The organism is Fulvivirga ligni (assembly GCF_021389935.1).
Taxonomy (GTDB): Bacteria; Bacteroidota; Bacteroidia; order Cytophagales; family Cyclobacteriaceae; genus Fulvivirga; species Fulvivirga ligni.
On the sequence record NZ_CP089979.1, the window covers coordinates 1,337,745 to 1,395,415 of the forward strand.

General features: G+C 38.1%; 51 protein-coding genes, 1 tRNA gene and 1 pseudogene (2 of these 53 cut by a window edge). 24 read left to right on the forward strand and 29 right to left on the reverse strand.

Annotated features, from left to right (window positions below; all coding sequences use genetic code 11):
* The 4 genes from LVD16_RS05975 to ppk1 all read left to right on the forward strand — a co-directional run.
* On the forward strand, positions 1 to 1,907 hold the 3' portion of the coding sequence (locus LVD16_RS05975) for a TonB-dependent receptor (protein WP_233773012.1). 634 nt of this gene lie to the left of the window's left edge; the window shows 1,907 of its 2,541 coding nt (coding positions 635–2,541); its start codon lies beyond the left edge, outside the window; it ends in the stop codon at positions 1,905 to 1,907.
* Positions 1,908 to 1,926: 19 nt separating this feature from the next.
* The gene (locus LVD16_RS05980) at positions 1,927 to 3,597 is read left to right on the forward strand and encodes a choice-of-anchor J domain-containing protein (RefSeq protein WP_233773013.1); all 1,671 of its coding nucleotides are present in this window, start codon (positions 1,927 to 1,929) and stop codon (positions 3,595 to 3,597) included.
* Positions 3,598 to 3,672: 75 nt separating this feature from the next.
* Positions 3,673 to 6,576 (forward strand): endonuclease, encoded by a 2,904-nt coding sequence (locus LVD16_RS05985; protein WP_233773014.1) that lies wholly within the window; start codon positions 3,673 to 3,675, stop codon positions 6,574 to 6,576.
* Positions 6,577 to 6,674: 98 nt separating this feature from the next.
* A complete protein-coding gene (gene ppk1, locus LVD16_RS05990; RefSeq protein ID WP_233773015.1) occupies positions 6,675 to 8,744 on the forward strand; it encodes a polyphosphate kinase 1 in 2,070 nt (689 codons plus the stop codon).
* On the opposite strand, the gene LVD16_RS05995 is transcribed toward ppk1, so the two are convergent.
* Both LVD16_RS05995 and LVD16_RS06000 read right to left on the reverse strand, forming a co-directional pair.
* The gene (locus LVD16_RS05995) at positions 8,734 to 9,999 is read right to left on the reverse strand and encodes a Pycsar system effector family protein (protein WP_233773016.1); all 1,266 of its coding nucleotides are present in this window, start codon (positions 9,997 to 9,999) and stop codon (positions 8,734 to 8,736) included. The genes ppk1 and LVD16_RS05995 overlap by 11 nt on opposite strands.
* A gap of 41 nt (positions 10,000 to 10,040) precedes the next feature.
* Positions 10,041 to 11,252 (reverse strand): NAD(P)-dependent oxidoreductase, encoded by a 1,212-nt coding sequence (locus LVD16_RS06000; protein ID WP_233773017.1) that lies wholly within the window; start codon positions 11,250 to 11,252, stop codon positions 10,041 to 10,043.
* A gap of 95 nt (positions 11,253 to 11,347) precedes the next feature.
* Between LVD16_RS06000 and LVD16_RS06005 the strand changes: the two genes are divergently transcribed.
* Positions 11,348 to 11,941 (forward strand): methyltransferase family protein, encoded by a 594-nt coding sequence (locus LVD16_RS06005; RefSeq protein ID WP_233773018.1) that lies wholly within the window; start codon positions 11,348 to 11,350, stop codon positions 11,939 to 11,941.
* A 5-nt stretch (positions 11,942 to 11,946) separates the two neighbouring features.
* Here LVD16_RS06005 and LVD16_RS06010 read toward each other — a convergent pair.
* From LVD16_RS06010 to LVD16_RS06030, 5 genes and pseudogenes are all read right to left on the reverse strand, one after another.
* Positions 11,947 to 12,716: pseudogene (locus LVD16_RS06010) on the reverse strand (TIGR00266 family protein).
* A 2-nt stretch (positions 12,717 to 12,718) separates the two neighbouring features.
* Entirely contained in the window at positions 12,719 to 12,943 is a 225-nt protein-coding gene (locus LVD16_RS06015) for a hypothetical protein (RefSeq protein WP_233773019.1), read from the reverse strand.
* 17 nt (positions 12,944 to 12,960) lie between these two features.
* Entirely contained in the window at positions 12,961 to 14,505 is a 1,545-nt protein-coding gene (gltX, locus tag LVD16_RS06020) for a glutamate--tRNA ligase (protein ID WP_233773020.1), read from the reverse strand.
* A gap of 55 nt (positions 14,506 to 14,560) precedes the next feature.
* Positions 14,561 to 15,034, reverse strand: coding sequence for a hypothetical protein (locus LVD16_RS06025; RefSeq protein ID WP_233773021.1), 474 nt, complete (start codon positions 15,032 to 15,034; stop codon positions 14,561 to 14,563).
* Positions 15,031 to 15,411, reverse strand: a complete 381-nt coding sequence (locus LVD16_RS06030) for a RidA family protein (protein WP_233773022.1) — start codon at positions 15,409 to 15,411, stop codon at positions 15,031 to 15,033. The genes LVD16_RS06025 and LVD16_RS06030 overlap by 4 nt, the downstream gene beginning before the upstream one ends.
* A gap of 48 nt (positions 15,412 to 15,459) precedes the next feature.
* On the opposite strand from LVD16_RS06030, the gene LVD16_RS06035 reads away from it, so the two are divergent.
* A complete protein-coding gene (locus tag LVD16_RS06035) occupies positions 15,460 to 16,113 on the forward strand; it encodes a 3-hydroxyacyl-CoA dehydrogenase family protein (RefSeq protein WP_233773023.1) in 654 nt (217 codons plus the stop codon).
* A gap of 19 nt (positions 16,114 to 16,132) precedes the next feature.
* Here LVD16_RS06035 and glmS read toward each other — a convergent pair whose 3' ends face one another.
* Genes glmS through LVD16_RS06050 form a run of 3 tightly spaced genes read right to left on the reverse strand, consistent with a single transcriptional unit; the run spans position 16,133 to position 20,189 of the window.
* A complete protein-coding gene (gene glmS / locus LVD16_RS06040; RefSeq protein ID WP_233773024.1) occupies positions 16,133 to 17,968 on the reverse strand; it encodes a glutamine--fructose-6-phosphate transaminase (isomerizing) in 1,836 nt (611 codons plus the stop codon).
* Between the two features lie 21 nt (positions 17,969 to 17,989).
* Positions 17,990 to 19,372, reverse strand: coding sequence for a DUF4270 family protein (locus LVD16_RS06045; RefSeq protein WP_233773025.1), 1,383 nt, complete (start codon positions 19,370 to 19,372; stop codon positions 17,990 to 17,992).
* Between the two features lie 13 nt (positions 19,373 to 19,385).
* Positions 19,386 to 20,189 carry a glycogen/starch synthase gene (locus tag LVD16_RS06050; RefSeq protein WP_233773026.1) on the reverse strand — a complete coding sequence of 268 codons (804 nt, stop codon included), beginning with the start codon at positions 20,187 to 20,189 and terminating at the stop codon, positions 19,386 to 19,388.
* A 51-nt stretch (positions 20,190 to 20,240) separates the two neighbouring features.
* Here LVD16_RS06050 and panC point away from each other — a divergent pair, with 51 nt between their 5' ends.
* The 7 genes from panC (at position 20,241) to LVD16_RS06085 (ending at position 26,030) form a co-directional block, all read left to right on the forward strand.
* Complete coding sequence (gene panC / locus LVD16_RS06055; protein WP_306309385.1) at positions 20,241 to 21,155, forward strand: pantoate--beta-alanine ligase; 915 nt, start codon at positions 20,241 to 20,243, stop codon at positions 21,153 to 21,155.
* A gap of 10 nt (positions 21,156 to 21,165) precedes the next feature.
* Entirely contained in the window at positions 21,166 to 21,513 is a 348-nt protein-coding gene (panD, locus tag LVD16_RS06060; protein ID WP_233773027.1) for an aspartate 1-decarboxylase, read from the forward strand.
* A gap of 6 nt (positions 21,514 to 21,519) precedes the next feature.
* The gene (locus LVD16_RS06065) at positions 21,520 to 22,566 is read left to right on the forward strand and encodes a lysylphosphatidylglycerol synthase transmembrane domain-containing protein (RefSeq protein WP_233773028.1); all 1,047 of its coding nucleotides are present in this window, start codon (positions 21,520 to 21,522) and stop codon (positions 22,564 to 22,566) included.
* 13 nt (positions 22,567 to 22,579) lie between these two features.
* Entirely contained in the window at positions 22,580 to 23,020 is a 441-nt protein-coding gene (gene rfaE2, locus LVD16_RS06070; RefSeq protein WP_233773029.1) for a D-glycero-beta-D-manno-heptose 1-phosphate adenylyltransferase, read from the forward strand.
* A 6-nt stretch (positions 23,021 to 23,026) separates the two neighbouring features.
* Positions 23,027 to 23,719, forward strand: coding sequence for a zinc metallopeptidase (locus tag LVD16_RS06075; RefSeq protein ID WP_233773030.1), 693 nt, complete (start codon positions 23,027 to 23,029; stop codon positions 23,717 to 23,719).
* A 145-nt stretch (positions 23,720 to 23,864) separates the two neighbouring features.
* Positions 23,865 to 25,004, forward strand: coding sequence for an acyl-CoA dehydrogenase (locus LVD16_RS06080; RefSeq protein WP_233773031.1), 1,140 nt, complete (start codon positions 23,865 to 23,867; stop codon positions 25,002 to 25,004).
* 102 nt (positions 25,005 to 25,106) lie between these two features.
* Positions 25,107 to 26,030, forward strand: a complete 924-nt coding sequence (locus LVD16_RS06085) for a helix-turn-helix domain-containing protein (protein ID WP_233773032.1) — start codon at positions 25,107 to 25,109, stop codon at positions 26,028 to 26,030.
* Here the strand turns inward: LVD16_RS06085 and LVD16_RS06090 are convergent.
* The 4 genes from LVD16_RS06090 to LVD16_RS06105 all read right to left on the reverse strand — a co-directional run bounded on the left by LVD16_RS06090 (position 26,016) and on the right by LVD16_RS06105 (position 29,202).
* Positions 26,016 to 26,780 carry a phosphoglycerol geranylgeranyltransferase gene (locus LVD16_RS06090; protein ID WP_233773033.1) on the reverse strand — a complete coding sequence of 255 codons (765 nt, stop codon included), beginning with the start codon at positions 26,778 to 26,780 and terminating at the stop codon, positions 26,016 to 26,018. The genes LVD16_RS06085 and LVD16_RS06090 overlap by 15 nt on opposite strands.
* Complete coding sequence (locus LVD16_RS06095; RefSeq protein ID WP_233773034.1) at positions 26,752 to 27,144, reverse strand: hypothetical protein; 393 nt, start codon at positions 27,142 to 27,144, stop codon at positions 26,752 to 26,754. Before LVD16_RS06095 ends, LVD16_RS06090 begins: the two co-directional genes overlap by 29 nt.
* A 5-nt stretch (positions 27,145 to 27,149) precedes the next feature.
* Complete coding sequence (locus tag LVD16_RS06100; protein WP_233773035.1) at positions 27,150 to 27,515, reverse strand: phage holin family protein; 366 nt, start codon at positions 27,513 to 27,515, stop codon at positions 27,150 to 27,152.
* A 106-nt stretch (positions 27,516 to 27,621) separates the two neighbouring features.
* The gene (locus LVD16_RS06105) at positions 27,622 to 29,202 is read right to left on the reverse strand and encodes a Na/Pi symporter (protein WP_233773036.1); all 1,581 of its coding nucleotides are present in this window, start codon (positions 29,200 to 29,202) and stop codon (positions 27,622 to 27,624) included.
* Between the two features lie 252 nt (positions 29,203 to 29,454).
* Here LVD16_RS06105 and LVD16_RS06110 point away from each other — a divergent pair, with 252 nt between their 5' ends.
* Entirely contained in the window at positions 29,455 to 31,173 is a 1,719-nt protein-coding gene (locus LVD16_RS06110) for a Na/Pi cotransporter family protein (RefSeq protein WP_233773037.1), read from the forward strand.
* Here the strand turns inward: LVD16_RS06110 and LVD16_RS06115 are convergent.
* From LVD16_RS06115 to LVD16_RS06145, 7 genes are all read right to left on the reverse strand, one after another.
* Complete coding sequence (locus LVD16_RS06115; protein ID WP_233773038.1) at positions 31,170 to 32,360, reverse strand: M20 metallopeptidase family protein; 1,191 nt, start codon at positions 32,358 to 32,360, stop codon at positions 31,170 to 31,172. The genes LVD16_RS06110 and LVD16_RS06115 overlap by 4 nt on opposite strands.
* Complete coding sequence (locus LVD16_RS06120) at positions 32,361 to 32,870, reverse strand: hypothetical protein (RefSeq protein ID WP_233773039.1); 510 nt, start codon at positions 32,868 to 32,870, stop codon at positions 32,361 to 32,363.
* Positions 32,871 to 32,888: 18 nt separating this feature from the next.
* The gene (secA, locus tag LVD16_RS06125) at positions 32,889 to 36,248 is read right to left on the reverse strand and encodes a preprotein translocase subunit SecA (RefSeq protein WP_233773040.1); all 3,360 of its coding nucleotides are present in this window, start codon (positions 36,246 to 36,248) and stop codon (positions 32,889 to 32,891) included.
* Positions 36,249 to 36,309: 61 nt separating this feature from the next.
* On the reverse strand, positions 36,310 to 37,095 hold the full coding sequence (gene dapF, locus LVD16_RS06130) for a diaminopimelate epimerase (protein WP_233773041.1): 786 nt from the start codon (positions 37,093 to 37,095) through the stop codon (positions 36,310 to 36,312).
* 86 nt (positions 37,096 to 37,181) lie between these two features.
* Complete coding sequence (locus LVD16_RS06135) at positions 37,182 to 37,445, reverse strand: DUF4834 family protein (protein ID WP_233773042.1); 264 nt, start codon at positions 37,443 to 37,445, stop codon at positions 37,182 to 37,184.
* Positions 37,446 to 37,472: 27 nt separating this feature from the next.
* Positions 37,473 to 40,286, reverse strand: a complete 2,814-nt coding sequence (gene carB, locus LVD16_RS06140) for a carbamoyl-phosphate synthase large subunit (RefSeq protein ID WP_233773043.1) — start codon at positions 40,284 to 40,286, stop codon at positions 37,473 to 37,475.
* A 130-nt stretch (positions 40,287 to 40,416) separates the two neighbouring features.
* Complete coding sequence (locus LVD16_RS06145) at positions 40,417 to 43,761, reverse strand: T9SS type A sorting domain-containing protein (protein ID WP_233773044.1); 3,345 nt, start codon at positions 43,759 to 43,761, stop codon at positions 40,417 to 40,419.
* A 69-nt stretch (positions 43,762 to 43,830) separates the two neighbouring features.
* On the opposite strand from LVD16_RS06145, the gene LVD16_RS06150 reads away from it, so the two are divergent.
* The gene (locus LVD16_RS06150; protein WP_233773045.1) at positions 43,831 to 44,280 is read left to right on the forward strand and encodes a DUF6438 domain-containing protein; all 450 of its coding nucleotides are present in this window, start codon (positions 43,831 to 43,833) and stop codon (positions 44,278 to 44,280) included.
* 1 nt (position 44,281) lies between these two features.
* Here the strand turns inward: LVD16_RS06150 and LVD16_RS06155 are convergent, their stop codons facing one another.
* On the reverse strand, positions 44,282 to 44,524 hold the full coding sequence (locus LVD16_RS06155; protein WP_233773046.1) for a hypothetical protein: 243 nt from the start codon (positions 44,522 to 44,524) through the stop codon (positions 44,282 to 44,284).
* Positions 44,525 to 44,955: 431 nt separating this feature from the next.
* Here LVD16_RS06155 and LVD16_RS06160 point away from each other — a divergent pair, with 431 nt between their 5' ends.
* Positions 44,956 to 45,615, forward strand: a complete 660-nt coding sequence (locus tag LVD16_RS06160) for a hypothetical protein (RefSeq protein ID WP_233773047.1) — start codon at positions 44,956 to 44,958, stop codon at positions 45,613 to 45,615.
* A 49-nt stretch (positions 45,616 to 45,664) separates the two neighbouring features.
* Here LVD16_RS06160 and LVD16_RS06165 read toward each other — a convergent pair whose 3' ends face one another.
* Positions 45,665 to 46,888, reverse strand: coding sequence for a dipeptidase (locus LVD16_RS06165; RefSeq protein ID WP_233773048.1), 1,224 nt, complete (start codon positions 46,886 to 46,888; stop codon positions 45,665 to 45,667).
* A gap of 82 nt (positions 46,889 to 46,970) precedes the next feature.
* On the opposite strand from LVD16_RS06165, the gene LVD16_RS06170 reads away from it, so the two are divergent.
* On the forward strand, positions 46,971 to 47,216 hold the full coding sequence (locus tag LVD16_RS06170; protein WP_233773049.1) for a cytochrome b5 domain-containing protein: 246 nt from the start codon (positions 46,971 to 46,973) through the stop codon (positions 47,214 to 47,216).
* A 1-nt stretch (position 47,217) separates the two neighbouring features.
* Here LVD16_RS06170 and LVD16_RS06175 read toward each other — a convergent pair whose 3' ends face one another.
* On the reverse strand, positions 47,218 to 47,982 hold the full coding sequence (locus LVD16_RS06175) for a peptidase (protein WP_233773050.1): 765 nt from the start codon (positions 47,980 to 47,982) through the stop codon (positions 47,218 to 47,220).
* A gap of 55 nt (positions 47,983 to 48,037) precedes the next feature.
* Between LVD16_RS06175 and LVD16_RS06180 the strand changes: the two genes are divergently transcribed.
* The 4 genes from LVD16_RS06180 to LVD16_RS06195 are packed head-to-tail and all read left to right on the forward strand — an operon-like array spanning position 48,038 to position 51,488.
* Positions 48,038 to 48,883 carry an N-acetylglucosamine kinase gene (locus tag LVD16_RS06180; protein ID WP_233773051.1) on the forward strand — a complete coding sequence of 282 codons (846 nt, stop codon included), beginning with the start codon at positions 48,038 to 48,040 and terminating at the stop codon, positions 48,881 to 48,883.
* Position 48,884: 1 nt separating this feature from the next.
* The gene (murQ, locus tag LVD16_RS06185) at positions 48,885 to 49,682 is read left to right on the forward strand and encodes an N-acetylmuramic acid 6-phosphate etherase (RefSeq protein WP_233773052.1); all 798 of its coding nucleotides are present in this window, start codon (positions 48,885 to 48,887) and stop codon (positions 49,680 to 49,682) included.
* Between the two features lie 7 nt (positions 49,683 to 49,689).
* Positions 49,690 to 50,262 (forward strand): hypothetical protein, encoded by a 573-nt coding sequence (locus LVD16_RS06190; protein ID WP_233773053.1) that lies wholly within the window; start codon positions 49,690 to 49,692, stop codon positions 50,260 to 50,262.
* Between the two features lie 11 nt (positions 50,263 to 50,273).
* Positions 50,274 to 51,488 (forward strand): alpha/beta hydrolase family protein, encoded by a 1,215-nt coding sequence (locus tag LVD16_RS06195; protein WP_233773054.1) that lies wholly within the window; start codon positions 50,274 to 50,276, stop codon positions 51,486 to 51,488.
* Positions 51,489 to 51,491: 3 nt separating this feature from the next.
* Here the strand turns inward: LVD16_RS06195 and LVD16_RS06200 are convergent, their stop codons facing one another.
* The 4 genes from LVD16_RS06200 to era all read right to left on the reverse strand — a co-directional run bounded on the left by LVD16_RS06200 (position 51,492) and on the right by era (position 54,687).
* Positions 51,492 to 52,106 carry a SprT-like domain-containing protein gene (locus LVD16_RS06200; protein ID WP_233773055.1) on the reverse strand — a complete coding sequence of 205 codons (615 nt, stop codon included), beginning with the start codon at positions 52,104 to 52,106 and terminating at the stop codon, positions 51,492 to 51,494.
* A gap of 74 nt (positions 52,107 to 52,180) precedes the next feature.
* Entirely contained in the window at positions 52,181 to 52,417 is a 237-nt protein-coding gene (locus LVD16_RS06205; protein WP_233773056.1) for a hypothetical protein, read from the reverse strand.
* Between the two features lie 62 nt (positions 52,418 to 52,479).
* Complete coding sequence (gene der, locus LVD16_RS06210; RefSeq protein ID WP_233773057.1) at positions 52,480 to 53,784, reverse strand: ribosome biogenesis GTPase Der; 1,305 nt, start codon at positions 53,782 to 53,784, stop codon at positions 52,480 to 52,482.
* A gap of 18 nt (positions 53,785 to 53,802) precedes the next feature.
* On the reverse strand, positions 53,803 to 54,687 hold the full coding sequence (gene era, locus LVD16_RS06215; RefSeq protein ID WP_233773058.1) for a GTPase Era: 885 nt from the start codon (positions 54,685 to 54,687) through the stop codon (positions 53,803 to 53,805).
* A gap of 218 nt (positions 54,688 to 54,905) precedes the next feature.
* Between era and LVD16_RS06220 the strand changes: the two genes are divergently transcribed.
* A tRNA-Met gene (locus tag LVD16_RS06220) sits at positions 54,906 to 54,978 on the forward strand.
* 138 nt (positions 54,979 to 55,116) lie between these two features.
* A complete protein-coding gene (locus tag LVD16_RS06225; protein ID WP_233773059.1) occupies positions 55,117 to 55,482 on the forward strand; it encodes a DsrE family protein in 366 nt (121 codons plus the stop codon).
* A gap of 54 nt (positions 55,483 to 55,536) precedes the next feature.
* On the opposite strand, the gene rho is transcribed toward LVD16_RS06225, so the two are convergent.
* Positions 55,537 to 57,255: a transcription termination factor Rho gene (gene rho / locus LVD16_RS06230; protein WP_233773060.1), complete on the reverse strand. Its 1,719-nt coding sequence runs from the start codon at positions 57,253 to 57,255 to the stop codon at positions 55,537 to 55,539.
* A gap of 332 nt (positions 57,256 to 57,587) precedes the next feature.
* On the opposite strand from rho, the gene serS reads away from it, so the two are divergent.
* Positions 57,588 to 57,671 carry the 5' portion of a serine--tRNA ligase gene (serS, locus tag LVD16_RS06235; protein ID WP_233773061.1) on the forward strand. The gene runs 1,191 nt beyond the window's last position, so the window shows 84 of its 1,275 coding nt (coding positions 1–84); its start codon is at positions 57,588 to 57,590; its stop codon lies beyond the right edge, outside the window.

Sequence of the window (57,671 nt, forward strand, 5' to 3'; positions counted from 1 at the left end):
GAAATATTCAGGTGCAAAGAGGGCTTGGAGCTTCTAAAGTTGCAGTACCTTCTATTGGCGGTACAATTAACATAATATCTAAGGCTAGTGATTTTGAAAAAGGGGGTAAATTATATCTTGGAACTGGTAATGACGCTTACAGCAAAATCGGTTTTGGTATCAATACTGGTTTAACCGATAATGGTTGGGCTTTAACTTTATCAGGATCCCGTACGGCCGGAGATGGTTACGTTGATGGAACTGAATTTTTGGGTTTTGCGTACTATGCAAACATAGCAAAAAAGATTAACGACCAGCATGAAGTTACTTTCACAGCAATTGGTACTCAGCAGCGTCATGGTCAAAGAACAAGCTCTAGAACAATAGAGACATATGAGGAAGCGCCAAGTGGAATTAAATATAATCCTGATTGGGGATATAAAGATGGCCAAGTTGTTTCTGTTGAGGATAATTTCTATCATAAACCTCAATTATCTCTTAATCACTATTGGACCATGAGTGACAGAGCTGAGTTATCTACTGCAGTGTATGCTTCATTTGGAACTGGTGGTGGTGGTGGTACTGGTGGGAACCTTGATAAAAGTGTTACTACTGGTGGAGCTTATGATCCCATCGATTTAGATTATTTTGTTGAGCAAAATCAGGCTATTGCTGACGGTAATGCAGATTCATGGTTGCGCTCTTCTAACAATGACCATAAGTGGTATGGTGTTTTATCATCTTTAAACTACGATCTTACACCTGATTTGAAGTTATTAGGTGGACTTGACTTGAGGTATTACAGAGGATCACACTATTATGAGGTTACAGATTTATTAGGAGCAGATTATATTTTGAACAATGATGATATCAACAATCCTAATAGAGCTCTAAAAGAAGGAGATAAGTACAACTACAACTATGACGGTATAGTATGGTGGGAAGGAGCTTTTGCTCAAGTTGAATACACTAAAGATGCTCTTTCTGCGTTCTTATCAGTTTCTGCATCAAACACGTCTTATTCAAGAGCTGAATATTTTAAAGCAACCCCTGAAAATGAGGAATCTGAAACAGTTAACTTTTTTGGATATCAGATTAAAGGTGGCGCAAATTATAATCTAACTAAAAATCACAATGTTTTTGCTAATGTTGGATATTTCGAGAAGGCTCCATTCTTTCGAAATGTATTCTTGAGCAGAACTTCAAATGATGCTAATACGAATGCGGTTAATGAAAAGATTTTTAGTGCTGAATTAGGTTATGGGTATCGTAGCTCTAATTTCACAGCTAATATTAATGTTTACAGAACAAAGTGGATAGATAAGGCGGAAGCAAGGACTATACCTGTGGGTGATCAAATCTATTACTTAAACATCACTGGTATTGACGCACTGCACCAAGGGGTGGAGGTTGATGCTGCATATTCTTTGACTAAAAACTTCCAATTAACTGGTATGTTATCACTAGGTGACTGGAGATGGTTAAATAATGTAGAAAATGCTACTGTGCAAGATGAAGATGGTCAGCAACTTGGTGATCCTATAAATATCTATATCAAAGATTTGAAAGTTGGTGATGCTGCTCAGACAACTGCAGCCCTTGGTTTTAGATATACTTTTATTAAGGACTTTACTATTGGAATGGACTATAATTATTATGATAACCTTTATGCATCTTTTAGCCCTGTAGCGAGAACGAGCGAAAATGTAACAGATGCTTGGGAGGTTCCTGCCTATGGACTTTTTGACGCAATTGTTACTTACAAATTTGAATTGGGTAGCATGGATGCTTCATTGTTTGGTAATGTTTATAACATAGCAAATACAAAGTATATTGCTGATGCTAATGACAATGGTAATGCATTTAATTCTACTGTATATTACGGATTTGGTAGAACTTGGAATTTAGGTCTTAAAATTAATTTTTAATCTATAAGATAAGCTAGAAATGAAAAGATTTAACATAATATTCGGTTTATCATTCTTGTCATTAGCTTTAATGACGGCTTGTGACCCTTTAGAAGAGGAAATTGATCAGATTGAAGCTGAATCTTCAATCAATAAAGAGTTGACCATTACACTAACTGAAGATGACTACGCATTGCTTGAGGATTTTAAAGTTGGTACATATAATAATTTTTCATCTGAGGATGAAGCGAAGCAATATGTTCCTTACATTTTAGAAGAATTGTATCCTCAACTTGGTAATGGCTCATCAATAACGGTAAAATACAATCTTTATAGAGGAAGTTCTGAGTCGGTTTCACAGTATACTGGAGCTGATAATTATCAATTGACGAAGGAAGATTATGAAGGTATTTCAACTGATGCTGGCAAGTATGAATATTTGAATGATCAATATCCAGCTAAAAATTATATTCCATCGATATTGTCAGATACATTAAAGGATGCGGAAGATGGGGAATTAGTGGCAGTTAACTATTCCTATTCATCCACTGCATATGGTCAGACTACTAGTGTCTATTCAGAAAACTTTAATGATGCGGCTAGCTTTAATCCATTTGCCGCAGTCTCAGTAACAGGAGATCAAGAGTGGGAATGGAGCTCTTATTCAGGAGATGGTTTTGCTAAAATTAGCGGTTTTGCTGGCAGTGCAAATGAAAATTTTGATTATTTGATTACACCCGCTATTGATCTTAGTGGTTTTGCAGGTGGTAACCTAACTGTTAATCATGCTATCAACTACCGTACTTCTGCAGTCTTCGGAGAGGATATCGCAGTGTTAATTTCTACAGATTATGGTGTTGTAGGTGAGCCTACATGGACTTCGCTAGAATTTGACACATGGCCTGCAGGAAATAATTGGACATTTGTTGATTCAAAGGTTGATATTAGTGATTATGCTGGAGAGACAGTTTATTTAGCATTTAAGTATACCTCCACATCATCTGATGCCGCTACATGGGAAGTTAGCTCTATTCTAATTGGTGAGTCTACGAGTCTTGATTATAAGAACTTATTCTATACTTATAATGCAGAGTCTGGTAAATGGTCAATGGTTGATCAAGATGCGGTTTATTATTTAAACTCTGATGATTATGATGCAATGGGAGCGCCTGGAGCTTATGATAACTTTAGTAGTTCAACACCGGCTGACTCATATATTCCGACATTCTTAACACAGAAGTATCCTTATGCACAGGAAGAGCAAGAAATAGTTGTTGTTTATAAGTATTACTCAAGCTCGTCCGGAGGGTTGCAAACCAGAGGTAACGTCTATACCTTCTTAGAAGGTTCATGGAGTGGGTATGCTAGTGAGATAGAGGCAGAATTGCAATTTGGAAAAGAGAATGGTGTTTGGGTTCCTGATAATACAATAAGGTATACTTTTACGACTGACGATTTTTCAGCAGTGGCAGAGAATGAAGAACTGGGAACAGCTGCAGCTAGAGATAACTTAGCTACTTACGGTAATTTTAGTACATACAACTGGACTTTGGCTGAGATAGATGAAGCTGTTGGGTTTATCTTAAAGAAGAATTTTCCTAATAGTGAAGTAGGACAGAAATACTTGGTTTCTTTCGATAGTTACCCAAGCGGTCTATTGACTACTCATCTTATTCTAAATAGCGAAGGTAATTACGTGCCTGTTAATTAACGTGAGATAACACATCTTAGAAAGGCTGCCCGATAAGGCAGCCTTTCTTATTTAAAGATATAGACAATTTAAAAAATGGTAAAATTTATTTTTTCACTTGAGAATAAGCCGATATGGAGGCGTTTTTCAGCTTTAATTTTATTTTTAGTTGTAATAATAGGTTCTGCTTATTCTCAAATACCAGATAACTACTACATAGGTGCAGAAGGAGAGTCAGGAGAGGAATTGAAGTTAATTCTTCACAACATCATTAGAAATCACAAACGTTTTTCATACAGCCAGGTAAAAGATTTTATATCAGAGGCAGATGCCGATCCTCAAATTCAAGGGAACATATTACTTTTTTATTCAGGCCGATCAATGGACTTCGCGGATATAGGTATTGGTGGGAATGACTGGAACAGAGAGCATATATGGGCCAAATCTCATGGATTCCCAGAGGAATCAGATACGGCCTATACCGATTTTCATCATTTAAGACCCTCTGATGCTTCAGTCAATACGAATAGAAGTAATAAAGACTTTAATAATGTCCCTCACACCGAGGCAAATGAAGAAGGAGAAGCACCAGACACTTATACTAATGATAACTTTTGGGAGCCCAAGGATGAGGTAAAAGGTGATGTCGCAAGAATGCTTTTTTACATGGATGTGAGATACGAAAGTAGTGTATTGGACTTAGAACTTGTCGATAGAATTAGTCACTCAGGCGATCCGGAACTCGGGGTGTTACATACACTATTAGAATGGCATAATCTCGATCCTGTAGACCAAAGCGAAATTGATAGGAATAATGCCGTATTTGAATGGCAGGAGAATAGAAACCCATTTGTGGATCATCCAGAGTGGGTTGCTGCTGTGTATGGAGCGGCTGATGAACCTTTACTGTTGTTAAATACAGACTCATTTAATGCAGATTTTGGCTTAGTGGAAGCCGGTTCATCAAAAACACAAGTATATGCTGTGAATAGCTATGACCTTGAAGGTGATGTCACTGTAACAGTAGAGGCTCCTTTTTCTTTATCATTAGATAATGAAAGCTGGACTAATTCATTGACTATCAATAACGAAGTAGGTGAAGAGCAGATTAACGAAATTTATTTAAGATTCTCCCCTACTGAAGAGGGTGCATTCAGTTCTACAGTGTCACACTCTACTACAGGTGCGGTTACTAGAAGCTTCGAGGTACAAGGTGAAGAAGGTACTATAGAGGTAATGACGATTGCAGAGGCCAGATCAATGCCGCTAGATGCAGTGGTTTATGTGTCAGGTGTGGTAATAGACGCTGGAAATAATAGTGCTAATAATAGGGTAATTTATGACGGAACTGCCGGCATAATGGTGAGAAGTTTTGATGCGGGTAATGAATCAGCCAATTTGAGTCTAGGCGATAGTATTCTGGTTTCAGGTATATTAGACTCTTATAATGAACTTCTTCAGATATCTAAGTCACCAATAACTATTGAGGTTTTAAAGCAAGGTGTTGAATTACCGGAACCTCAGGAGGTAACAATTGCTAATATTGATGAAGATTATGAGTCTGAGCTCGTTTTAATCAAGAATGTGAGATTTGAGGATTCAGGCAATTTTGCTGGAGGAGGTTCAAGTGGTAACTTTACTATTACAGATGGAGTAAATGACTTCACTTTTAGAATTGGTGATAGTAATCACCCTTTAGTAGGTCAACCTATTCCGTCTGGTACATTTGATCTTATTGGTATTATAGGGCAATTCCAAAGTGACTATCAAATATCTCCTAGAACGTCTGATGACTTGATTTTTAATACTTCTGAAGAACCTTTATTGTCACTAAATTTAGATTCTTTTGATACGGATTTTGGAGTAGTAGAGGCTGGCTCCTCCAAGACTCAGGTCTATGCACTATTCGGCTATGATTTAGATGACGACGTAACCGTAACAGTTGAAGCTCCTTTTTCTTTATCATTAGATAATGAAAACTGGACTAATTCATTAAATATTACCAATGAAGAAGGTGATCAGCAGACCAATCAAATTTATTTAAGATTCTCACCTCTTCAAGAAGGTTCTTTTACATCTATGGTATCTCATTCCTCAACGGGAGCGGAGAGTAAAAGCTTTGAGGTAGTAGGAGAAGAGGGAATAATTGAAGTCATGACTATTGCGGAGGCCAGAACACAATCTTTAGATGCTGTTGTTATGGTTTCAGGTGTGGTTATAGATGCAGGAAATAATAATGCTAATAACAGAGTCATCTACGACGGAACCGCGGGCATAATGGTTCGAAGCTTTGATGCAGGAAATGAATCTGCTAATCTGGCTCAAGGTGATAGTATTCTTGTTTCTGGGATATTAGATTCTTATAACAACTTGCTTCAAATTTCTAAATCACCGATAACCATAGAGATTTTAAAGCATAATGTTGCTTTACCAGAGCCTCAGGAGGTGACCATTGCTGAAGTGAATGAGGACTATGAATCAGAGCTGGTACTTATTAAAAATGTAAGCTTTAAAGAAACAGGCGTATTTGCTGGTGGCGGTTCTGACGGTAATTTCACTATTACTGATGGTTCTAATGATATTACTTTTAGAATAGGTGATAGCAATCACCCGCTTGTAGGTGAGAGCATCCCAACTGATAATTTTGATTTAATCGGTATTGTTGGTCAGTTCCAGAATGATTACCAGGTTTCTCCAAGAACGCAGGAGGATTTGATATTCAACGCGGGCCCTGATCCAGGTGATGTAACAGGATTTGATGAACTCATTGAAGCTGGAATTTCTGCTTATCCTAACCCAATCTCTGATGTTTTATACATTGAGTCAACAGGCGGAGCATCATTTGAGTACAAAATCATGACTGTGAATGGAAACATTCTTGTAAATAAAAAAGGTGCAGATGTAGTAGCTGAGAATATTAGCGGCTTTGCATCAGGCTTATACCTATTGACTATTACCTCTGAATCAAAGACTTATACTATAAAAGTCATCAAAGAGTAATAAATAAACAATTTGTTAACAAAAAGGCTACTTCATGTTTTGAGGTAGCCTTTTGTTTTTTCTTCAACTTTCAGCCAACGTGATTGTTAAAATATAAAATGGAGGAAATTGATAAGTACTATGATAGAGAGCTAAGTTGGCTTTCTTTCAATAAGAGAGTTTTAATGGAGGCAGCAGATGAGAATGTGCCTCTCTATGAAAGGGTTAAATTTTTGGCTATCTATTCATCTAATCTTGATGAGTTTTTTAGAGTTCGGGTAGCTTCAATCAGAAGTATTGTTGATATCGATAAGAAAAAGATCAACAAGAAGTTCAATAAAAAATATAATAGCAGTCCTAAGGAGATATTAGAACAAATTCATGAAGAAGTTCATGAGCAGCAGGAAGAATTTGGTAGAATAAAGCGGGAGGTGATTATTCCTGAACTGAAAAAGGAAGGGGTAATTTTCTATCGGGATGAACCAATTATAGAGGCTCATAATGCTCCGGCCGCGCATTATTTTAAGAGTAAGATACTTTCTTATATGCAACCGGTTATTCTTACCAGGCCCAATAGTCAAACACCATATTTAAATAATAAAGAGCTTTATTTTGCCATAATTTTAAAGAATGAGCATGGTGAAATAGAGTATGCTCATTTAAATATTCCGACGAATGAACTCCCAAGGTTTGTAGAGCTGCCTAAAACGGATGGATACTATTATTACATAGCGATAGATGATATTATCAGAGAGAATTTAGATTTTCTTTTCCCTAATTATAAAGTTTTAGGGGCATATTCAGTGAAGCTGAACAGAGATGCAGATTTAAATATAGACGACGAATATTCGGGAAATCTGGTAAAGAAAATTCGAAAGCAAATAGAAAAGAGGAATCTTGGGGTGCCTAGTCGTTTTCTTTATGATAGTGATATGCCGAAGGAGCTACTTCAGTTTCTAAAGGATAAGTTTGAATTAGACGACGATGATGTGGTGGCAGGAGGTAAATACCACAATATGCATGACCTGTTTCAGCTGCCAAATCCATTAAAGCCAAAGCTGGAGAATGAACCTTTAGAGACTATAAGAAAGCACCAACTGGAAAACTCAAAATCGATATTTTCTGCTATAGATCAGGGGGATGTGATGCTTCACTTTCCCTACCAGAGCTATGATTATGTGCTGCGGTTATTCAATGAAGCTGCATTAGATCCTGATGTGACTGAAATAAAGGCTACGTTCTACAGAATAGCGGCTAACTCATTCATTAGTAATGCGTTGATTAGTGCTGCCAATAATGGTAAAAAGGTTACTGTATTTGTGGAGATTAAGGCAAGGTTTGATGAAAAAAATAACCTTATCTGGGCTGAAAAGATGGAGCAAGCTGGAATTACTATAATCTATAGCATACCAGGATTAAAAGTGCATGCCAAGGTAGCTCTGATTACCAAGAAAAATAAAGAGGGTGAAAGCGTGAATTATGGTTATTTTAGCACCGGGAATTTTAATGAAAAAACGGCTGAAATATACGCTGATGAAGCGCTTCTCTCTAAAAATGAGTCACTTACCAATGAGCTGAATAACGTATTTTCTTATCTGAAGTCGCAAGAGGAGATCCCTGAATTTAAAGAACTATTAGTAGCTCAATTCAATATCACTGACCGCTTTAAGTCTCTGGTAGATCAGGAAATTGAAAATGTACAGGCGGGTAAGAAAGGTCATATTATCCTTAAACTCAATAACCTACAGGATCATATCATGATTGATAAGCTGTATGAAGCTAGTCAGGCGGGGGTGAAAGTTGAGTTAATAGTTAGAGCGATCTGCTGTATTAGAGCTGGAGTGCCCGGCCTTAGTGAGAATATTACCGTAAGACGAATTGTAGATAGGTATTTAGAGCATTCCAGATGCTTCTATTTCTACAATAATGGAAATGATCTTCTTTATCAAGGTTCTGCTGACTGGATGAAAAGGAATCTCTACAGAAGAATTGAGGTGGTATTCCCAATATTAGATCCACTATTAAAGTCGGAGATAATGAAATTATTAGATATTCAGCTAAAGGATAATGTAAAAGCCTGTTTGTTAGACAGTAATCTAAATAACGTGAGAATAAACGACCATCAACCGAAAGTACACGCTCAGGTAGATTTTCACAGGTGGTTAGAGAAGAAGGAGACTAGTGTTTAACTGGGAAAAATACTAAGGCAATGATGAATGCTATTACAGCAGTGCTAAAGCCAAACATAAAGACGTTATAAGACTTTCTGAGCATTTTGTACTTCTTGCCAAGTACAATGCCCAGGAAGTAAATATCTTTGATCATGCTGCCGTATAGAAAGTCTGAATCATTCATCATTTCCTTCATACCCCACATGTAATTGTCGAGCTCCATGCCGTGGAAATTGCCGAAAAACAAAAGGTTAGTTTTTCTCTGCTCTATATCTTCACGCGTAAATGTTCCTGAGGAAATATTCGGTCTGGTGGCCAAAACGGCAAAAACGATAGTGGTTAAACATACTCCAACTAATATCATTCCAGGGACGATTAGGTTAGGGTAGTCCTCAAATTTTCTGAACAGTACGGAAACCAATACAGACAGAATAATGGAGTTAATAGAGATCATGATGTTGGCCTTGTTATCAGCCATCCCACTGAGTGTAAGGTGATTTTTAGAGGTAATCCTAAACATGGTTTCAATACCTCTATCTGGTTTTTTTACTTTAACCTCTTTATCGCCTTTATCTTTTTTTCCATTCTTATCCTTTTTGCCGCCTTTTTCCTTTTCCTTGGTCTTTCCTTTGAGCTTGTTTAGTTTATCTTCCAATTTCTTTATTTCCTCGTCTTTATAATCTGCGCAATTTGCTTTTAACCACTTTCGGTTTTCCTGTTTACGTTTTTCCAGCACGTTTGTGCCATATTCCGTAAAATATTTATGCTTATCTAAAAATTCGAGGGTTCGAATGTACCAGTCATTAGGAGCGAAGTTAACATCGTGAACGGCGTGTAACTCTTTTCGTAAGTCCTCTGTGCGGTTTTTAAACTCCTTGGTGGATAGATGATAAAGGTCGGAATCACATAAAATTTGAGCGGCTAAACAGTCAGGGCTTTGAGGCATTTCTGTGGCATTGATATAGGATTTCACCCTCTCAATATCCTCAGTGCTTACACCCCATTCAGCAAGTTTATCGGCCATTATTTTGGAGCCGTTCATTTCATGACGCTCCTTACCCTGAGTATAACCTACATCGTGAAACCAGGCTGCAACAGTAACTAGCTCCGTTTCTTTAGCCGGAAGCTCTGCTCTTTCGCAAAGTTCCCTGGCAGCTTTCACTACATCTCTGGTATGATCCAGGTTATGATAGTGATATCCTTTGGGCAAACTCTTCAGAAGGCTTGTAGCGTACTCTTTTGATTTGCGAATCAGTTCCGTTTCCTCAAACATGGCTTCTAATGTAATAAAAATTAATACGTTATTCCACTCATTTATTTGCCGTCCACATAATCCTGCAGGTACTGGTATTTTGGTGTAAGCTTGCCCTCTTTGGCAATGGTAGCGCGCTCTATTATAGTGTCGGCATCTTCACCTAATAAATACGGTAAAACATTATCTATCAGTTCTCTACCAAAATCTTGAGAAGCATTTCTTGGCAGCTCACATGGTAAGTTATCTACTGCCATCACTGTAATGTTACCTTCGTCATTAAAAGGAGCTTCTATGGCACCCTGGCTAGGCTCATAATCATAGATAGGATCTTCTATGGTGCTTGGTTGTTTGGTAGATGGTATCGAACCTTCGATATCACATGTTATGTCTGCAATTACCTTGATCTTAAATTCAGGGCTGCTAATGTCTTCTCTCTTGAAAAGCTCAGGGCCGCGCGGATCCCAGTAAGCACCAGCTATGAGAAGGTCAGCTACCTCTGCATATTTTAAGAAGTCATTTTCGTAGTTTTCAGGGTTGCTGAAAAACTCATTTCGCACAAACTCCCCACCGTTTTTGGGCTTGTTATAGTCCCTGCCGTTTAGCTGCACAAACACAGGGTGATCAAATTCCTTATGAAGAAACTCTGCCGGAGACACTCTTCTGATGTTCATGCCCATGAGCACTTCCATAGCTCCTTTAGCCACTCTTCCACCACCGGTTAAGGCAATTTTTATTGGAGGAAGATCTACTTTTTCAAACTCAGTTTTTAAATCATCCAAGTCGAAGCATTCGTGAGCTCTTCTGATATTAAAAAGGTTGTACCTCTTACCATAGGTCCAAATGCCATTGTAGGCGCCTACTATGCCAGCATAGCGGCCAAATGCTACTATTCTTTTACCAGTTTTATCGGTAAGTGTTTCGTAATCAATTAGGGTGATATTCTTTTTTAGAATAGTCTGTAAAAGCTCTCGGTTATAAGACTGAGCTTTTATGGTATGGGAAAAGAAGAAGTATGTTTTATCGGCTAAAAGATCTTTAATAGGCACTTCTTTTACACCCATTAAAATGTCACAATCATCAACATTATCAGCTACTGTAACCTGGTTTGTTCTATATTCATCATCTTCAAAACAACGAATTTCACTAGCCTGACAGCGTAGCTCTACATTAAATTTGTCTTTAACTTCTTTGGCCTGAGCAGGCGTAAAGGGTACCCTTCTATCTACAGGTATTTTACCTTCCCGTAGTATACCTATCTTCTTACTTCCCATATTATTATAAACGTTATGGTTTGTTTAAATTGCTAACAAACAAATATAAAATTTCTCCTCCATATTGCAGGGAGATATTAATTAATGTATAAGAAGTGGAGTTTAAAATATCATATATTATTTTAGCAGTGGCCTGGGCTGTTTACTTGTTTATTCATAGTGCCATGGCGTCAGGGAAAGTTTCGTCTTATGCTATGGATAAGTTGGGGATATCTTTCAAATCATACAGAATGACTTATAATGTTATAGCCACGGTTGGCTTGCTTTTTTTGCTGTTCTATAATGCCACTATTTCTTCTCCTAAACTTATTCCGCTTACTAATTTGGTGAAATATATAAGCCTCTTCATGGCTGGTGTTGGTGTAATTATAATCAACGTATCTTTTAGGCAATATAGTGCAAGAGGTTTTCTGGGCTTGCAGGAAGAATCTTATCAGCGCCTACAAACCGGAGGGATTTTAGCTCATATTCGGCACCCGTTATATACAGCAACCATATTGATTGTACTCGGCTATTTTTTATATGATAGTAGACTAGCCAACTTAGTTACAGCTGTTTGTGTGTTGGTATACCTTCCTATCGGAATATATTTTGAAGAGAAGAAGCTGATTAAAACTTATGGAGACGAATATTTAGACTATAAAGAAAGGGTACCATCTCTGATACCCTCTATAAAACTTTTTTTCTAATACTCTTAAGAATCAAAAATGTCTCCTAAAATGGAGCTGGCCTCTTTGCCCTTGTTTTTACCATATGGTGAAATGGCCTGTACCAGTTTTCTTATTGGCATAGATTGAAGGTATACTTTTCCAGTACCTCTAAGGGTAGCCAGGAATATGCCTTCTCCGCCAAATATCATAGATCTTAATCCACCAGCAGACTCCACGCTAAAGTCAACGCTAGATTCAAAGGCCACTACACAGCCCGTATCTACTCTTAGCGTCTCATTGTTGAGTTGTTTTCTATTACTGTTCCGCCGGCATGAACAAAAGCTTTACCATCTCCCCTTAATCTTTCCAGTATAAAACCTTCACCGCCTACCAAGCCAGATCCAAGCCTTTTGTTAAAAGTGATGGATACTTCTGTACCTAATGCTGCACATAGGAAACCATCTTTTTGTACAATCAGCTCATTGTTTAATGTGCTGCTAAGGTCTATCGGAATAATTGTGCCTGGATAAGGTGCCGCAAATGCCGCTTTGGCTTTCTTCATTCCTCTATTAGTAAAATGAGTCATGAATAGAGATTCGCCTGTTAACATTCGCGTGCCAGCAGATACCAGTTTTCCTAAAAGACCCTGGCTCGGCTTTGATCCATCGCCCATCTTTGTCTCAAAGCTTATACCTTCTTCCATGTACAACATGGCTCCGGCTTCAGCGATTACTGTTTCATTAGGATCAAGCTCTACTTCAACTATTTGTATGCTTTCCCCTTTGATCTCAAAATCTATTTCATGTGAATTCATGGCTATTCTTCTTCGTCTTTAGAGTTCTTATATTTCTTGTAGTCGTCCCTGTCTACCAGTTTTTTGTCTTCTACATTTTTATTTAAGAACTCATTTATCTTATCGATATTATAATTCGTCTGAATTTCACCGAAAGAATCTATTCGAATGTCAAAGCCCTCTAAATCAGGGTTTACTTTGGGTTTTTCCTGTTTTCTTTTGTCGTTAGTTGATCCTTTCTTTGCCATGACCATATTGTTTAGTTTTACTCTTTTACCGGTAAAACTTCAATGGCCTTCTGAATTCGATTTGATACATTTTTTGCGCCTACAATTTCTATGATTTCCATCAAATCCGGACCGCCACCTTTACCGGTGATTGCTAGCCTTACAGACTGCATTACTTGTCCTATTTTAACGCCTTTTTCCTCTAATATGTTATTTAATATTTCTTTGGCCGATTCAGCTGTTAATGTATCTGCTTTCAGAACTTCTTCTTTATAACTGCTCAATACGTCCACAGCGGTGGCGTCCCATTTTTTTCTGGCTACCTTTTCATCATACTCCGTAGGTGCCTCAAAGAAGAATTTACCTTCAGTCCAGATCTCCTGAGGGAAGGTTACTCTTTCCTTCATAGCATTACAAACCTTTTCCACATTGGCTGGATCATAAGCCACATTGTTTTCTTCGAGAGAGGCTATAAGGTGTTTGCCAAGTTCTTGATTAGACTTCGACTTAATGTATTGCTGGTTAAACCACTTGGCCTTTTCAATGTCAAATTTAGTTCCGGCCTTACCTATGCGCTCAATGGTGAAAGCATCAATTAGCTCATCGAAAGAGAATATCTCCTGTTCTGTACCAGGGTTCCAGCCTAAGAATACAAGGAAATTTAAGAATGCATCTGGTAAATAACCAGCCTCCCTGAAACCGCTGAAGGTTTCTGGTTGTCCATCCTTGCCTGGAAATACTCCATTGATAGGGAATACAGGGAAGCCTAGTTTATCACCATCTCTCTTACTCAATTTTCCATTGCCATCGGGCTTTAAAAGAAGCGGTAAGTGAGCAAATTGAGGCATAGTATCTTCCCAGCCTAAAAATTTATATAATAGCACATGAAGTGGTGCAGAAGGAAGCCATTCTTCACCTCTGATTACATGTGTAATTTTCATTAAATGATCATCCACCACGTTAGCCAGGTGATAGGTAGGCATACCGTCAGATTTCATTAGTACTTTATCATCAATGGCAGATGAGTGTACCATTACCCAGCCGCGCACCATGTCATTGAGTCTAATCTCCTCTTTATGAGGCACTTTCAAACGGATGACATACGGTTCGCCAGATGCTATTTTTTCTTTCACCTCATCTTCAGAGAGGGTCAAAGAGTTTTTCATCTGCATTCTGGTGATGGCGTTATACTGTGGAGTAGCTACTCTTGCTGCTTTCAAGCGTTCCCTCATGGCATCAAGCTCTTCTGGAGTATCAAAAGCATAGTAGGCGTTACCTTCATCAATTAATTTCTGAGCATATTCGGCATACATGTCCTTTCTTTCAGATTGTCTGTAAGGACCATATTCACCACCGGCATATGGGCTTTCGTCGGCGATTATACCTATCCATTCAAGGGCATCTTTTATATATTCTTCAGCGCCTGGCACAAACCTGGTTTGGTCTGTATCCTCTATGCGAAGAATCATTTTGCCATTGTTCTTTTTTGCAAATAAATAATTGTAGATAGCGGTTCTTACTCCTCCAATATGAAGTGCTCCTGTGGGGCTGGGAGCGAACCTAACGCGTACTTCTCTGTCCATTTTAAGTTTATGATTTCTGGTCGCAAAAGTACAAAAACTTAAGAAAGGATAACAATTAAGCCGTTTGCTTTAAAACCTGATTTAGCACTCGCCGGCTCATATTTATTTGTTTGTTAAAATTTAATATGGTTACGCCGTAATTAGCAAGGCAGGCTCCAAAGGCAACAGCCGCATAATCATATTCTTTTTTATGTATAACAAAGAAACAGCCGACCAGTAAAGTGAAGAGTGTCCAAAATGAGAGAAACATAAAGGAGCTAAAAAACAGGTTATATTTTACGAAAACTATGCAGCCTCTGCTGGAGGCTTCAATCTTTCCTGTAATAAGCGGGAGGTAGTTTTGTGGGTAGTCGATTTTGCGTGATATCCTGAATATATCAGGATGCACGGTGCCGTTGAATAATATTTGATCATTACTCTTCTCAGGCGTGAGCGAAATGGGCTGGGTTACTGATCTTATGGTGCTAACCACTTGCTCTGCCCTAAAGGGCAAAACAAGTGTTTCGCTTTTGTAAGGTATTAAAGTCATTTCACTGCTATGCAGGATATTTCAACATTCACATTCTTAGGCAGGCAACTCACCTCTACAGTTTCTCTGGCAGGAGGACTAGTAAGAAAGTACTTGCCATAGACAGCATTTACCAACTGAAAGTTATTCATGTTATTCACAAAAATGCTGCACTTTACTACATGATCGAAAGAGAGCCCGGCTTCACTTAAAATATATCCGATATTTTTCATTACCTGCTCAGTTTCAACTTCAATGTTTTCGGTGATCAGGTCGCCATTCTCTGCGTTAAGAGCTATTTGCCCTGACACATATAAAGTATCTTTTATCATAACAGCCTGGCTATAAGGACCAATAGGAGCCGGAGCTTTGCTGCTGTTTATTATTGTTTTGCTCATAATATCGGTTTATCTGTGATTTCTTATTTTTGTTTAAAACTGCAAAATATGAATATATTAATCATAGGTAACGAGGAAAATTTTAATGAACTGACATCCAAGTTCAAAGACCTACATACCTATACCAATATAAATGACGTAGAAAATCCTGATCTAAGCGATTACGATGCCATCTTCGATTTCAAAGTAGATGAAACACCAGAACGCTTTGATATATATAAATACGAAACTAAGGCTGTAATATTTCTGAATACGGTAAAAATGTCGCTCTCAGAATTAATTTTTGTATACGGAAAGCCAGAAGGTCGTGTTTTTGGTTTTGCAGGTTTACCTGGTTTTCTAGATAGAGAGGTGATGGAAATTACATCTCTTGAAAAAGACAAAGCTGAGGTTGAGAGTTTCTGTCAACAACTTGGCACTGAAGCTCAGTGGGTGGCAGACCGTGTGGGGATGGTAACGCCGAGGGTTATTTTGATGATTATCAATGAGGCGTTCTATACTGTGCAGGAAAAAACAGCCAGCAGAGAAGATATTGACTTAGGCATGAAGTTAGGGACTAATTACCCTTTTGGGCCTTTCGAATGGGCAGAAAAAATAGGTATTCAAGATGTGTATGAAACCCTGGAAGCTTTATATGATGATACAAAAGACGAAAGGTATAAAATATGTCCTTTGTTAAAGAAAGAATATATGCTGGCCTAAGCCAGCATATATATTATTTTTATTCTACAGTAACTGATTTAGCCAGGTTTCTTGGCTGATCTACGTTACAGCCTCTCATAACAGCAATGTGATATGATAAAAGCTGTAAAGGAATTACCGATACCATAGGCATCAGTGCTTCATCAGTTTTTGGAACTTCTATTACAAACTCGGCCATTTGAGGTATAAGTGCATCTCCCTCAGTTACCACAGCGATAACTTTACCTTTACGAGCCTTCACTTCTTGAATATTAGAAACTACTTTATCGTAAGAGCTATCTCTGGTAGCAATAAATACTACCGGCATCTCCTCATCTATCAAGGCAATAGGTCCGTGCTTCATCTCTGCTGCAGGATAACCCTCAGCATGGATGTAGCTGATCTCTTTTAGCTTTAAAGCACCTTCAAGAGCTACAGGGAAGTTATACCCTCTACCTAGATATAAGAAGTTTCTGGCATCTTTGAAAAGCTCAGAAATTTCTTTAATCTGACTATCTAGTTTTAAGGCCTTCTCTACTTTAGCAGGAATGTTTTCAAGCTCTACAAGTAGCTCTCTAAATCTTCTGTCAGTAATAGTACCTTTTTGATGTGCCACACGAAGTGCAATCATATTAAGCACAGTAAGCTGAGCTGTAAATGCCTTGGTACTAGCTACACCAATTTCTGGTCCGGCGTGAGTATAGGCTCCTTCATGAGAAACTCTTGAAATAGATGATCCTACCACATTACAAACACCAAAGATGATGGCTCCTTTAGACTTGGCAAGTTCAATTGCTGCAAGTGTATCCGCAGTTTCTCCTGATTGAGAAATGGCGAAAACTACATCACCTTCTTTTATTACCGGGTTTCTATATCTGAATTCCGATGCATATTCTACCTCTACTGGTATTCTGCAATATTCTTCTATGAAGTATTCGGCCACTAGTCCAGCATGCCATGATGTACCACATGCTACTATGATGATACGCTCCGCATTCACTAGTTTGTTGGCGTATTCTCTAATACCACCTAAGACTAATCTGCCATCTTTTGCGCTTAACCTGCCACGCATACAGTCACCGATAGACTTAGGCTGTTCGAAAATCTCTTTAAGCATAAAGTGCTCATACCCACCTTTTTCAATGGCTTCTAATTCCATGTCTAAAGTTTGGATATATGGAGTACTTGATACGTCCTGAGTATTTTTAAGCGAAAGCTCGTTGTTATCGATAACAGCTATTTCATAATCATTTAAGTACACGACTTCGTTAGTATACTCAATGATTGGTGTAGCATCAGAAGCCAGGAAGAATTCATCTTTACCTACTCCGATTACTAATGGACTTCCCTTTCTTGCTGCAATAAGCATGTCTGGGTTGTCTTTAGACATGATAACAATAGCATAAGCCCCAACTACTTTGGTAAGAGCTAATCTCACTGCTTCTACTAGAGAGCAGTTATTGTTTACTTGAATGTCTTCAATGAAATGAATGAAAACTTCTGAATCAGTGTCACTTAAAAACTTGTGACCTTTGTTCATTAACTCTTGTTTTAAAGAGCTATAGTTTTCAATAATACCATTGTGAATAATGGCAAGGTTCTTAGAGTGAGAATAGTGAGGGTGAGCATTGGCATCATTAGGTTCACCGTGAGTGGCCCATCTGGTGTGTCCTATACCTATTGTGCTATCTAGCTTATCTTTTTCCAGAGTTTCCTCCAGATCAATAACACGACCCTTCTTTTTATATATATTCAAACCGTCATTTAATAATGCAATACCTGCACTATCATATCCACGGTATTCTAACCTCTTAAGTCCTTTTATAATTACTTCATGGGCTTTTCTGGACCCCACATATGCAACGATTCCACACATGATCTAATTGGTTTTAGTGTTTTACTGGCTAACGTCTGGTTTTGTATAGTAAAGATGAAGGCTAACATCATCTTTGCTTACAACAAATCTACGAAGATTAGTAGTAAGGTTACTAGGAACAATAACTACTTGATCATAGTCTACTAGATTCAGGTCTAAATCTCTCAAATAGCGGGGTATGTCAGCAACATATCCTCTCAACTCAGCATCATAAATGGCTACCAAAGGTTGTGAAGGTGACAGAGAATGTCCGATAGCAGAGGCACTGTAATTACCCTGAGCTAGTTTATCTGGGCTAGTAAGATAGAAAGATAACTGGCTTGGAGCATCATAATTATTAAGATCTATGATATTCTTAATAATTATCTGAGCACGTTGTATTACTGCGTTTTTCGCTGTATCAGATTCTGTGAAATTTCTAAGATATGAAAGGTCTATTACTGGCAGAATTCCTGTTCCGCCCTGAGCATAAACATATTCGTCATCAATAACTGGAGTATAAAATGAGTTGATCTCAAATGAGGACCCTGACCAACCCTGGTTTTTATTTGGGGTATAGTTATTATATGAGCGAGCAGTGCTAAATGCAAACCTTAATACTTTAGTTTGTTTATTTCCGGCAGTATCTAGTTCACTATAGTAAAATTTCATTCCTGAAAATGATGAAATTTCAAATGAAGGAATACTATTGCCTGATGTGCTGGAAAAAGCAAGACCTTTGAAGTAGTCAATGTATTGATCAACCGAATCTCCAAAAATATCATCTTCACTTTTAATCCTATCAAAGAAAGATTGTCCAAAGCTATTGTCTAGCTTTATTTGCTTCATGTAGATGTATCGCTCGTCAGTATCGTAGTAATTCGCTTTTATTGTAGAGTCAGCTGGAATATCTTCATCTAAGGTAGTTTCCCCAAATAGAAGGTTTACTGAATCAGATACAAAGTTAAATGTTGCTTGCCCTAATTTTTCTCCAATAGCTTGTTCCGAAGCGGAGGAAAAGTAGATAGCTTCCTCATCCCCGTCTACTAATTCTATAGATTCTTCAATACGGTATACTTCAACATTAACGGGAGCATCATTAGGCCCATAGAGCCCATTTACTCTTAGCTCTACTACTAATGAATCGAAGGTTGCAGATTCGTCAAAGCTGGCTCCTGGATTTAGTGCAGGTAGTGATACCTCAGAATAGTTTTTGGCTTCAATGTGACCAAAATATGGGTCATTGGCTTGGCCTACTGATATTATTGATTTTCCTCTGGTGTTTAAACTATCAACCCATATGGTAGATAACTGATCGTTAAGAGGAAGTTCTGCAAAAAAAATCCCCAAATTATTATCGGGGGGGAGTCCTACAGTAGAAAGGTCTTCTTCGCATGAAAAAAATAGGAGGGCTGAAAGTAACATCAGCCCTCTGGTTCTAGCCCACAAGTTCATTATATAAGTTATAATAAGAGTCCGTAAAATTTTCGTCTTGTTCTATTGTCTCAATTTTCTTTTCTTCGGTTTTATCAAACAAGTTGCTCAGAGACTCATCTTCTTCCGTTTGAATAACAGCATCAGAGAATTCCATTGCTAGTTTAATAAATCCATAATAATCTGCAGACTGTAAGTTAGCTAACATGCTATCTTCAATGTCCATCATTTTTACTTTGTCTAGCAGATCATTGTTAAACTTATGTTTGAAGCTGTTGTTGTAAACCGAAAATACAGTTTTCGCGTCTTTGAACAACGGATCATTTTTATAAGTTGTTTTCAAATATAGAGGAATTAAGCTTGTCATCCAGTCATTGCAATGAACAATGTCAGGAGTCCAGCCTAGTTTCCTTACGGTCTCTATAACGCCTTTACAGAAAAATATTGCCCTCTCATCATTATCCTCATAGAAATTATTTTCTTTATCATGGAAAACATATTTTCTGTGGAAATAATCTTCATTATCAATAAAGTATACCTGAAGTTTAGCATTAGGTATAGATGCAACTTTGATAATTAAAGGTTTCTCTTCGTCACCAACAGCAATGTTGATTCCTGAAAGTCGTACAACCTCGTGCAGGCGATTTTTTCTTTCATTTATCAATCCGAACCTCGGAACCAGAATTCTGATTTCCATCCCTTTCTCTTGCATAGCCTGTGGTAATTTCCTTACAAACTCAGCTACTTCTGATGTTTTTAAGAAAGGATTGATTTCACTGGCTACATAAAGAATACGAAGTTTTGACATATGTGTATGAGATTTGTTTGCGTAGAATAAGAGCACAAAATTACAAAATTTTTGCCATTTTTCCATATATTCTATGATGAAAAACTTACTTTTGCCGCCATTCAAAATGTACTCATGGAGGTTTTTAAGGAGATTTTTCCGTTAAAAAGTTACTTAAAAGAGGGGCGAAAAAGTGGTATGTCTATTGGGCTTGTTCCTACAATGGGAGCCTTGCATCAAGGGCACCTTGCCCTGATAGATGAAAGCCTTAAAGAGGCCGATTTAACTGTAGCCACTATTTTCGTTAATCCCACTCAATTTAATAACGCTGATGATCTGGAAAAGTACCCCAGAACGCTGGAAGCTGACCTGAAAATGCTTGAGCAGCGCGGTTGTCATGCGGTTTTTGTGCCATCAGTAGAGCAGATGTATCCTAATTTGCCTGAGTTACAATTTAACTTCGGAAAGTTGGAATCTGTGATGGAGGGTGCCTTCCGTCCTGGGCACTTCAACGGTGTTGGAGTAGTAGTGTCCAAACTCTTCAATATTGTACAGCCGGATTATGCCTATTTTGGTCAGAAGGATCTGCAACAGTATATGATTGTTAATAGGTTGGTGGATGATCTTAGCTTTGGGCTTCAACTCCGTAGAGTTCCTATTTATAGAGAGGATGATGGTCTTGCCATGTCTTCAAGAAATAGACGCTTAAGCGAAGATGGTAAGAAACAGGCTTTAGCTTTATATAAATCTCTTCAGCTAGCGGAGACAATGTTGAAAGCAGGTGACAGCCCTGCCGATGTGCAGGTAGCAGTTGAAAAGCTGTTTGATTCTCATGAAGTAAAAATTGAGTACATAGAAATAGTAGGCCTAGATACCTTAGAGCCAGTTAAAAACATTTCAGATGCCGGAACCGTTGCCGTATGTGTGGCTGGGTATGTGGAAGATGTTAGGTTAATTGACAATGTTATTATTAAATTAGATTTCTGATTTTATTCTCATGAATATAGAAGTTTTAAAATCCAAAATTCACAGGGTTAAAGTAACGCAAGCAGAACTGCATTATGTAGGTAGTATAACTATTGATGAAGATTTGCTGGATGCTGCCAATATGATTGAAGGAGAGAAAGTGCAGATAGTGAATGTGAATAATGGTGAACGTATAGAAACGTACATTATCAAAGGTGAGCGCGGTAGTGGCATGATTTGCCTTAACGGACCGGCTGCACGTAGAGCTCAGGTAGGAGATATTATAATTATTATATCATACGCACATATGGATTTTGAGGAGGCGAAAAAATTTGAGCCTGCCATCATTTTTCCTGATGCTAACAATAAACTACTATAATCCTAAATGAGTAGTAGTATTAAGAATGGGTTGAAGTACGTGGTTATGCTGGGCATAACAGCGTTTCTCCTATGGATATCGTTCGAAAATATAGAGGTTTCAGGAGATGAAACTAAATGGGGTTTTCTAATGAAAACCTGGAATAGTGCCGATAAGTTGTTTTTAGTATTATCCGCAGTGGCTGCAGTTATGAGCCATGTTATTCGCGCGGAAAGATGGAAGTTATTGCTCAAGCCTTTGGGGTACACACCTTCACTAGGGCACAGCTTTATGTCTGTGATGGTAGGGTATTTTATTAACCTGGCTGTACCCAGAGGTGGTGAGGTGTCCAGGTGTTACAATCTTTACAGGATAGATAAGACTCCGGTTGATGTTTCTTTCGGTACCGTAGTGATGGAGAGGATCATTGACGTTATCTTCTTGGTGATTCTTCTTTCCACTTCTTTTTTTATTGAATTAGATAATCTGGTTTATTTCTTTCAGTCTGATGAAATTAAGAAACTGACAGCTACAGGTGATTCAAGTTTCTCTTACACTATAATTATAGGGGCAGTATTATTCATAGTGGCCATTGTAATGATAGTGCTCTATTTATTTAAAAGTAGAAGATACCTGACATTGAGATATATGTCTAAGGCCCGTAAGATTTTTAAAGGACTAAAAAGTGGTTTAACCAGCATCTTTCGTCTGGAAAAGAGATTCCTTTTCATTGTATATTCGTTAGGTATATGGGTTTGCTATTACTTAATGATGTATTTAGTAATGTTAGCATTCCCGGAGACTTCACACCTGGGTGTGTTGGCCGCGCTCACTATATTTGTAATAGGTGGTATAGCTATGGCTTTACCTTTGCCTGGCGGTGCCGGCAGTTTCCATATTTTAGTACCATTAGGTCTTGTGTTGCTCTATAATTTGCCTGAAGAAAAGGCTATTCCTTTCACGTTCATCTTTCATGGATGGCAAACGTTGGTGATTATAGTAGTAGGAGCAGTTTCATTGTTTTTAAGTCAGGTAGCTAGAAAGAAAGTTGAGAACACAGGAAAAAATATATGATTTAGACGCTTTCTTGAACTTAAGAGAGAGCTGGAAGGAAGAAAATGAAAAGCTGGTCTTTACCAATGGATGCTTTGATATTCTTCATCTCGGACATGTTGATTATTTAGAAAAAGCAGCAGAACTGGGAGATAGAATGGTTGTGGCCATTAATACAGATGCCTCAGTTAAAAAATTAAAAGGTGAAGAAAGACCGTTGAATAATGAGTACAGCCGTGCACGCCTTTTGGCCGCTCTTAGTTTTGTAGATGCTGTAATCTATTTCTCAGAAGAAACCCCATATGAACTCATAAGTGCCATAAAGCCAGATGTTTTAGTGAAAGGAAGTGACTATTTGGCAGAAGACATTGTTGGCTCAGATATTGTTATCAATAATGGTGGAGAGGTGAAAACCATTGATTTAGTTAGTGGTTATTCTACTACCAATTTGATTAATAAGATTAAGAAAACTTAATGAAATATGATTTGGGTTATAATTATAGTATTTGGGATCATAAGTTTTGCTGTACAGCATAAGCTTAAAAGCAAGTTTAAAAAATACTCTCAAGTTCCCTTAAATAAGAATTTATCAGGAGCCGAAATTGCTCAGTTAATGTTGGCAGACCATGGTATACATGATGTAAAAGTCATATCGGTGTCAGGACACTTGTCAGACCACTATAATCCTTCAAACAGGACAGTTAATTTAAGTGAGGCCGTGTATCACGGTCGGAATGCCGCGGCAGCAGCTGTTGCTTCTCACGAATGTGGTCACGCAGTGCAGCATGCTAAAGCTTATAGCATGTTAGAGTTCAGATCTGCAATGGTGCCGATTCAGAATGCCAGCGCGAAGATCTTGAATATCATTATGATGATAATGTTATTTGGTGGTATTTTTCTTTTCCAGACATTCCCTATCCAACTGGTATTACTGGTAATTATTGGTGCATACAGTGTTATGACGTTGTTTTCATTAGTAACACTGCCAGTGGAATTTGATGCTAGTAAAAGGGCTTTAGCTTGGGTTAAAGAAAGACACATTGTTGATTCGAACGAATACGGGATGGCTAAGGACGCTCTGAAATGGGCAGCCATGACCTATGTGGTGGCGGCTTTGGCATCTCTGGTAACGCTACTATACTACATAAGCATGTTCTTAGGTAACCGTGATTAGCATGTAGGTACTAATTCTGCCGGTTATTTGAATTATATTTTTAAAAATAATTGTAATTTTAGAGGGATTGTTATGCATGCATAACAATCCCTCTTTGTTTTTGTATAGAGGGGTGTACAAACTCATGATTAAATAAATACTTACTATGAATTTCGAATTTACTGAAGAACAATTAGCTGTGAGAGATGCAGCCAGAGATTTCGCTCAAAACGAGCTGCTTCCTGGTGTGATAGAGAGAGATGAAAACCAGCAATTTCCTGCGGAACAGATTAAGAAAATGGGAGAATTGGGATTTATGGGTATGATGGTGGATCCTAAATATAATGGAGGAGGAATGGATTCCATATCATACGTGCTGGCCATGGAAGAGATATCTAAAGTAGATGCATCATGTTCAGTTGCTATGTCTGTAAATAACTCCCTGGTTTGTTGGGGACTGGAGAAATACGGTTCTGAGGAGCAAAAGCAGAAATATCTAACAAGACTTTCAACTGGTGAAATTATTGGTGCCTTCTGTCTTTCTGAGCCAGAAGCAGGTTCTGACGCTACTAGCCAGAGAACCACTGCAGAAGATAAAGGAGACTATTATCTTCTTAATGGTACTAAAAACTGGATCACTAACGGTAATAGTGCCGGTGTTTATATTATAATAGCTCAAACCGATCCTGAGAAAAAACATAAGGGCATCAACGCGCTTATAGTAGAAAAAGGGATGGATGGTTTTGTGGTTGGTAAGAAAGAAAACAAGCTTGGTATTAGAGGTTCTGATACACACTCTTTGATGTTTACGGACGTTAAAGTGCCAAAAGAAAACAGAATCGGAGAAGATGGTTTCGGGTTCAAGTTTGCTATGAGTACTTTGAATGGAGGTAGAATAGGTATTGCGTCTCAGGCCTTGGGTATTGCATCAGGCGCCTATGAACTAGCATTGAAATATTCAAAAGAGAGAAAGGCATTTGGTAAGGAAATTTCTCAGCATCAGGCCATTCAGTTTAAGTTAGCTGATATGGCTACGCAAATAGAGGCTGCTCGTTTGCTATGCTTAAATGCGGCGAGCTTAAAAGATCAGGGTAAAGATTTTGTAAAGGCGGCAGCTATGGCAAAGGTATTTGCTTCTAAGGTGGCAATGGATGTTACAGTGGAGGCGGTGCAGGTTCATGGTGGTTATGGTTTCGTAAAAGAGTACCATGTGGAGCGTTTAATGAGAGATGCGAAGATTACTCAGATCTATGAAGGGACCACAGAAATACAGAAAATTGTAATTTCAAGAGAGCTTTTAAAGTAGATATACACCGATTGTATAAAAAAAATTATATTTATCTTAGAAAAGTGCAGGTCATAAAATTTATTTTCGTAGATTTGAGTATTGTTAAAATACAGCAAGTTAATGGAAGATTACAACAAAATAATTGAATCCTTAGGAATTAAGTTCGTAAAGTCCAATAATATTAAGGTATTGCACCCTTTTACTATTAAGGACTATCAGGACACGGAGAACACAATTTTAATCCTTAAGAAGGGAAGTGTAAGGTTTGGAGAAGAAGAGGAAGTGTTAACAGAGGGGCATGCACTATTTATTCCTGCAGTTAGAAATACGCCTTTAACTTTTGGGAATGTGGATGATAGAAGTCCTGAGCTAACTTTAGAAGAGTTTGGTTATAAGCAAGCGGAGTACTTTAGGACTAGCGTAGAAGATCCTTCAGCAGTGCCAGTGGCAGATTTTACTTCAATTGTTTTTGAAACTAAAGTTTTCGATACAGTTAACTTCTTTACTGCCTTAGATATACCTCCATTCTCTTTGGAGAACACTAAGATTAATAATGTCATTTATGAAATTATTAAAGAGCAGGAGAATAAGCTAGAAGGAAATCAGCGTGTTGTTAAAATTAAAACTGAGCTTTTAGTTGTAGAAATCGTAAGACACATCATTGAGAACAGACTGTTTGTGGAGCAAATGGCTACTAACAGTACTTACTTCAAAGATCCTCGTTTAATAAAGCTATTCAAGTATATCAAAGATAACTTGTCTGGTGAGCTTACAAACAAGAAGTTATCTGAAGTAGCAGATGTATCGGAAGATTACGTAGGTCAGTACTTTAAGACCTTAACAGGTATCAATCCACAGGATTATATCGAATATCAAAGAATGGAAAATGCGGTGAATCTTCTAAGAACCACCAAAATGAGCATCAGAGATATTGGTAAAGCGTGTGGTTATAAAGATACAGCTTATTTCTGTCGCAGATTTAAGATGATGTATGGTATACCTGCAGGAAAAATGAGAAAAAGAGAAACTTTAATGAATGTTTAGACTTTTGTTAAAATCATAAATCTTTTCAGAAACCTCAATCACAAGATTGGGGTTTTTTTCTGCCGCATTGCCAATAACAATCATATCAGCACCAGCTTCTAATGATAGTTTTGCCTTATTAGCGGTGTCTATTCCACCTCCTACAATCAAAGGGATACTAATTGATCTTTTTACATGAGAGATCATTTTAGGCGTAATGGCCGTTTTAGTGCCGCTGCCTGCATCCATAAAAATGAGTTTTAACCCAAGCATTTCACCAGCCATGGCTGTACAAGCTGCCACTGAGTATTTGTCTGGAGGAATAGGCGAGGTATTGCTCATATAGGATACCGCCGAGGTGATATCAGAATTCACCAGCATATATCCTGTAGGGAGTATTTCAATGCCGCTGTTTTTTAAAATAGGAGCAGCTACCACATGCTGTCCTATGAGAAATTCTGGATTGCGACCTGAAATCAGGCTTAAAAACAGAATGGCATCTGCACTTAGGTCTACGTGCATATTACTGCCAGGGAAAAGTACAGTGGGAATGGTGCACTGCTGCTTAATAGTATGAATTATCTTTCCCAGATTACTCTGAGTGATGAGGCTACCACCAACAAAAATAAAATCTACATAGCATTCCTTGGCCAGATTTAATAAGTGGATCAAATCTTTCTGATCCTCTACTTTATCCGGGTCAATTAATAATGCTAATGACTTTTGTCCTGTTGTTCTTCGCTCACTGAGCGTGGTCAGAATATTGCTCATCTTCCTGATCTTCAGTATTAATCGTTTTTAAATATTCTATCAGTTTTTCTTTTACGATAGTCAGAGCAAAAAGGGTTAGTTCAGTAAGCACAACATGGCCTATGCTGGTAAGCATTGAAGGCTGTTTTTCTACGGTCACCTCTCGGGTATGATTGTCTTCATCCCTTTTGTGTGTAACCTTTACCTTTTTCTTGCCGCCTATTTTTTTAATCATGAAATAAGACAACGCGAAGCCACCACCTATTACAGCAGCGCCTACCATAAGGTCTTTACTTCTTTCCATTATTGCATCCAGATCAGCCTTTAATGTATCTCTATGCTTATCTGAAATATTTTGCCAATGTTCTTTTACACTCGTTGCCATATATTTTAGCTCTTAATCTTTAGTAGTTTGGTTAGCTTTTTCTCTATTAACTCTTTAAGCCCAAGTTGGTTTCGTAACAATAAAAAGATAATAAAAACTAACAAATAAAACCCTGAAACGGTCAAGAAGCCATAAAATATATTATTAAACACATATCCTAAGTAGTAGCCAATGGCTACATTCAAGAAAAGTACGAAAAATGAACCAATAAGTGCCAGTAAGGCAGTGACTATGGCTTTAGATAGAAGTTCGGCCACTTCTTCCTTCACCTCCATTTTATAGACCTCAATTTTCGACTCCATAAAGTCAGATATGTGGTCTATTAGATTATCTACTTTTAAGAAACTTAGCAAACCTTTTTTTTCTCTCACTTCTCTAAAATATTAGAAACTCTGATTTGTCCGCAAGATAATCAGAATTCAATGAAACACTGTTTTAAAACAAATAATTAAGACTTACCTCTTTCTGTGACTGCAATTAGTCTCTATTAACTTGGGTAAGCTCTGTAGAGAAGATAACTTCTTTGTCTTGATTTAGTTTTTCAATTTTCAGTAAGAGTTGCTCTTTTATGCTTATGTAGTACTTATAATTATAGGTAGAGAGCTCTGAATTGTAAAATTTTCTAGTGTAGACAAATACAGAATCGCTGGAGACCTGAGAATTCCATTCTGGCAGGATCTCAGTAATACAGGTTTGAAATTTCCCTTTAGCATTTTCATCATCCCAGCAAAAACCAGGTTTGTTAATGAGGAAGAATCTATTGTTGATAAAAAGGAGATTTTTATTTCTATAAATATTTAAAACCTTACTGTTTTGAAGGTCTGACGTTTCATTTTCCTGAGAGGCCGGCTGCCACATTACATTTTTCGTATTAACACTTCTCCTGGCTATTACTGTCTTTTCATAGTGGCTTCCATTGTCATTAACCGAATAGGTCAATTCATTCACTTTTGACGCGTTATTATTGAAATAAATAAGTGTAAATGGAATAAGGAAGAATGTGAGAATGATGTAGATAAACCCGGTTATCCTATAGTTCATGGTAAGCTTACCAAACATCACAGCCACTCTCATAGGTATTCGCCTCATGAAAGGGAAAGGTAGAAATATGATAACCCCAATCAGGTTGAATAACAAGTGAGTAATAGCAATACTGATTACAGCATTAGATTTAAATAGTACCGCGATAAAGGCTGTAATGGTGGTGCCTATGTTTGCTCCGAAAATGAATGGAGTTACTTTCTTTAAAGAGATTCTTCCAGTGGCTACAAAAGGAACTACTAGTGAGGTAGTTACAGAACTAGATTGTACCGCCGCGGTTAACCCCGCTCCCCAAAAAAATGACTTGGCAGAGTTGTTAAAAATGAAATTTCTGAGCTTCTCCTGAGATTCACCTATGATTAATTTAGAGATGACTTTAGAGAGCATCTTGATTGATCCAAATAGCAAAATGAATGATAATGCAATTCCTATCAGGCCATTATTAATCTTCTCGATAACAAATGAGGTAAGAGGTATGGATCTGAATAACTTGAAACCGTACTCATTGAGTGCTGCATTCTCATTGTTATGAACCAGTAAATTGGCTATATACTGAGATGACGAAGAGATAAAACCGTAATAATACTCTAAAGGAAATAGAATAAGCGCGGTGAAGATATTGAAAAAGTCATGTACCGTACCGGCTGCTATGGCTCTTCTGAACTCTGTTTTCTTGGTAATATAACCTAAAGATACAATGGTGCTGGTAAGTGTAGTACCAATGTTGGCTCCCATAATCATAGGCACCGCTTCGGCTATAGTTATCGATCCGGAAGCTACCAGAGCTACAATCATAGAAGTACTGGTAGAGCTACTTTGGATGATGGCTGTAATTAATAAGCCTATAAAAAGCCCAATAAAAGGGTTAGAGGTTGCAAATAGGATAGATTCTGCCACGCCACGACCCAAATGGTTAAAGGCCTCACCCATAAGATCTATTGAAAATAGAAATATAAGTGGAGCACCTATAATGATTAAGGTTTGTAGAGCAATATTTTTCTTCTGCGCTGGTGACAAAGTGCCTAAAATTTAAAAGATGCGAAGTTATCGCTTAAACAAATGAATATATCATTCTGTATGTAAACGTATTGTTAAATATTTATCTCATTAACAGTACCTTTAAATTAGGCTTTTCATATAATAGAATGTAAAATTTTGATATATTCAGAGGAATTTGAACGGATTGGCAATAGTCTTAACATAAAGTTAATATACGATAACTTTTTAACCACCCGAGTTAACTAACTTTGCGCGTCTAATTTTAATAACATGGAGTATAGTTTATTCGATATCCTCACTCTTTTAGGTTCGTTAGGATTCTTTATCTACGGAATGAAAGTAATGAGTGAAGGAATCCAGAAGGTAGCAGGGGGGAAAATGCGACAGATTCTTCGTGCTATGACTACGCACAGATTGGCCGGGGTATTTACCGGTTTTTTACTTACTAGTCTGGTGCAGTCGTCTTCAGCCACTACGGTAATGGTGGTTAGCTTCGTAAATGCTGGACTTTTATCTCTTGTAGAATCCATAGGGGTAATTATGGGGGCCAATATTGGTACTACCATCACTGCTTGGATTATATCTATCGTAGGTTTTAAAGTTAAAATAGCTGCTGCGGCATTACCAATCATTGCTATTGGTGCTCCTTTGTTATTTGCTTCCAGATCTAGAATTAAGTCATGGGGGGAGGTTATCATAGGATTTGCCCTTCTATTTATGGGATTGGAAGCTCTAAAAGGCTCAGTTCCTGATTTGAAAGCTAACCCTGAAGTACTTGAGTTCTTAGCTACTTATACCGATGCAGGTTTCTTCTCTATACTCATGTTTGTGGGTATAGGTACAATACTTACCATCATTGTTCAATCATCTAGTGCTACTATGGCACTTACTTTGGTAATGGCTAATCAGGGCTGGATATCTTTTGATCTGGCTGCTGCAATGGTTTTAGGTGAAAATATTGGTACTACCATCACGGCAAACCTTGCAGCTATGGTAGCTAACGTTCACGCCAAAAGAGCCGCAAGAGCACACTTTATATTCAACATTTTCGGAGTAGTATGGATGCTTATCTTGTTCCACGTATTTTTAAATGGAATAGATTGGTACATGGAGAACTACAGAGGAGTTTCACCATTTGAAGATCCTGAAGCTATTCCTATCGCTCTATCTATTTTCCATTCGGTATTTAACATTATCAACGTAGCACTACTCATTGGTTTCACTAAGCAGATAGCAGCGCTAGTTACTAAGATGGTAAAAGCCTCTAAAGATGGAGAGGAGTTTAAGTTGGAATACATTACTACGCCATTATTGTCTACACCTGACATTAGCCTGGAAGAAGCCAGGAAGGAAATAGCAAAATTTGCTGAACTTACTAAGCGCATGTCTGGCTACGTTCAAAATCTTCTTAAGCACAAAAAGAACAAAGAGCGTAGCAAAATGATGCGTAAGATTAAGAAGTATGAGGAGATTACTGACAGAGTGGAGGTTGAAATTGCTAACTATCTATCCAAGTTATCTACTTCTAATCTAGGTAATGATGCTTCATTGAGACTTAGAGGAATGCTGGCCATTATCAATGATTTAGAGAGAATAGGTGATTTATTCTACCAAATGTCATTGGCTATAGATCGTAAAAGCGACAGTGATAGCTGGTTTAACGAGACTCAAATTGATAGTTTAATAGCTCTTTTAGAGTTATTGGATGAGGCCTTTGATGTAATGATCGAAAACCTGAATAAAGACTATACTCAGGTTACTCTTAATACAGCCATTGAAAAGGAAGTGGCTATTAATAAGAAGAGAGATAAGATCAGGAAAAAGCACCTTAAGAATATCGAAAAGCGAGACTACGATGTAATGAGTGGAATCGTGTATGGAGATCTTTATAACCTCATCGAAAGAGTGGGAGATCACATCATTAATGTGTCTGAGGCAGTTACTGGTGAACTAGCTAAGGACGAAGAAGATGTAATAACAGCGAGCTAATTATTAAGCTCGCTTATTGCTATCCAAGCCATAAGGCCGGCGCCTATTTCCAAGGCGTCTTCATCAATATTGAACGTAGGGGTATGCACATATGAGGTTATTCCTTTAGCCTCATTTCTAGTGCCTAAGCGGTAAAAACAAGCCGGAACTTCGTGCGTATAATAAGCGAAATCTTCGGCTCCCATCCATAGATCGAGATCAACTACATTTTCTTTACCAAGATAATCCTCAGCTGCTTTTCTGGAGACCCTGGTCAGATCTGGATCATTTTCCAGGTAAGGGTAGCCGTGAGATATATTCACTTCACATGATCCGCCCATTGACTCAGCAATGCCTTCAGCCATCTTGGTAATTCTCTGCAAGGCATCAGCTCTCCATTCTTCATTCATAGCTCTGAATGTACCAGCTACATTCACTTCGTTAGGAATGATATTAGTGGCCCCATCAGCGATTACTCTTCCGAAGGATAGCACCGTTGGGGTTTTAGGGCTGGCATTTCTACTGATCACCTGCTGCAAGGCTACAATAATGTGCGATGTAATTAAAACAGGATCAACAGCTAGCTCAGGGACAGCCCCATGACCACCTTTGCCTTTTATTTTAAGATAAATCTCATCACAGCTGGCCATGTACATTCCCTCACGAAAACCAACCTTACCAACAGGGATAAGAGGCATAACGTGCTGGCCATGAATATTTACTGGTGATGGATTTTTTAAAACGCCATCTTTAATCATGAGTGATGCTCCACCGGGGTTTCGCTCTTCTCCTGGTTGGAAAATTAATTTTACAGATCCTTCAAATTCATCTTTTAAAGACTGTAAAATCCTGGCAGCACCTAGTAATGATGCCGTATGAGCATCATGCCCGCAGGCATGCATTACTCCTTCATTTTTTGATTTATACTCAACGTCATTCGCTTCAATAATAGGTAAGGCATCCATATCAGCTCTTAAGGCAATAACCTTTTTGTCAGGGTTTTTGCCTTCAATCACTGCCGATAATCCTGTTTTGGCCACTCCCTCTTTCGGGGTAATGCCCATTTCTTTCAACTGAGTAGCTACAAACTTCGCAGTGTTGTACTCCTCATATGAAAGCTCTGGATTAGCATGAATATGTCTTCTTACCTTAATAATGTCACTGGCATTGGATTTTGCCAGCTCTTTTATTTTATCTTTTAATGACATTTAGCGAATGTAGATTCTTTCTGGAATAATTAATGCGCCTGGAAATTTCTTTCTAAGCTGTGAATATGGCTTTTGAGCTTCTATTTTAGAATAGTACTGACCTACTTTAACTTTAAAATTTGGCTCTTCAAACTTTAAAGAAGGGCTAGATTCTGGCAATACCGAAATTACCTTTCCTCTGGCTAATCGAGCTTCTTCACTGTTAGTACCTGAATAAACCTGAATAGTAAAACCCTCAACAAATTGTCTGTCCTTTCTTATAACGTCAATGCTATCTAAAACAGTATTCAATGGTCTGGTAATATCATTAGTCACAGGCACATTAGAATAGTCTTCTAAGGGAGTAGCAGCTACAGTGTCAGGTGTATCCGTAGGAGCATTATATGTAGGCCTGTAGGCAGAAAGATCTTCTTTGTATACTTCACCAGTAGATGAAGTAGAGACCGTTTTGGAACTACAGGCAGAAAATACTAGCAACAATAGAACGTAGAATAGCTTATTATTTCTCATAATTCTTAATATCAGTAATTATTCCTCTATAACTACACACTTGTTGTTTCTGATATCTTCTTCTACTTTTTTATACTTCACATCTTTTAAAATGCTTCCATCCATATATTGAACGGTCACTTTATCGTTTCTTCCAGCTGTTTTCTCAGCCTTAATAGGCATTGTTTTTTCAGCTGGTGGTCTGTTTGCACTAGCTGCAGCAGCCTCTGAGTTTCCACCACTAAGTAGTGACTTAGACTCATCTTTTTGTTCTTTTAGCTTTTGCCTGCGCTGCTGTGTGCTTCTTGCTTCCTTCACATCACCCGCTTCCTGAACTGGTAAATCAGCTTTCACTAAGAATGAGATGGTATCTTCATTTACTTTAGCAATGAACCTTTTGAACAATTCGAAACCTTCAAATTTGTATATTAATAGAGGATCCTTTTGTTCATAAACCGCATTTTGAACACTTTGTTTCAAGTCATCCATTTCTCTCAGGTGCTCTTTCCAAAGTTGATCAATAAGGGCCAGCGTTACCATTTTCTCCATGGCATTGATCAGCTCACGGTTTTCAGTGGCAATACACTTTTTAAGGCTGGCAGAAACACCTACTTGTTTCTTGCCATCCGTAAATGGTACAAGAATGTTTTCAATAGTAGCACCTCTGGTCTCTTCTATATTTTTTATGATAGGGAAAGACTTTTGTGCTATATCGGCATTTTTCTTTTTATAATGCTCATAAGCCTGCTCGTATAAGTTGTGGGTTAGAGTGTCAGGATTAACCTTTTCAAAATCTTCTTTACTGATTTCAAAGTCAATACTTAAAACCCCTAATACAGTAAGTTTAAAGCTTTCGTAGTTGCCAGCATTGTTTAATACTATGTCTTCACAAGTATCAAACAGCATGTTCATGATATCAAGCTGTAGTCTTTCTCCGAAAAGAGCATTCTTTCTACGCTTGTAAATAACCTCTCTTTGAGAGTTCATTACATCATCATATTCAAGAAGTCTTTTTCTTATACCGAAGTTGTTTTCTTCTACTTTCTTCTGAGCTCTTTCTATAGACTTAGTTACCATAGAGTGTGAAATCACTTCACCTTCCTGTAGTCCTAATCTATCCATAACCTTAGCTATTCTTTCTGGCATGAACATACGCATCAGGTTATCTTCAAGAGATACGAAGAACTGAGAAGAACCTGGATCTCCTTGTCTACCAGATCTACCACGTAGCTGTCTGTCTACACGTCTTGATTCGTGTCTTTCTGTACCAATAATGGCCAAACCACCGGCAGCTTTAGATTCTGGAGCCAATTTAATATCCGTACCTCTACCAGCCATGTTAGTAGCAATAGTTACTGTACCTGGCTTACCAGCAGCAGCTACAACTTCTGCCTCTCGCTGGTGTTGCTTAGCGTTTAGAACTTGGTGCTGAATTTTGCGCATGTTAAGCATACGGCTAAGGAGCTCAGAAATTTCTACCGAAGTGGTACCTACCAAGACAGGTCGGCCTTCTTCTGTAAGCACTACAATTTCATCTACTACAGCATTGAATTTTTCACGTATGGTTTTGTAAACCATATCCTGCTTATCTGCTCTGGCTATAGGTCTGTTAGTAGGAATTACAACGACGTCAAGTTTATAAATTTCCCAGAACTCGCCAGCTTCAGTTTCTGCAGTACCCGTCATACCAGCGAGTTTGTGGTACATACGGAAGTAGTTCTGTAAGGTAATGGTAGCGTATGTCTGTGTGGCATCTTCTACCTTTACATTTTCTTTAGCTTCAATAGCCTGGTGTAATCCGTCAGAATATCTTCTTCCATCCATTACACGACCAGTCTGCTCATCTACAATCTTTACTTTTCCATCTACAATGATGTATTCAGTATCTTTTTCAAATAGAGTGTAAGCTTTTAATAACTGGTTTACCGAGTGAATTCTTTGCGACTTTTCAGAATAGTCTTTAATAAGAACATCTTTCTTGCTTACCTTTTCTTCATCAGAAAGTACTTCATCTTTCTCAAGATCAGCTATTTCTGTACCGATATCAGGCATGATAAAGAAGTTAGGATCTTCACCTTCACCTGTAATAAGGTCAATTCCTTTTTCAGTAAGCTCTATGCTATTATGTTTCTCATCAATAGTGAAGAACAATGGTTCATCAGCCTCAGGCATCATTTTTTGATTATCCTGTAGGTAGTAGTTTTCAGTTTTTTGAAGGATCTGACGAACTCCTGTTTCACTTAAATATTTAATCAAAGGCTTATGCTTAGGTAAACCTCTGTATGCTCTGAATAATGCAAGACCGCCTTCTTTTTCGTCTCCATCATTCATTAATTTCTTGGCATCAATTAAAAACTGAGATACTAGTTTTCTTTGAGCATCTACCAGCTTGCTGATGCGCGGTTTTAAATCATAAAATTCGTGTTCATCACCTCTGGGAACAGGTCCAGAAATGATTAGTGGTGTTCTGGCTTCATCAATTAGTACTGAGTCAACCTCATCCACCATGGCGAAGTGATGCTTTCTCTGTACCAGCTCTTTAGGATCTCTTGACATATTGTCACGCAGGTAGTCAAAACCAAACTCGTTATTGGTACCATAAGTGATGTCTGCATTGTAAGCGTTTCTTCTCTCATCAGAGTTAGGCTCATGCTTATCCACACAGTCAATAGTTAAACCATGGAACTCAAAGATTGGAGCCATCCACTCACTATCACGTTTTGCAAGGTAATCGTTAACAGTTACTACGTGAACACCTCTCTTGGCAAGAGCATTTAAGAAAGCAGGTAATGTTGCTACCAAAGTTTTACCTTCACCAGTAGCCATCTCAGCAATTTTACCTTGATGAAGAACAATACCACCTATGATCTGCACGTCATAATGAAGCATCTCCCAGGTAATTTCATTACCGGCAGCAATCCATTTGTTATGCCAGATGGCCATGTCACCATCTAATTCTACGTTAGATTTTTTAGCCGCCAGGCTCTTATCCATTAATGTGGCTGTAACTTTTAGCTGGCTGTTTTCTTTAAACCTACGAGCAGTTTCTTTTACAATAGCAAAGCCCAGTGGAAGCACTTCCATAAGAACAGTTTCCAGGTCTTTGTTTCTATCTTCTTCCAGTTTATCTATCTCAGAAAAAACATCTTCTTTTTCATTAATATCAAGATCTGGATTGTCTTCTATTTTTTGATGAAGAGCAGCTATTTGATCATCAATTGATTTTAACGAGGAGTCGATGGTATCTTGTACTTCTTTGGTTTTACCTCTCAGTTCATCATCGCTTAATCCACTTAATTGAGCATATTGCTGGTTGACTTTCTCAACAATTGGCATCAATTGTTTGATATCCTTTTCGGATTTAGTTCCGCCAAATACCTTCGTTATAAATTTTAACATAATCGCTCCTTGTTTCTATATTTTAATGCCTAAAGTTAAGGCGTTTATATTAATTGTTTGACTAAATATTCTTCAATTCTAATGATCCCTGGAAAACCTGCTTGGCCGGACCAGTCAGATATACTTCGCTAAAGCTATTGTCTTCATTTTTTATGAAATCAACAGAGAGGTTGCCGCCCATAGTGTTGACTTTCACTGGAGATTGTAAATCTTTAGTACTAGATGCCAAAGCGGCAGCTGTAACACCAGTGCCGCAAGAAAGAGTTTCGTTTTCAACGCCTCTCTCATAGGTTCTTACAAAGATCTGGTTCTCACCTGTAACCTGCACGAAATTAACATTTACCCCTGCTTCTTTAAACAGACCGCCATTTCTTATGGCTTTTCCTTGATCATACACCCTATAAGTATCAATGTTAATCACATACTTGATCAGATGTGGTGAACCTGTATCAACAAATATACCATCAGACATTAACCTGACATTTTGTACGTCGGCCATTTTTAAACGCACTTCATTGTTTGCCAATATTTCTGCTTCATGGCCACCATCATATGCCAGGAAATTGGTCTTTGAATCAATTATGCCTAAAAACTTGGCGAAATTTACAGCACAGCGACTACCATTGCCGCATAAACTTTGGCTGCTGTCTGGGTTGTAAAATATGAGCTCAAAGTCGTAGTCTGCATGGTCTTGTATAAGCATGAGGCCGTCAGAACCTATTCCAAATTTACGATCGCACAAAAAGGAGATTTCCTCTTTAGAGAGTTCAAATTTTGCTTGTCTATTGTCTATAAGTATGAAATCATTGCCTGTGGCCTGATATTTATAAAAATTAATCTCCTTCATCGAATCACTTTAAAATTAAAAAACCCCGTTTAACGGCGAGTGCGTCAAAACGGGGTAAAAATTACTAAAATTATCTGTAAAATAATTTATTCTTTTATCTCTTCGTAATCTACGTATTCGCCTCCTTTAAAATCTTTAGAATCCTTCTTAGACTTTTCGTTAGGCACGTAGTCAATATTTATTTCGCCAGATCGCTTGTAATTGGTTGATTCATAGTTTTGCCTTCCAGAAGCATTTCTATGATTATTGGCTGACGAGTTGCCCACCAAGTACTTAATTACCAGACCAAATACCTTATTTACCAGGTATATGAGCAAAAAAGCGATAACTATGACTTTAATAAATCCCATACTACAAACTCGTTTAAGTAATACCTCTTACTTACTCAAGTAGAGGTTTCTCTCTGAGTAGATCTTTATGAAGTAATCGTCCATAAGATCATCTATAAAATAGATTGCCTCACCTGTAGATTTCATTTCTGGTCCTAATTCCTTATTTACTTTAGGGAATTTGGCAAATGAGAATACCGGTTCTTTTATGGCATACCCTTGTTTTTTAGGGTTGAAAGTAAAGTCAGTTACTTTTTTCTCCCCTAGCATTACTTTAACGGCGTAGTTTACATAAGGTTCGTCATATGCTTTACAAATGAAAGGTACCGTACGAGACGCCCTTGGGTTAGCCTCTATGATATATACCTTGTCATCTTTAATGGCAAACTGTATGTTAATTAAACCTACTGTATTAAGAGCTAAAGCAATTTTCTTAGTGTAAGCCTCTATCTGCGCTACTACTAAGTCTCCCAAATTGTATGGGGGAAGTACTGCGTAAGAGTCTCCAGAGTGAATACCTGCGGGCTCTATATGCTGCATGATACCGATGATGTGTACATTTTCTCCATCACAAATGGCATCTGCTTCTGCTTCTATTGCTCCATCTAAGAAATGATCCAGAAGTACTTTGTTTCCAGGAATTTCTCTAAGAATATCAACAATATGAGATTCTAGCTCAGTTTCATTGATCACAATTTTCATGCTCTGACCACCAAGAACGTAAGATGGTCTTACCAAAAGAGGGAATCCAATATCTTTTGAAAGCTCAATAGCAGTTTCAGCATCTTCAGCTACACCAAACTCAGGGTAAGGAATGCCATTATCTTTCAAAATGTTAGAGAAGCTACCTCTGTCTTCTGCAAGATCCAGAGACTTAAAGTTGGTTCCTAAGATTTTAATGCCATACTTCTCTAGTTTCTCAGCCAGTTTAAGTGCTGTCTGACCTCCAAGCTGAACGATTACTCCCTCAGGTTTTTCATGAAGTATAATCTCATAAATATGCTCCCAGAATACTGGCTCGAAGTATAATTTATCTGCCACATCGAAATCAGTAGAAACTGTTTCAGGGTTACAGTTAATCATTATAGTTTCATAGCCACATTCTTTAGCGGCAAGGATTCCGTGCACGCAAGAGTAGTCAAATTCTATACCCTGACCAATTCGGTTAGGACCAGAACCTAGTACTACAATTTTCTTTTTGTCACTAACTATTGACTCATTTTCATCGTCGAAAGTTGAGTAATAGTATGGTGTTTTAGCCTCAAACTCGGCCGCACAAGTATCTACTAACTTGTACACTCTGTTTAGGCCTATTTCTTTTCTCTTATTGAATACTTCACTTTCAAGGCAGCCCATTAAATGACCTAGCTGTCTATCAGCATATCCTTTTTCTTTTGCTGTTTTAAACAGCTCGAAAGGGATAGTATCAATATCATATTTTTCAATCTCATTTTCAATGAGAATAAATTCTTCAATTTGGTGAAGGAACCACTTGTCTATTTTAGTGAGTTTTTCAATGGTTTTGAAGGAAACTCCTAATTTGAAGGCATCATAAACATGGAACAATCTGTTCCAGCTAGGGTGCTCAAGGCTTTCTAAAATAGCTTTTTGATCCTTAAGTTCTTTACCATCAGCACCAAGACCATTTCTCTTGATTTCTAAAGACTGACAAGCCTTCTGAAGTGCTTCCTGGAAGTTTCTACCGATACCCATTACCTCACCTACGGATTTCATAGAAAGACCTAATCTTCTATCTGAACCCTGGAATTTATCAAAATTCCAACGAGGTATCTTAACAATTACATAGTCAAGTGCAGGCTCGAAGAATGCTGAAGTAGTACCAGTAATGGCGTTATCAAGCTCATCAAGGTTATAACCAATAGCTAATTTCGCTGCTATTTTTGCAATAGGATAACCCGTAGCCTTAGATGCAAGAGCTGATGATCTTGAAACCCTAGGGTTAATCTCGATACCAATGATAGAATCGTCATCAGGGTTAACCGCAAACTGTACGTTACAACCACCAGCAAACATCCCGATTCCGTTCATCATCAATTTTGAAAGGTTCCTCATTTCCTGATACACAGTGTCAGGAAGAGTCATGGCAGGTGCTACTGTGATTGAATCTCCAGTATGAACCCCCATAGGATCAAAGTTTTCAATAGAACAGATAATGATGATGTTTCCTTTGTTATCTCTAAGGAGCTCCACCTCATATTCTTTCCATCCTAAGATACTTTGCTCTATCAAAACCTCATGAATAGGAGAGGTGTGAAGGCCGTGGGTCAGTGCTTGCTCGAATTCATCCGCACTGTTTACAAATCCACCACCTGAACCACCTAATGTAAATGAAGGTCTGATAACCAGAGGGAAACCAATTTCCTGAGCTATCTCTTTCCCTTGTAGGAAAGAAGAAGCGGTTTCTCCTTTACAAACATTTACACCTAGCTCGTTCATTTTCAGACGGAATTTCTCTCGATCTTCAGTTGTTTCGATCGCGTTGATATCAACTCCGATGATTTTAACTCCAAAATGATCCCAGATTCCTGCTTTATCGCAATCTATAGCAAGGTTTAATGCTGTTTGTCCACCCATGGTAGGTAGAACAGCATCAATATTATGCTTTTGCAGGATTTCTCTAATGGATTGTTTGGTGAGTGGCTTGAGGTATATATGGTCTGCGGTGACCTTGTCTGTCATGATCGTAGCCGGGTTGGAATTGATCAAAATGACTTCTATACCTTCTTCTCTAAGTGAACGTGAAGCTTGTGATCCTGAATAGTCAAATTCACATGCTTGTCCAATAACAATAGGTCCGCTTCCGATAATTAAAACTGACCTGATGCTCCTATCTCTTGGCATTGAAAAACGTTTGTGTGGTTTAGCGAAATGTGGTTATGTATAAATTGGCACAAAGTTAAAGCAAAAAGGTTAGAATCAAAACCACATTTCGCTAACACACAACATTCTTAAATCTTAATTTTTGTTAAGATTAATTGATAATCACTTTTTTGGTGATAGAACCACTGTTATTTGACAGTTTGAATAGATAAATGCCTTTTGGAAATTTACTTACATCAATAGAATTAAAATATGTATTTTCAATTCCTCTTTCACTTACTGAGTATATGCTCTGACCTTTGTAGTTAAAGATTTGCATCTCAGCATTACCAATGGCAGCATTATTTTTAACTGAAATATTTAAAGTACCACTGGTAGGGTTAGGATAAAGACTTATTTCTTCAAAAGCTAGCTGATCAATGGCCGTGATAGCGTCAGTTTGCACTTCTAAATTATCAATAGCCCATCCCCATGCATTTATTGCATCATCAGAAAATAACCTGAATCTTATAAGTACCTCATCCCCGGCCTGAAAATCTCCAGAGCTTGTCATATTTATTATTCTGTATTTGTAGAGAGAAGAGTTGCCATCGGAGTTGCCATTGATGGCGTTAGACCAATTTACATAAAGTTTAGAGTCATATCCATTTAAAAATGGAGTCCAAGTGTCTCCATTGTCGGTTGAGCCTTCCACAATTACGTAATCTTTAAAACTCGCTGATCCAAAATCATCTTCTAGATTTTTTTCAACAATCACCACCTCATCAAAGGCCATAAGAGGTTTCGTCGCACTTATAACGATAGGGTTTATTAAGGTGTAGCTTAAATTGGAGCTGTCATTCATGCCGAATCCCACAGGATAAGGATGAATAGAATGAATTGCCCCGTTATCAAAATTATCTTCAGATTTAATTGAAAAAAAGTTTCCTACAAAATCTTCAGTTTGGGAATCAAAATCATTGGAATAAGAGCTTTGCGAATTGCCAAAGTTTAGGTACTCTACCGAAAAGAAAGAGTCTTCTGACGGTAAATAGGAAATATTAGGCTCAGGCTCATTATTGTCATAGGCTTTAATTCGGTATTCAATTGACTCATTCAATGGTAGTTCTGATATTATGAGATTAGCTTCGTAAATATTTGTTGCGTTTCCATCAAATTGAAATACAACATTAGGTTGTCCATTGCTGAAAATTTCAATAGCAACACTGTCGACCTCATAGTTATCAGTAACTTCTGCTATTATTGGAATAGAGGTGTTACTTTGAACGTAATCAATGTAGTCATGCTTTATGGAAGGAGCTCTGAAGTCAGGTTGAATTTCGAGGTTGTCAATGGCCCATCCCCATCCGTGAGCAAGTTCATCTGCGTGCAATCTAAACCTGATGAGTATTTCTTCTCCAGGTACAAATTCACTTCTCGCTAACATATCAATATCTCTTGAAAAGAATAAAGAGGATGATCCTTCAATTAGAGAGTTTTGATCATCATCTAAATCTTCATTATACGCAGAAAGCCAATTTGTCTGGGCTCTACTGTCATAACCACCAATAAATGGAACCCATGTTTTTCCACCATCATTAGATCCTTCAACTATCACGTAATCAAAAAAATCTGAATTAGTAAAGTCTGTTGAGGTTCCTGGCTCCACTAGTACTATCTCATCAAACCTTATTATGGCATCTACATCAGATAGAATTATTGGAATACGCATATCTAGAGTATAGTCACTTCCATTTCCACTTGCCCCATCAAGATACGGGTGATCAGAATGAACGGCTGGGCTAGAGAAGCCATCAACATCGGAAATTCGGAAGTGATCACTTTCAAAAAATGCATTTCTATCTTCATTGAAATCATCTTTATATCTATAAACAGAAGGCGCCAGAGAAACTACTTGAATGGAGAACTGGCCTATATCTGGAATGGTGGTGCTGTTAGAGTTGGAGGAAATATCTGTTACTGTGATGGTATAATTAAATTGATCTCCTTCCTCAAGGTTGGCAGATGATAAGTCAACTACTGCTGAATATAAACTGTCTAGATCATCAATTAATGAAAATGTCACATAGCTAGAGGGACCACCATTAATATCATATGTTAGCAAAACCTCTTCCAATGGCAGGAAATCTTTCACTGTAACATTAAATTCTACCTCTGTGTCATTATCTCTAATGAAATTTGGTTCTACGTGGGTAATTACTGGATTTTCGTTGTCAGCTTCGGAAGTAAAGACAAAAAAGAATTCAGGAGCTAATGAAGGCTTAGAAAATGTTCGGTCAAATTCGTCTATTACAGAGATGTAATAAGCATAGCTTTGTCCTGAAAGCTTTAAGGAAGGGATCTGTGCTTCAAATTCGCCTCCATTTTCCGTAGCGGTCATTGTAACTGTGCTTTCCGTATTGAATCCATCAGTAGAATAGTGAAGAGTGATACTTTCTTCATCGTAATCTGTGTCACTGGTTATGGTTGTAGTGATGGTATAGTTATCAGAAGTTATATCCTCTGTGTTAGGGTGTTTACTGTGGTTTATATAAGTGTATTTCCACCCCATGTCTGCAAACATATTTAGCGTGATGGGGCCTGGATTATGCATTATCTCTCGAGGGCCAATTTGAGGCGTCATTAAAGAATTTGGAGTGCCATTGTATTTGCTTTCATTAAGGTGAGCAATACTAGAACCCGGATCCCATATTTCTGGCGCATACAGTTCTACATTAATAATTCCTTTTTGTTCAGAAATTGGTGAATCAAAAATTACAGCTTGACTGGTTAAGGCATCTCCCAAGCCTTCACTGCCGTTGCTAAAAGAATCTATCAATCTAGCTTTTGATGGGTCCGACACGTAAGTATCAAAAATAAAAGGAAATGCAGCCCCAGAGCCAAGGCCATAAAATCCAAAGCCATCCTGATAGTTGAAGGAATCAACAAAGCCTAAGCCATGCCCAATTTCATGAAGAACAACAGAAACTAGATCATACTGGCCTGATCCAGGATTACCATCTGTCCCCAAATACCAGTTGAAAGTACTACTAAAGCTTGCTACAATGTCTGGGCTGTTGGTATCATTCAAATCTCTACCAGCCATTTTTTCTGCTAAAGCAACAGGGTACCATACACCATTTACGAGAGCTCCATCAAAGCCTCTAAAGGCTGTTGCCCATCCTGCTGAACCTAACACTCCTTCAGATAACGGTTGCCAGCTGGCATCAATTCTTATCGTTACTGGAGAGTTGATAATGCTTGACCAAATATCAACAGCATATTGAAATGCTGCTTTCGCTTCGGGAGTGAAACCCTCGCCGTAATTTACTTCTATATTCGCGGAGTTTGTTCGTCCACTTGTTAGTTCCTTTGGGGGCATTAATCTGACACCAGAACTAATCTCAGTCGCATGGCAAATTATTTTAAATTCTTTATCCAGCCGTTCCATTTTTTGAGCAGACAAGCTGTTTAATAAAGAAGTGGTAATCAAAGCAAGTAGTAAAAGTTTTCTCATATACCAGGAATTAAAAAATGTTAATGTCTAAAGTTAATGTTATTAATAAAAAATCAGTAATATGGTGACATGAAATATCAGTTATTATTACTACTAATATTACTAGGGGCATGTAAAACAGCTTCTTCTTCAAAGGCGGATGTAGCTAGTGATCCGATTATTATAATGCAGAAAACTCCTTGTTTTGGTACTTGTCCGGAGTATACACTGGAAATTTTTGCCGATCATGCTCATTTAGTGGCGAAACAGCATTTGAAATTGAAGGGGGAGTTTGAGGCAGAGATCAGCGAGGATCAGGTAAAAGAATTAGTAGGTGCCTTTGTGGATGGAAAGTTTTTTGAATATCAAGATCAGTATACAGCTAATATTAGCGATATGCCTACGACCTATCTCACTTTTAACTACGAAGGAAAATCAAAGAAAGTGATGGATTATCATAATGCACCTGAATCTCTAAAGGAATTAGAAAACAAAGTAGCTGCATTGATTGATGGACTAACCTGGAAGGAGAAGAAATAGGTTAGTTTTTCTTTAAGACTTTCTGATTTTCGGTAGAAGCATCTATCATTTTGAGCCAGATTACTTTTTCACCATTCCCTAGTGCTTCGTAATAATAGGTTTCATCCTCAATAATAAGTTTGCATTCTCCAAGCTCATATCTTAGAGCATTTACAATATCACCCACCGCAAGCTGTTCTCCATTTAGATCTGCTAAATTGGGAAGCTTTTGCTTATCCGCCTTCTTTTTAAATAATCCAAACATAATAATCAGTGATGCAAATTTACAGAATTAATAATTGAAGGGCTGGGTTTGTTATGCTGCTTTATTTATTTGGTGAATTTTTGGTTTAAACAGGCTATCTGATTATTGGTTTCGGGAAGTGGTTGTAATTCTTTAGTGGACTTAACGCATTTTGATAGTTCGTCTTCTGATAACGAAGCAATGGTCTGTCTTAGAGTGAGTTGAAGAGAATAGATAGATGCCATAAACATTACCAGAAGGGTTAGGGTAATAGCTTTACAGTATTTTTTTGAGGCATCCATATCTGGTAGAACGCTGAAAACTAGTCTGAGTGCTAAAATTATTGTAATCGGCTGAAAGCTTGGATCAGCGGAGATTTTTCAATAAAATTATTTTCCTATCTGGAAACCTCTTTCGTAAACAGATGTCCTTTGGGTATAAAAAATGTAGTTATGAGAATATTTATATCCACTTTACTTCTTATGTGCTTCTCGTTGTTGGGGACTGCACAGACCATTGAATACTCTAGTGACAAGGTTACAAGGGTGAGCATTTCAAAAAATAAAAAGAGTAGAATCAAAACTATCTCTTCCGGAGGTTTTCATTCCGGAGGTTTCGGTGCTTTATCTTTTAAGAAATCCGAATTTAAAGATAAGGCTCTGGTAATGACAGGTCTCAGAGGCGGGTGGATCATTAATAGAGCTGTGGCTATTGGAATTGAAGGATATGGAATAGTGCCGGCCTCGGAGTATGCTAATATTAATTTTCAACGTAATGTTCGCTTGCTTGGAGGTTACGGTGGAATGTTCGTGGAACCAATCTTATTTTCAAATGAAGTAGTGCATGTAACTTTTCCAATGGCTGGTGGTGCCGGCTGGCTTGGCTATCATGAAGACTGGGAAGAGGATTATGACGGTGATGATCTAATTGATGACGATGTATTTTGGTATATCGAACCGGGAGTTACGGCAGAGGTAAATGTTAGCCGTCATTTTAGAATTGCTGCTGGCGTTACTAAAAGGTTTACGCAGGATCTCAACCTGATGTCAACTAATGATAGTGAATTCGAAAACTTAAATTATATGCTCACGCTGAAATTTGGAGCATTTTAGATAAAAGTAGAGATGCTCTTCATTCAAAAAAGAGCATCTCAATTTATTTTTATAAAGCTTGTGGTTGCTCAGCGTGGCTTACCACTTCACCCCAAACTCTGAAAACATTTTTATAGCAGATTTTTTCAATGTCAGATTCAGAGTAGCCTCTTTTTAATAAAACATATATCAAGTTAGGGTAGTGGCTTACATCTTTTAATAGAAGAGGAAGTGAGTCACCCACTCCGTCATAGTCAGATCCAAGGCCTACATGATCTATTCCTACCAAACTTACTACATGATCAATATGATCAGCTACCTTATCCACATTGCTATAAATGGGATGGCTTGCAGTATAGCTTTTGTATAAAGAATCTTCTTCAGTGAGGTTATTCTCTTCTGCGTATTTTTCGATTTCTTCTTTTACAGCTATTGAGTTTTCATCAATAAAAGTAGAACCAAAGTTGATTTGGATAACACCGCCATTTTTAGCTAAAACCTTGATCATCTCATCTGACATGTTTCTCTCGAAGCCAGGCGTAAAATGTCTACATGAAGAGTGAGATGCTATAACCGGCTGCGTGGTTAATCTCATAACATCATAAAAGGCACTGTCAGAAATGTGAGAAACATCCACCATAATGCCTAATCGGTTCATTTCTTTAATTACTGATTCTCCGAATTTACTAACACCATTGTGCATATAAGTAGTGTCATATGAGGAATCACAAATCAGATTGTCCTTTGCGTGAGTTAAAGTAATGTAGCTAACTCCACGGTTTCGGAAATGTGCCAGGTAGCTTAGGTTATCTTCAATAGCGGCACCATTTTCTATACCCATAGGAAGAGCTATTTTTCCAGCTGCTACCATTTGGCTTACTTGCTCTGGAGTAGCCGCCACAGCAAATTTCTCAGGAAAAGCTCTTTCAATGGATTCTACCATATCAATGAGTGAATCAGCCAAAAGTTTAGCTCCCCCTGTAGTTTGATAGTCTGACGGTATGTAGATAGACATAAAAGGAGCATCTAGCCCGCCTATTTTTGCTCTTTCAAAATCAAAATCACCTTCTGTGGTAGATAAAATTGATGCCTTATCAGTGTCAATGTTGAATTTCTGATGTTTTAATCGATAGGGTAAATCGATGTGTCCATCAGTAATAATGAAATTATGGGCTAATTCCTGAGCTCTAATTTTAAGTTGCTCATCATTAGCGCTATCTTCGTTTCCTGTTGGTGTAGGCTTACACGAGATTACGGAGACAAGAATCAAGAAAACGAAAGAAATGTTCTTCATACTGGATTTTAGGTTTTTCCAACCTCTAAACTCCGTAAAAATATCATGTGAAAAAATTAATATTTGTATTTAAGGTACATTTATGGATAAAAATGATCTGCCGGCGTATACAGTCGGTCAGCTAGCTTTAAGAAACGGGCAGGATAAAGAACAGATATGGGTTGCCTACCAGGGCATTATTTATGATGTTACAAGCTCCCGCCTATGGAGAGATGGTAAACACTATGAGCACTGGGCAGGGCAGGATCTTACTACAGAACTTGAAGAAGATGCCCCACACAATGCCAATGTTTTTGATAAATATAAAGCCGTTGGTATTTTAAAATAGCCTATTTGCCACCATTAGCCTGTAAGTCTAGCAGGCAGTTAGTATCTAATGAAGGTGGTGAGCTCATTCCCAGCAAGTTATCTATTGACTGACCGGTTTCAACAGCCCAGTACATTAAGCAGTCAGTATCGTCACAATGTCTGCCATGGTCTGTATCCTGATGCTGGTTTACCATGTCGCTGCCGGCATTCACAAGGCCCAGGATGTGCCCAAATTCATGTTCGGTTACAGTAGAGGTGAGCAGGCTGGTGCTTGGTTTGCCAATGCCGCCACTATTATCTTGAATAGTTTTTTGAAAAATGGCCATTGAAGTATTTCTATGAGCTACACCTAAGACCTTCGAGTTTTCAGTGTCTTCGCTATATCCGCCACCTAAAAACAGAAAATATGCTGAGATAGCATTATCTGATGTGAAACTAGTACGGTTATCGTCTTCAATTTCTCTTATCTCTTCAATAGTATATTTTTCCTTGGCTTCAATAGATATCTCTTTAGTGGTTATTTGTATACCCTCCGGCTTGTTAAGAATACTTTCTAAAAAGCCCTTCAGATTATTCAAAGTGTTTGAAGAAGGTGCAAAGCCGCTGGCATATTGTACCTCAATGTTCAGGCTGGTATATTTTTCACCCGATAAATAATCGCTAGAAGAGACTCCCACTGCCTGTTTATGGTTGGTGCTTCCTGGCTCAACGCCATCTTTATCACTACAACCTGTGAATAGCAATATTGAAAAACATATAGACCCCACTAAGTATTTTAACTTCATAACTTCCTAACTTTATTTTTTTAAATATAACGAAACTTAACCCATATATAGATTTATGATTTTAATAGCTGACAGTGGCAGTACTAAAACTGATTGGAGGCTCATAGATGCTAACCATGAAATTGAGCAATATAAATCCTCAGGCATAAATCCTTATCAACAAAAAGAAGAAGATATTAGGGCAGAGGTTCTGGAATATTTAAAACCACAAATTAATCAAGATGTTCATCAGGTCTTTTTTTATGGCTCAGGATGTTCATCACCAGCTAATATTGCCACACTCGAACGGGTGTTTAAAGAAGCCTTTCCTAGTGCCTTCGTCAAAATAAATCATGATTTGCTAGGTGCCGCCAGGGCTTTATGTGGCCATGAAGCGGGAATAGCCTGTATTATAGGTACAGGTACAAATTCCTGTTTGTATGACGGACGAGAGATCATTAGCAATGTACCCTCCTTAGGTTACGTTATGGCCGATGAGGGCAGCGGTGCCTGGCTGGGCAAACAAGTGCTAACAGATTTTTTAAGAGGAGATATGGATTCCGATCTGGCTGGTAAATTAACGAAGCAGTATGAGGTGTCTAAAGATGAGGTACTGGAAAATGTATATCAAAAGCACATGCCTAATAGATACCTGGCCAAGTTTTCCAGGTTTTTATTTCATAATATCGATCATCCGTACGTTTATCAATTAGTGTATAGAGGTTTTACCCTTTTTATAGAGAAGAACGTGAAGAAGTATGAAAATTTTGACCAACTGCCTGTACACTTTACTGGCTCTATAGCTTTCTATTATAATTCCATATTAAGGCAAGTGGCTTTTGAGCAGGATATTACTATTAAGCATGTGATAGAAAATCCTATTGCAGGCCTTACGTTATTTCATAAGAACAGCATATTATAAAATGAGTATTACAGAATCAGATTCTAATTTCAATAATCTAGAGAAGATGAGTATCCATGATCTTCTCACTAACATCAATAAAGAAGACAATAGTGTGCCAAAGGCCGTTGAGAAAGCGATCCCGCAGATTGAGGCTTTGGTGACGCAGATTACTGCCAAAATGAAAATAGGTGGCCGGCTATTTTATATTGGAGCCGGCACCAGCGGCCGTTTGGGTATATTAGATGCCTCTGAAATACCACCAACATATGGAATGCCTCATGATCGAGTGATCGGTCTTATTGCCGGTGGTGATGGCGCCATTCGAAAAGCAGTAGAGTTTGCTGAGGATGATCAGCATCAGGCCTGGAAAGATATGGAGGCTTATAATATCGGTGAAAATGATGTAGTAATAGGTATAGCTGCCTCAGGAACAACACCTTATGTAATTGGTGGACTTGAAAAGGCTAATGAAGAAGGTCTCATCACCGGATGTATCACATGCAATGCAAGCTCATCATTGGCCAACGTAAGTCAATTCCCCATTGAAGTGGTGGTAGGGCCGGAGTTTGTTACCGGAAGTACCCGCATGAAAGCAGGAACAGCTCAAAAGCTGGTGCTAAATATGATATCTACTTCGGTAATGATTCAATTAGGTAGGGTGAAAGGAAACAAGATGGTGGATATGCAGTTAAGTAACAATAAACTTGTAGCTCGAGGAACACGTATGCTAATGGAGGAGCTTTCAATAAGTGAAGAGGAAGCCGAAAAGCTTTTGAAAAAGCACGGTTCAGTAAGAGGAGTTATGGATAATATGTGACAGGAATATGCATGAAATAGAGCCTTATCAGAGATGGTTGCACCTGTATAACCCAGCGGAAGATGAACTCTCTCCATGGTTTGGTAAAGAGTATAATTATGATTTGTATTCAGAGAATATCTACGGGTACTATATAGATCCTGCCTGGGATTACATTGGGTCGGAAACACTTTATATTAAGGTGCTTTATGCGGATTACGATGAGGGCTATGCTATTATGGAATTCATTGGCGAATGGAACGATACCATTAACAATGACATTATGCACTTGAAAAGAAACATCATTGAGACCTATTCTCATCAGGGGATAAATAAGTATATTTTAATAGGTGAAAATATCTTCAACTTTCATGGATCAGATGATTGTTACTATGAAGAATGGTTTGACGATGTGGAGGATGGTTGGATAGCTGCTATCAATTTTCCTGATTTTGTGCGGGAAGAATTTAAGAACTTCAATGTTGATTCGTATATCAATATGGGCGGCAGTTTGCAAATTGATAAATGGCGGACCATGGCTCCTTACCGATTTTACTCACTGGTAGAGCAATTGATTCAAAGAAGAATTTCACTCATTTAAAAGAAAAAATCATGCGCAGCTTCACTTTTCTCATGTCTATTATATTCCTATCGTTGGTGGCTTGTGGCAGTGATGATGATCCAGGGAATGATCCTGTAGAACCGGAGTTTTCATACTTCAGTGAAGCTGAGGAAGTTAATGATTTAAGTGTTGCTCAAATAGAGGGGTTATTGCAGATAGGTAGTATAGCAGAGCCTGATATTATTGAACTCAAGCCATTTATTGAGTACGATGTTAAGACCTACAGAATCATTTACAACACTACATTTCTAGGAGAAAGTATACAAGCATCTGGCTTAATAGCATTGCCTCAAACTTCAAACAGTTTGCCGATAATGAGCTTTCAGAATGGTACTTATGTTGAGTATTCTCAAGCTCCCTCTAAAAATACAGATGTATCTACCATCGCCGGTGCCTTGGCTAGTGCTGGCTATATTTTAGCCATACCTGATTATATTGGCTTTGGAGAGTCTGAAGGGTTGCCGATACCATATCACAGTGAAGAATATACAGCCAGAGCGGTTATTGATCTGGTTAAGGCCGCACAAGAGTTTGCCTCGCTGCATGATGTGGAGCCTAATGGAAAGGTTTTTCTTGCAGGTTATTCTGAAGGCGGCTATGCTACCATGGCGGCTCATAAACGAATGGAGTCAGAGAATCCTGAAGGTTTGGAGTTAATGGCCTCAGCCCCTGCTTCGGGTGGTTATGATGTAAAAGGTTTTCAGGAATACTTATTTAACCAGGAGACTTACAGCACACCTTTTTATCTCGCTTATGTGGCTTTATCATATCAGCAGATTTATGATTTTCAGGAGCCATTGTCTTATCTTTTTCAAGAGCCATATGCCACCAACATACCTTCCTTATTCAATGGGGTTAATTCAGGTGGAGCTATTAATAACCAGCTCACTGTTAATATGAGTGACTTGCTACAGGCGGAAATTATAGCAGGAATTGATAGTGATGAAAAGTATGCCTATTTCGTTGATGCGCTGATCGCCAATACAATCATTGACTGGGTGCCAAAGGCTCAAATGTTCATGTACCATGGTGATGCAGATATTACGGTGCCTTACCAAAACTCTGTTACAACTTATAATCATCTTATTGATGCAGGTGCTGATGAGGATAGGGTGGAGTTCATCACACTCGAGGGCAAAACGCACGGAACAGGGTTTTATCCTTACTTATCAGATATGATTGAAAAATTTGATGCTTTAAGGTAGAAACTAAACGGCCTCTACTTCGGTTATCTTAGATATCAGATACTTCTTTTTGGATGAGACCTCACTACAAACATATCTGGTCCTTCTCAAACTTTCTTTTCTAAATACCCGGTTATTTAGCTTGAATAACTCGCCTGTGGGTATATCACTCAGTTGCAGCGTACTTTTGCCACTGTCAAATGGGCGAAGGGCTGTCATTAGCCTGTGGTCATTACAGGAAGAAGCTTTTGGGTTTTGTAGATATTTCTTAAGTGGTAATAGGACTTCATTAGGAAAAACTGTCGTATTGAGCACTGGGGTCATGAGATTTCTAAAGGCCCTTTTCCATTCGGCTCCATGAGGTTTTACACTTCTTTTATGTTCGGTAAAGGTGAGCAGATGAGCCACTTCATGTACATAAGTAATCAGGAAGGAATAGGGATTTAGATTATTGTTTACAGAGATCGTGTGCTTTTTGGTGCTGGGATCGTAACGGTAATCGCCTAGTTTAGAGGCCCTTTTCTTCTTTATCTTTAAAGAGAAATTGTTTTCATGCCACAGGGTGTGGCAATAATCCAGTGCTGCTTCTGGCAGGTGTTTTTTTAAAGCTTCTTTAAATCTCTTTTCCGAATTGCTCATGCTGGGCAAAGATAGCTCAAAAAAAAAAGGCTTTAGAGAAATCTCTAAAGCCTTTCATGAAAAGAACTATTTGATTATTCTACAGTTGCGTCAATTTCAGCATCTACAGAATCCATTTCTTCTTCTACTTCTTCAGCAGCTTCTTCAGTTGCTTCCTCTACATCTTCAGCAGCTTCTTCCATGCTGTCACCAGCTTCTTCTACAGTCTCTTCTACTTCTTCAGACGCAGAATCTTCTTTTGCTTTGTTGTCACAGGCTACAAATCCTAATGAAAATGTAAGAGCCAATAAAAATGTTAACAGTTTTCTCATATGTTTCAGGTTTTGATTTTGACCCTAATATAGATACAAAGACAATACGGGTCAAATAGAAGTTATTTTTTTCTGAAAAATAGTCTGATAGGTACGCCCTCTAATTCGAAGTTTTTTCTGATTTTATTCTCTAAAAACCTCTCATATGGCGTTTTTATGTACTGTGGGAGGTTGCAGAAAAAAGCAAACGTCGGAATTTGTCCTGGCAGCTGTGTGATGTACTTTATCTTGATATATTTACCTTTTAGTGCTGGTGGCGGGTATCTTTCTATCTCGGGAAGTATAGTGTCATTAAGCTGCGATGTTGGAATCTTTATATTTTTGTGCTCGTAAATTTCGATGGCTTTTTCTATTGCCTGGAAGATTCTTTGCTTCTTAGTAACGGATGTGAAAATAATAGGAATCCAGTCTAGCTGACCTAACTTCTGCTGTATACTTTTCTTATATACATCAGCCGTTTTAGTGTCTTTCTCTATTAAGTCCCACTTATTCACCATTATCATAATGGCCTTATTATACTTCACTGCTAAGCTGATGATACTCATATCCTGAGCCTCTAATCCTCTTTCTGCATCTACTAAGATGATACAAACGTTACTATCCTGAAGTGCTTGAATAGACCTTAATACGGAGTAAAACTCAATATCTTCCTTTACCTTGGCCTTTTTTCGAATACCTGCAGTGTCAGTTAAGATGAAATCTTTACCGTATAAGGTGTATCTGGTGTTAATAGCATCTCTGGTAGTGCCGGCTTCATCAGTTACAATAGATCTTTCCGTTCCAAGCAGTGCATTAAGGAAAGAAGATTTACCCACGTTTGGTCTACCTAATATGGCAAGTCTTGGTATGCCATCTTCAGGGTCTTCCTCGCCCTCATCAAAATGCTCAACTATTTGGTCCAAAAGCTCTCCAGTACCACCACCACTTACAGATGAAACTGGGATCACTTCACCCATGCCTAATGCATAGAATTCATTAGCCATATGCATTCTTTCAGTAGTGTCAGCTTTGTTAGCCACTAAGAAGGTAGGCTTTTTGGAAGCACGTAATATTTTGGCAAAGTCTTTATCCAAATCAGTAAGACCAGCGAAGCTATCTACCATGAATAATACCACAGTGGCTTCGTCAAGCGCCAGCTCTACCTGATGTCTTATTTGAGACTCAAACTTATCTTCTGAGCCTGTTACATAACCACCAGTATCTATTACTGTGAAATGCTTGCCTGTCCATTCGGCATAACCATAATGACGATCACGAGTTACGCCGCTTTCATCATCCATAATGGCCTTCTTCTTTTCAATAAGTCTGTTGAAAAGCGTTGATTTACCTACGTTAGGTCTGCCTACAATTGCTAATATATTTGCCATGATTGTTTTTTTCGATATTTATGAACGATAACCGAATCTTTTTAAGCTTCTTTCCTGCTTTCTCCAATTTTCAGCTACCTTAACAAAGGTTTCAAGGTGAATTTGTTTAGCGAAAAACTTCTCTAACTCACCACGGGCCGCTATGCCTACTTTTTTCAGTGCTTCACCACCTTTGCCTATTATAATGCCCTTCTGGCTTTTTCTTTCTACGTATATTTCTGCTCTAATTCTGATGATATCTTCGTCTTCCTTGAATTCAGTTACCACCACTTCTGTGCTGTAAGGCACCTCTTTCTTGTAGTTAAGAAAGATTTTTTCCCTTACTATTTCCTCTACGAAGAACTTTTCTGGCTTATCAGTAAGCTCATCTTTAGGAAAATAAGCGGGGTGCTCCGGCATCAAGTCTATAATGGTATTAAAGATGCCATCTATATTAAGACCCTCAAGTGCAGAAACAGCCAGGTACGCATCAGCTTTTACAAGTTCTTTCCAATAGGTGAGCTTATCTTCTACCTGCGTGCCCTTTGCTTGGTCTACTTTATTCAATATAAATAGAATAGGCTTTTTAATTCTCTCCAGTTGTTCTTTAATGTGCTCATCAAACTTTTCGTAGATGTCGGTTACAAACAATACTACATCAGCATCTTCCAGGCTGGAATGAACAAACTTCATCATAGAGTTATGAAGTTCGTATTCAGGCCTGATTATTCCTGGAGTGTCAGAGTATACGATCTGAAAATTTTCACCACTGATAATTCCCATAATTCTATGACGTGTAGTCTGTGCCTTAGAGGTAATGATGGAAAGTCTTTCACCCACCATCTGATTCATGAGGGTAGACTTACCTACATTAGGTTTACCTATAATACTTACAAATCCAGCTTTATGAGAATTTTCTGCCATTATTTAATTTTTTGCAAAGGTAGCCATTTAATTGAATATGGCAGCACGTGCGTTGAAGCATGATTTTTAAAACTTTTTAAAATAATTTTTGCTCCATGCTTGACTTTCTAATTCTCTTAATATACTTTTGTAATCCTTTTAAGAAAGAGGGGTTAGGAACAGCAAACAAGCAGTTCTTAATGTACTGAAAAGCGATTTAATTTATTATAAAAATATATCGCGGGATGGAGCAGTTGGTAGCTCGTCGGGCTCATAACCCGAAGGTCACAGGTTCGAGTCCTGTTCCCGCTACTATCAAAGCCAGTTATTGAAAAATGACTGGCTTTTTTTATGTCCTTATTTTAGATCTCACTTCTTTCATATCATTTCTTCTCTAATATAAACTTCGCCACATCTGCCTCGTTAGTAATTAAGAATCAACTAATTACTATGAGTCAACATTCCCAAACTCACCGCGTGGTGATGCAGGTAAATAGAGGAAGTTCTGCAGATCAGAAAATTGCTATTGATCAAATTCGTAATGTGTTGAAGGCTCTTCCTGAATGTAAAATCGAGGTGGTTTGTCATGGGCAAGCTGTGCAATTAGTGTTAAAGAAGGCCTCTGAAATGGCGGATGAAATAGCTGGGCTAGCCAAGGATCAATTTGTAGAATTCCTGATTTGTCAAAACACTTTAACTCAAAATGACCATCATCAAGATGAAATATTGCCTGAAGTGAAGGTGGTGCCTTCCGCTTTGGCTCATATTATTGTGAGGCAAGGTGAAGGGTGGGCTTATATAAAAGGCGGTAGATAAAAAAAGCCTAATCTCCGGGTGGAAATTAGGCTTCTGTATTTTAAGTCAGAACTCTTATCCGTTCATCGAGATAAGAAACTCTTCGTTGTTTCTTGTTCCTTTCATTTTTGAAAGTAGGAATTCCATGGCCTCGTTAGAGTTCATGTCAGCCATAAACTTGCGAAGGATCCATACTCTCTGAAGTTCCTCCTCGCTAAGAAGTAAATCTTCTCTACGTGTACCAGATGCAGGTACATCAATAGCAGGGTAAACTCTTTTGTTAGAAAGTTTTCTGTCAAGTTGAAGCTCCATGTTACCAGTACCTTTGAATTCTTCAAAGATAACTTCGTCCATTTTAGATCCTGTTTCAATAAGAGCTGTAGCGATGATAGTTAATGAACCACCATTTTCTACATTTCTTGCTGCTCCGAAGAATCTCTTAGGCTTATGAAGAGCGTTAGCATCCACACCACCAGATAAGATTTTACCAGATGAAGGTACTGTTGTATTATATGCTCTTGCAAGTCTGGTGATAGAGTCAAGAAGTATAACTACGTCATGACCACATTCTACCATACGCTTAGCTTTCTCAAGCACCATGCTAGATACTTTCACATGTCTTTCAGCTTGCTCGTCAAAAGTAGAAGATACTACTTCAGCTTTTACGCTTCTAGCCATATCAGTAACCTCTTCAGGGCGCTCATCAATCAATAATATGATCAGGTAGCACTCAGGGTGGTTTTCTGCTATTGCGTTAGCAATGTTTTTAAGTAATACAGTTTTACCTGTTTTAGGCTGAGCTACTATCATACCTCTTTGGCCTTTTCCAATAGGAGAGAACAAGTCTAGTATTCTTGCAGAATAGTTATCTGCTTTAGAGCTTAGTCTTATTTTTTCTTCTGGGAATAAAGGAGTTAGATATTCAAAAGGAACTCTATCTCTTATTTCCTCAGTAGTTTTTCCGTTTACATTTTCTACTCTTAAAAGGGCGAAATATTTTTCACCTTCTTTCGGAGGTCTGATCTGTCCTTTTACAGTGTCACCAGTTTTTAAACCAAATAATTTGATTTGAGATGGAGATACGTAAATATCATCAGGACTTGCTAGGTAGTTATAGTCAGAAGAACGTAAGAACCCGTATCCGTCTTGCATGATTTCAAGAACACCTTCGTTTTCGATTACACCGTCGAAATCTCTTACGTTATTTTCTTTTTTCTTATTGTGGCTCTTGTTGCCATTGTTAGAGTGGTTGTTGTTAGAGTTGCCCTCACTTTTTGCACTCTTGTTATCATCTTGCTCTCTAGCCTCTCTTGGTTCTCTGGCTTCTCTTGGCTCTCTAGCCTCTCTCTTATTTCCTTCTGCCTGAGGTTTGTCAGATGATGGTTTTCTAGGTCTTTTTTGTCTGTCTTTGTTGTCAGTTACCTTTTCAGCAGTGCTGCTCTTAGATGACTCATCAAAAGATGTGATTTTGTCTTCTATTTCTATATTGAAAGATTCTAAAAGCTCATCAGCAGAAAGGTCAGACTCTTTTTTGTCTTTCTTGTTCTTAACGTTTTCTCTTTTTCTTGGCTTTTGTGATTTGTCTTCCTTAGGAGTTTCAGCTTTCTTGGTGTCTTTGCTGTCGGAAGTCTTTTTCTTAGGGAGGTCGCTTTCTGGAGTTACGGCTTGCTGGTCAAGTATTTTGTAGATCAGCTCTTGCTTGGATAGCCTTTTGTAATTTTTCAGGCCTAATTCTTCCGCTATCTCCTTTAGCTCTGAGAGAAGCCTTACGTTCAATTCTTCAATGGTGTACATAGATTCTTAATCCTGAATTCTTTTATAATAATGGGTAAAATTTAATAATTAACATGAATAGTGTAAAAGAGATACTTCGATGATACCTCCACCGCTTAAGAGTAGCTTGTTAGATTAATGTCAAGATGGTAATTGAGTTACTAGAAAAAATCAAGCTTTATTGAATCGGAAAGCGTCCTAAAGCTCTACTTATGTTATGTTCGATAATGCAATATTATACTAACGGCATACAATTGTCAACTTTTTATGTGTAAATAATTATTATAACGGCGAAAAATTGAACTTTTACCTCGAAAATACTTTATTTTTGCCTCCGTTTTTAATATACAAATATGTTACAATTAGCCTATATTCGGGAAAACAAAGACCAGGTAGTGGCCGGTCTTACCAAGAGAAGATTTGCAAACGCTGAAGAT

Coding starts and splice junctions, on each gene's coding strand:
- LVD16_RS06135 (WP_233773042.1), bottom strand. CDS start 37,445: ATGGGATTTATTAAAGTCATAGTTATCGCTTTTTTGCTCATATACCTG.
- LVD16_RS06155 (WP_233773046.1), bottom strand. CDS start 44,524: ATGTTTGGATTATTTAAAAAGAAGGCGGATAAGCAAAAGCTTCCCAAT.
- LVD16_RS06145 (WP_233773044.1), bottom strand. CDS start 43,761: ATGAGAAAACTTTTACTACTTGCTTTGATTACCACTTCTTTATTAAAC.
- LVD16_RS05985 (WP_233773014.1), top strand. CDS start 3,673: ATGGTAAAATTTATTTTTTCACTTGAGAATAAGCCGATATGGAGGCGT.
- LVD16_RS06050 (WP_233773026.1), bottom strand. CDS start 20,189: ATGTCAAAACTTCGTATTCTTTATGTAGCCAGTGAAATCAATCCTTTC.
- LVD16_RS06225 (WP_233773059.1), top strand. CDS start 55,117: ATGAGTCAACATTCCCAAACTCACCGCGTGGTGATGCAGGTAAATAGA.
- dapF (WP_233773041.1), bottom strand. CDS start 37,095: ATGAAGGAGATTAATTTTTATAAATATCAGGCCACAGGCAATGATTTC.
- glmS (WP_233773024.1), bottom strand. CDS start 17,968: ATGTGTGGAATCGTTGCATATGTGGGGTCCAGAAAAGCCCATGAAGTA.
- LVD16_RS06150 (WP_233773045.1), top strand. CDS start 43,831: ATGAAATATCAGTTATTATTACTACTAATATTACTAGGGGCATGTAAA.
- LVD16_RS06160 (WP_233773047.1), top strand. CDS start 44,956: ATGAGAATATTTATATCCACTTTACTTCTTATGTGCTTCTCGTTGTTG.
- LVD16_RS06080 (WP_233773031.1), top strand. CDS start 23,865: ATGAATTTCGAATTTACTGAAGAACAATTAGCTGTGAGAGATGCAGCC.
- LVD16_RS06035 (WP_233773023.1), top strand. CDS start 15,460: ATGAATATATTAATCATAGGTAACGAGGAAAATTTTAATGAACTGACA.
- ppk1 (WP_233773015.1), top strand. CDS start 6,675: ATGGAGGAAATTGATAAGTACTATGATAGAGAGCTAAGTTGGCTTTCT.
- LVD16_RS06180 (WP_233773051.1), top strand. CDS start 48,038: ATGATTTTAATAGCTGACAGTGGCAGTACTAAAACTGATTGGAGGCTC.
- carB (WP_233773043.1), bottom strand. CDS start 40,286: ATGCCAAGAGATAGGAGCATCAGGTCAGTTTTAATTATCGGAAGCGGA.
- der (WP_233773057.1), bottom strand. CDS start 53,784: ATGGCAAATATATTAGCAATTGTAGGCAGACCTAACGTAGGTAAATCA.
- era (WP_233773058.1), bottom strand. CDS start 54,687: ATGGCAGAAAATTCTCATAAAGCTGGATTTGTAAGTATTATAGGTAAA.
- LVD16_RS05995 (WP_233773016.1), bottom strand. CDS start 9,999: ATGTTTGAGGAAACGGAACTGATTCGCAAATCAAAAGAGTACGCTACA.
- LVD16_RS06095 (WP_233773034.1), bottom strand. CDS start 27,144: ATGGCAACGAGTGTAAAAGAACATTGGCAAAATATTTCAGATAAGCAT.
- murQ (WP_233773052.1), top strand. CDS start 48,885: ATGAGTATTACAGAATCAGATTCTAATTTCAATAATCTAGAGAAGATG.
- LVD16_RS06085 (WP_233773032.1), top strand. CDS start 25,107: ATGGAAGATTACAACAAAATAATTGAATCCTTAGGAATTAAGTTCGTA.
- LVD16_RS06165 (WP_233773048.1), bottom strand. CDS start 46,888: ATGAAGAACATTTCTTTCGTTTTCTTGATTCTTGTCTCCGTAATCTCG.
- LVD16_RS06025 (WP_233773021.1), bottom strand. CDS start 15,034: ATGACTTTAATACCTTACAAAAGCGAAACACTTGTTTTGCCCTTTAGG.
- LVD16_RS06200 (WP_233773055.1), bottom strand. CDS start 52,106: ATGAGCAATTCGGAAAAGAGATTTAAAGAAGCTTTAAAAAAACACCTG.
- LVD16_RS06205 (WP_233773056.1), bottom strand. CDS start 52,417: ATGAGAAAACTGTTAACATTTTTATTGGCTCTTACATTTTCATTAGGA.
- LVD16_RS06195 (WP_233773054.1), top strand. CDS start 50,274: ATGCGCAGCTTCACTTTTCTCATGTCTATTATATTCCTATCGTTGGTG.
- LVD16_RS06110 (WP_233773037.1), top strand. CDS start 29,455: ATGGAGTATAGTTTATTCGATATCCTCACTCTTTTAGGTTCGTTAGGA.
- LVD16_RS06175 (WP_233773050.1), bottom strand. CDS start 47,982: ATGAAGTTAAAATACTTAGTGGGGTCTATATGTTTTTCAATATTGCTA.
- LVD16_RS06190 (WP_233773053.1), top strand. CDS start 49,690: ATGCATGAAATAGAGCCTTATCAGAGATGGTTGCACCTGTATAACCCA.
- LVD16_RS06030 (WP_233773022.1), bottom strand. CDS start 15,411: ATGAGCAAAACAATAATAAACAGCAGCAAAGCTCCGGCTCCTATTGGT.
- gltX (WP_233773020.1), bottom strand. CDS start 14,505: ATGGACAGAGAAGTACGCGTTAGGTTCGCTCCCAGCCCCACAGGAGCA.
- LVD16_RS06075 (WP_233773030.1), top strand. CDS start 23,027: ATGATTTGGGTTATAATTATAGTATTTGGGATCATAAGTTTTGCTGTA.
- panD (WP_233773027.1), top strand. CDS start 21,166: ATGAATATAGAAGTTTTAAAATCCAAAATTCACAGGGTTAAAGTAACG.
- LVD16_RS06090 (WP_233773033.1), bottom strand. CDS start 26,780: ATGAGCAATATTCTGACCACGCTCAGTGAGCGAAGAACAACAGGACAA.
- LVD16_RS06045 (WP_233773025.1), bottom strand. CDS start 19,372: ATGTTACTTTCAGCCCTCCTATTTTTTTCATGCGAAGAAGACCTTTCT.
- LVD16_RS06065 (WP_233773028.1), top strand. CDS start 21,520: ATGAGTAGTAGTATTAAGAATGGGTTGAAGTACGTGGTTATGCTGGGC.
- secA (WP_233773040.1), bottom strand. CDS start 36,248: ATGTTAAAATTTATAACGAAGGTATTTGGCGGAACTAAATCCGAAAAG.
- LVD16_RS06000 (WP_233773017.1), bottom strand. CDS start 11,252: ATGGGAAGTAAGAAGATAGGTATACTACGGGAAGGTAAAATACCTGTA.
- LVD16_RS05980 (WP_233773013.1), top strand. CDS start 1,927: ATGAAAAGATTTAACATAATATTCGGTTTATCATTCTTGTCATTAGCT.
- LVD16_RS06120 (WP_233773039.1), bottom strand. CDS start 32,870: ATGAGAAATAATAAGCTATTCTACGTTCTATTGTTGCTAGTATTTTCT.
- LVD16_RS06115 (WP_233773038.1), bottom strand. CDS start 32,360: ATGTCATTAAAAGATAAAATAAAAGAGCTGGCAAAATCCAATGCCAGT.
- LVD16_RS06170 (WP_233773049.1), top strand. CDS start 46,971: ATGGATAAAAATGATCTGCCGGCGTATACAGTCGGTCAGCTAGCTTTA.
- rho (WP_233773060.1), bottom strand. CDS start 57,255: ATGTACACCATTGAAGAATTGAACGTAAGGCTTCTCTCAGAGCTAAAG.
- LVD16_RS06015 (WP_233773019.1), bottom strand. CDS start 12,943: ATGGCAAAGAAAGGATCAACTAACGACAAAAGAAAACAGGAAAAACCC.